Source organism: Bacteroides sp. D22 (genome assembly GCF_000163675.1).
Classification (GTDB): domain Bacteria; phylum Bacteroidota; class Bacteroidia; order Bacteroidales; family Bacteroidaceae; genus Bacteroides; species Bacteroides xylanisolvens.
The window spans coordinates 2364-60034 of record NZ_GG774798.1 but is presented as its reverse complement, the minus strand read 5'-3'; the positions used below and the strand labels follow the sequence as shown (position 1 = coordinate 60034).

Here is a 57671-nt window from a genome sequence, read left to right as displayed (position 1 = left end):
TTTCTGCTAATGCAAACTTCAGTTATGCCAAAAACAAAGTATTGGAATATGACGAGCCACTATTAGGTAAGGATTATGCTTATCGCACCCGCACCACCGGCTTCTCATTAGGACAAAACTGGGGATATATCATCGACCACAGCTATGATCCTGAAAAAGGGCGTGACGGCACAGGATTCTTCTATAGCGACGAGAGTATTGCCAAGAGCGGACTGACTTATGAAGGTGTAGGAACACCGGAACCCGGAGACTTTATTTATAAAGATCTCAACGGAGACGGTGTCATCAATGACCGTGACAAGGCTCCCATTGGCTATTCCTCCCTATTGCCTCGCATCAACTACGGTTTCTCTTTATCTGCCAACTGGAAAGGATTCGATGTTTCTATCATGTTGCAGGGAGTAGGCCAATACAGCAAGACTTATTCAGGAGCCGGTATTTATGAAAGCAGCGGCAACTTTTACAAGATGCACATGGAACGTTGGAGCGAAGAACGCTATAATAATCACGAAAAGATTACGTATCCTCGTCTGTCCAGCAGTGGCGGCCCGAGCTTGCAGCCCAACGACTTCTTTATCATGGATGCCTCATATATACGTCTGAAAAATGCAGAAGTAGGATATACATTACCGGAAAGCATCAGCAAGAAAATCGGTGCTTCCAATGTACGTTTCTATTTAAGTGGTAACAACTTGTATACATGGACTCACCTGAAGACTGACAGCTTCGATCCCGAACAAAACAGTCCGGCAGCCTATCCAACAATGCGTACGTACAATGTAGGTTTAAATATTACATTTTAACGGCTAAAACAAAACCGATATGAAAAAAAGATTGATTTATATATGCATGTTTGCTTCCTTGCTCACATTCAGTTCTTGTAATGAAGCGTTGGATGTAGCTCCCGACGGAAGATTATCACTGGACGAAGTATTCCAAGATCCCGATCTGACTAAAGCTTATTTCAGTACTTGCTTTGACTATCTGCCTAAAAAGAGTTTACGATATCATTTCTGGAGCAACTATCCCGTAGCACTTAGTGATGAAGCGTGGGATTGCACGGATGGTTCCGGTGCCGGCTTTGCACATGCCGCATCCGGCAACTGTACCACCACCGACTTCTATCTCGACGTTCGCAGAGATATGGGTGACACCTACTCAGAAGGAGGATACTGGCAGTTATACTGGGGGCAAATCCGTATTATCAACACATTCCTCCAACGGGCAGCCACCGCCGCCATACCAAGAGAAAGCGACCGTGACCGTTGGGTAGCAGAGGCTCATGTACTCCGTGCTTATTTCTATATGGAGTTACTGAAATGGTATGGTCCTGTGCCTATTGAGAAAGAGCCATACGGTTTAGACTATGATTATTCAACTCTATCACGTCCTACTTTCGAAGACTGTGCCCGATTCATTGTAGATGATTGCGAAATAGCTTTGCAATCCAGCAACCTCCCTTGGCGACTGACAACACTCAACGAGAAGATCAGAATGACCAAAGGTATCGCAATGGCTATCCGTTCCGAAGCATGTCTATTCGCAGCCAGCACTTACAACAATGGCGGCAAAGATCTTTGGGAATGGGCTTACACAATCAACAAAGACTGTCTGGAACAGCTGAAAGCCAATGGATATGAATTGTATACTAAATGTGCGGATACTGAAAAGTACTATAACAATGCTTATATGGAGTACTTTACGCTCAATAACTATATCGGAACAGATCCCAGTGATAAAGAAACAATCTGGCAAAGTACCGAAGGCTATTGGCCCGACCCATACACCAATCCTTTGTATGACGTTATCGGAGCTCCGGTATTGGGAAACGCTCAATTAACTATTGTTCCTTCCCAAGAATTAGTAGACGCCTATGATATGCTAGCAACAGGAAAGCCTGTACTGGATTTATCGAAACCTTATAACGATGAGAAGCATCTGTCACCTAATTATAACCCTAATAGCGGTTATGACCCAGCCAACCCTTATAAGGGACGTGATCCTCGTTTCCAGGCTACAATTTTTTATAATAACAGTCCTGTGCTGTTAGGAAAGGAACCGGCAGTAGTAGAAACGTACGTGGGAGGAAATAGCGAAATCCGTACAAGTGGAAATACGAATACACGTACCGGTTATTATTGGAGAAAAAGAATGGTAAACGGTAACTGTAAGGCAGCCGGAGTGGCTGGATATGATGGCCGTTTCCGTTTTTACCGATTAGGCAAAATTTATCTGAATGCCGCCGAAGCCGCTATTGAAAGCGGACACCTTACCGAAGGCCTGGAATGGATCAATGAAATCCGTCATCGCGCAGGTTTTGATCCTTCGGTTGATCTGTCGACAAACGACAAGAACGAAGCTCGTTTATTGGTACGCCACGAACGCCAGATAGAGCTGGCTTGTGAAGAAGACAGATATTTCGATATCCGCCGTTGGACACCCGCCAATGAGAATATGGAAAATGAGAAGTTTACCACAGGTATGAGAATCACCAAAAATGGAAACTCATTCTCTTATGAAAGAATCAATCTAGGAACAGACGGCAGCAAACCGAGCAAAATGAGTTATGAAAAGAAATGGCACGTATATCCTATCCCTGCCAATGAAGCAGCCGTATTGGAAGGCACGACAGGACAGACGTGGCAAAATGCAGGATGGTAATCATAAAACAGAATGTATATGAAAAACAGAATAATCACACTTTTGTGCATCGTATGCCTGTTCACAGGCAATGAAGTATGCCGGGCACAAGTGCAAGAAGTTATATCCGGTGTGGTGCGGAATGAGAGCAACGAACCTTTAGACGGCGCAATCATTTCTGTCCCGGACAATCCCGAATACACCACAAGCAGTGATAAAGACGGAAAATTCATCATGGAGATTCCGTCGGGAGCCAGTATGGTCATTTGTAAGATTCCGGGATATCGGAACCAGACAATGAAATTCACTCTGAATAAACCGGTAGAGTTTTGTCTGATATCAGACATCGCCGGTCAGGATACATCTCTCGAAGTAGCCATGCTGCAGAAAGAGAGAAAAGGAGGTTATACAGGAGCAATCTCTACCGTTCAGGGAGAAGAGTTAGTTAAAACACCTAATAGCGGATTTTCAGCTACGCTGACCGGACGCTTGGCAGGATTGACTTCTATCCAATCCACCAGCACACCAGCCGATGATGCAACAACGATGTATATACGTGGTCTGAATTCCATAAACGGTAATTCACCTTTGGTTGTACTCGATGGAATTCCGGCTCCATTATTCGATATGAATACACTCGATGCCAACACTGTAGAATCTGTCAGTATTCTGAAAGATGCCGCAGCTAAAGCATTATATGGTCCGCGAGCTTCTTCCGGAGTAATTCTTATTACTACAAAAAGAGGCGAAATAGGACGTACTAAAGTAAATGTGAACATGGACTTCTCCATACAACAGGCTACCCAGCGTCCTAAAATAGTAAGTACCGGTGAATACGCACAAATGCGTAACCAGGCCTTACTCAATGACGGTGGCACTCCACTCTATTCTTTATATGAAATAGCCGGGTTTACAGATGGAACTATGCCGGGACACGACTGGTATGACACTTTCATGAATGATGCAGCCAGTATGCAACGTTACAACGTAAATATCAGCGGAGGTAACAACCGGGTTAAATACCTTGTTAATGCCGGTTATCTTCACCAAAACAGCCTGATTGATGCAGAGAAGAATGATAATTATAATCCTGCACTCAAATTGCATCGCTTCAACATTTTAGCTAATGTGGACGTCACTCTGCATCGTTATCTAAACTGTTTCCTTAACACAAATGTCACTATCGACCGGATAAATCAAGGATACAACGGGACAGGAGATATCATGAATTCGATCTATCAGATGGCCCCCACCGTACCTGGACCTATCACCGAAGACGGAAAAGTGATTACTGCAGAATACAATGAATATCCTACTTACGGACTTATCAACCGCTCCGGATATAGCCATCAAACAGGTATCAATCTGAACGTCGCTTATGGAATGAATCTGGATCTGGGATTCCTGACTAAAGGATTGAGCGTAAAAGGAATAGTAGGTTATGAAGCAAACTATGACGGAACAATCTATGGTTCTACTGACTACGCACGTTATGCAGCCAATGGCAGCGGACTTTTCGGTACTCACACCACTCTTCCTCTAAGTTTAAGTAAGACCGCTAATATGCGCTACTTTATCAACTTCCAAGGGTTCATCAACTATAATCGTATTTTTGGAGGCAAACATGAAGTAGATGCATTTGTCAGCTATTTCAATGAGAATATGATGAAAAACGGTGATCTCCCATACGATCGTTTGTCATTAATGGGACATGTGAAATACGGCTATGATTCACGGTACTATATACAGGGAGACTTTACCTATGATGGCACAGAACAGTTCAAACCGGGTAACCGTTTTAAATTCTTCCCGACAGTATCTGCCGCTTGGGTGGTATCCAACGAAAGTTTCCTGAAAGACACAGATTGGTTGTCCTTCCTCAAAATACGCGCATCTGCCGGCTGGCTGGGCAATGACCAGATATCTGACACCCGTTTCCTGTATGCTACAGATGTACGTTATAAAGATGCAGGTTACTTACTAAGCAACTACTATGGCTTTCATACTGTAGAAGGTATGCAAGGTAATCCGTATATCCATTATGAAGAATCTTTCCAGCAAAATTACGGAATAGATGTTACCTTATTCAACTCACTAGGTATCACATTTGATTATTGGAACGTGAAACAGACCCAAATGGCTATCCAAAATAACAGTGTATCTTCTGCACAAGGTATCGCCAGTGAAAATCTGCCATTTGAAAATCTGGGTAAGATGAACAACAAAGGATTTGATCTTGAACTATCTTATATCAAGAATCTGAAATGTGGATTAAGAATGACTATCAGAGGGAATATGGGATACAATAAAAATGAAGTAACTGACATAAAAGAGTTGAACCGTACCGCCAGCGGATATTACTATCCATATCGTAAAACCGGCTATTCTGCAGGACAACAGTTCGGATATCTGATTGACTATTCCAACGGAAACGGCTACTATAATAGCCAGGAGGAAATAGATAAAAGCGGTCTGCGATTCTCTGGTGCTTCTCCGCGCCCAGGTGATTTCATTTACAAAGACTTAAATAACGACGGAAATATAGATGAGCGTGACCAGGCACCGATGGACAAAGCCCAGACACTACCTACACTTTCTTATGGTGGTTCTATTCAACTGGAATACAAAAACTTTGACTTGTATGTTCAGTTACAAGGTGTATCAGGTACAGCAGCCTATTACAGTGGATGTGGTATCTTCGATAATGCTTACCAAGGAGTGTACACAGACCTGCACCGTAATGCCTGGACAGCAGATCGCTATGCGGCAAATGAAAAAATCAGCTATCCGGCTTTGACCACAGGAAGCTCTTCAAGTCTCCAATCGAATGAATTCTTCTATTCCAAAAATAACTATATGAGATTGAAGAATGTAGTATTAGGTTATACACTTCCTAAACGTTGGAGCAGTAAGCTGAAACTGGAGAAAATGAGATTCTATATCAGCGGAGCCAATTTGTTGACCACCTCATCTCTCAAGTTCGATAATCTGGACCCGGAACAATATTCCTACTCTGTATACCCCATTTACAGAACATTTAACATAGGACTTAACCTGAATTTCTAAAGACTGAAGTTATGAAAATAAATAAAATCATATCAGGAGTATTCTCCTTACTCATATTATCCTCATTCATAGGATGTACTGAAATTGAAGATCATCCGGACGGCCGTACGGATTACAGCGATTTGTTTACCACGAACCGTAAAACGTATACTTATATGAATCAATGTTATGGATGGATTCTGAATTACGGAATGAACTATAACTATACCATGCTAGCTGGTTGTACGGATGAAGCCAAAGATTCCTGGGAACTACAGAACGGAGTTACCCGCAAATGGAATGAAGGACAATTATCTCCCTTCAGCAATCCGCTGGAGGGCATCGAAGGAAATCCGGAAAACTACAATTATTATTATCAAGGGATTCGTGCCTGCAACATCTTTCTTGCCAATATCCCTACTGCCAGTGTCTACTCGGAAGATATACGTAACAGTTTCAAGGCACAGGTACTTACATTACGCGCTTTCTATTATCTTCAATTGGTGAAACGTTATGGAGGTGTTCCCATCATAACAACTCCCGACTACGATTATGCCAAGGTTAAAAGAGGTACATTTGGCGAGTGTGCCCGCCAAATATTAGCTGATTGTCAGGCTGCTATTGATATTCCCACTGTTGAAGAATGGGGATGGCGTTCCTTAGATAAGGAGAACTACCGTCACGTTATGACAAAAGCCATCTGTGCAGCCATCCGTTCACAGATATCACTCTATGCAGCCAGTCCTCTGTACAATGACGGAACAATCACTTGGACAGAAGCCGCAGAAATTACTAAAAAGTCTCTGGATGACTGTCTGGCGAACAATTATGAACTTTATAAGAAACAGCCGAATGCTACAGCTGGTTATTCTCCTTATGATGTGTATTTCTATTCGCGCACTGACTTGCCGGTAGTTAATGACAAAGAAACCATTATGGAAGTTGGACAAATGTATATGTGGAATTATGCTGGCCTGCCAACTACCGACGGCCAGACAGATGCCGGTGCGTGTCCGTCGCAAGAGCTACTTGATGCCTATGAAGTTGTGAACGGTGACATGACAGAATCTTATCCTCTGCTCAATTTAGAGAGCCCTTATCTAGATGCCAATCATCTGCAGCCTAACTTGAATTCGGCTGTTGAAGGTCTCTACAATCGAGCCAAACCGTATGAGAACCGTGATCCGCGTCTTAAAGCTTCTATTTATTACGATGGTTCCAAACTAAACCTGGAAACCGGTGCACTACTCTCAACCAAGACAGGAGGAAACTGTGCACTTGATCCCAGTAACGCACGTTACACCTGTACCGGCTATTATACGCGTAAGTTCTCACATTATAAATCCGGACGTTCCGGCAATCTGGATGGTTACTTCAAAGAGTTCCGCCTGGCTGAATTATATTTGAATTATGCAGAGGCAGCTAATGAAGCATCCACTACCGGAACTGTACCCAATGATGCCGTAGACGCAGTCAATGCAGTACGTTCCAGAGTAGGTATGCCAGGCATTCCTTACGGATTATCCTGTGATCAATTTCGTCTGCGAATCAGGAACGAAAGACGCGTAGAACTTGCTTTTGAAGAACACCGTTTCTTTGATGTACGCCGTTGGAAGATGCTGGATCAAACAGATAAAGTAATTACCGGAATGAAGGCAAACTCAGATGGAAGTTACTCCCGTTTTGTAGTAGATAATAACCGAAAAGCATATAGTGAAAAATTCCTATTATATCCAATACCGGGTGACGAAGCGATCCGGTTACAGAATGCTTCAGGAACTAACTGTCAGAATCCGGGCTGGTAATCAAATCTAAAAAATACAGATTATGCAAAAGTGGTTATTAACTATTATTATTGCCATACTTCCTGTTATCACTGCATGTTCTAAAACCGATACGGAAGTATCTGTACCGGAAGAAGAAACAGGAAAGAAAACAGAGATTAAGTTCCTTCAACTCAACTTATGGGTGGAGTGTACCAAGGTGGAGCATGCTCCGGAATATCTGATAGAACAGATTGCTACCCTACAGCCAGACATTGCTACATTTTGCGAATTATATAAAGGTCCACAAGACGATCCCGTGATGCCTAAACTAATGCAAGGGCTTAAAGATAAGGGACTCATCTATTACGATGCACGAATAGACGGAAGAGCGGTCATATCAAAATATCCGATCAAAGAGACAGAACGCATCAACAAATGGATGTTCAAAGCGATTCTGGATGTCAATGGGAAACGAGTGGCCGTTTACCCGGCACATTCAGAGTATCGTTACTACACCTGTTACTATCCCCGGGGATACAATGACGGTAGCGTTAATTGGGATAAACTTCCGGCTCCTATCACTGATGTAAACAAGATACTTGCTGTCTGCGAAGAATCAGACCGTATAGAATCCGCCCAAGCTTTTATCAACAACGCTGCCAAAGAGCTAGAGCAAGGAGCACTCGTATTTTTTGCCGGAGATCTGAATGAGCCTTCTTATCTGGATTGGCAGGCCGATACAAAAGATCTATTCGATCATCGCGGATGTATCGTCAATTGGGGAACTTCCAAATTGTTGGTTCAACGGGGATATAAAGATGCCTACCGGGTAATTCATCCCGATCCGGTGAAATGTCCGGGATTCACTTTTCCAGCAGACAATAAATCAGTCATTCCAGAGAATCTCTCATGGGCACCGGAGGCAGATGAACGCGAACGAATTGATTTCGTTTACTATTATCCAAATAAAAATCTACAAATAAAAAGTGCCCAGATAGTAGGTCCAACAGGCTCTATTGTACGCGGACAAAGAATAGAAGAACAAACCAAAGATCCAATCATTCCGCCCGTAAACAATCAGTGGCCAAGCGATCATAAAGGAGTGCTGATTACGTTTTATATCAAAGAGTAATTACAATGATTAACAGGATGCAAAAGTGGATATACGTCATTATACTCCTGACCGGATACTCAATAAGAAGTTATACACAGAAGACCATAAATCTCAATATTCCTGTTGAGCAAAACTGGATGTTCGATAACGAACATCCAGTACGCTTCATGCTGGAATTGACATCTGCACAGTCAGGTTTTTCGGATAGGATACGCATGGACATTGCAACAGATTTCGGCAATGCTGTATCGTCTACCTTTATAACCTACTCTTTCGGAACAGATTCGATAGCTCCCGGTGGAGGCTTTCGCAGTCGTGCATCAGTCACTCTCACGAATCTCACTCCCGGATTTTACCAGGTTTGTTTCATTGCCGGCACCGACACTCTGAAACATTTCTTCTTTGGATACGAAGCCGAACAGATTTTATCCAAACCGGATGGTCCCCCTAACTTAAAAAGATTTTGGAATAAAACCATCACCGAACTTAAACGTGTACACCCTGCCTATAAAATGACACGTCTACCTGAATCTTCGAAGCCAGAGCGTGATGTTTACGAAGTAGAAATGCGCTCGCTTGAAGGAGAAATCTTACGGGGGTATTGGGCAGTCCCTACAGATGGTCAGAGTCATCCGGCCGTAGTGGTTTATCAAGGTTATGATGCCGTCACCTGGATTCCCAGTCCCGACGACTATCCCGGTTGGTGTATCTTGGTCATTCCACCCCGTGGACAAGGCCTCAACAAACCTTATAACCGCTTTGGTGAGTGGATTGCTTTCGGACTGGATTCACCCAAACATTACTATTACAGAGGTGCTTTTGCTGATACAGTCCGCAGTATTGATTTTATTTTTGCTCAGCCATGCTTTGACGGACAAAACCTTTTTGCTACAGGTATTTCGCAAGGTGGAGCGCTCACATTAGCAGCAGCGTCACTCGACCATCGTATTTCCGCAGCTGCGCCTATCGTACCCTTTCTGTCAGACTATCCCGATTATTTCCGTTTGGTTCACTGGCCTGCCAACTTGGTATTCGAAGGAGCTGCCCGGCAGAATATTGACAAAGATAAAATATTCTCATTACTAACTTACTTTGACTTGAAGAATCTGACCGGATGGATCAAATGCCCAGTATTAATGGGATTCGGACTTCAGGACAACATTACACCACCACATACAAATTTTGCAGCATACAATCACATCCGTACACCTAAACGCTGGATATGTTACCCTACATCAGGACACTTTGCAGCTTATGAGAACATGGACTCATGGATTGCTGAAAGTACTCGTTTTTTCAATCAGTATGTAGTGTGGTAATAATCTGAACTGATAAAAACGAAACAGGCACAAACACTATAACAAGAGGTTAGTTAGGTTAGAAACCGGAAGAGTAATTCTGTTAAATAGAATTCTCTTCCGGTGTTTTATAGTTACTTTCTTCTAATAAGATTCACTGAAATCGAATAAAAACAATATATTTGCATAGATGTAAACACCTTAAAAAATAAATTAGTGAGAAAAGTAATTCTTTTATTTCTGCTATTTTTAAGCGTAGCTGGAGTCCGCACACAAGGTCAAAACATCACTTTTAGCCACTTGACCACGGACGACGGACTCTCCCAATTTTCTGTCAATAGCCTTTATATTGATGAACGGGGGATTATATGGATTGGCACGCGTGAAGGACTGAACCGGTATAACGGTAACGATATCAAAAGTTTCAAACTTAATAAAAACGATCCGAACAGTTTGTTCAGCAATACAGTGCTGCGTATCACCGGAAACAAAAACGGGAAGGTATACCTGCTCTGTACGGACGGGGTAGCAGAGTTCGATCTGACCACACAAAGATTCAAAACGTTGCTGCAAGGCAATGTGGATGCTATTTATTTCAACGAGAAATTATATATCGGGAAAAGAGAAGAAGTGTTTGTATATAATGAAAGTACCGGAAACTTCGATCTCTACTATCATCTTGCCGGAAAAGATATCACCCTCTCCTGCCTCCACCTGGACGAAAAGAAAAATCTGTGGATGGGAACTACCAGTAACGGACTTTACTGTTTATCGGGAGACAAAAAGATTTCCCAACCTGTCACAAGAGGTAATATCGCGAGTATTTACGAAGATTCGTCTAAAGAATTATGGATCTGTACCTGGGAAGAAGGACTCTACCGGATAAAAACAGATAGTACCATTGAGAACTTCCGTCATGATCCTAAAAATCCAAACAGTATTTGCACCGATTTCGTAAGGAGTTGCTGTGAAGATAATGCAGGAAATCTGTGGATAGGAACCTTTCACGGGTTAAATCGCTATGAAAAGAGCACAGGTAAATTCCAACTTTACACTGCCAACGCGAACAAACCCGACGGACTTACCCACTCCTCCATCTGGTGCATCGTCAAAGATGAACAAGGAACAATTTGGCTGGGTACTTATTTCGGAGGTGTCAACTATTTCAATCCAGAATATGAAATCTATACCCGTTACAAAACCGGAGATACAGAGAAAGAAGGTCTAAGTAGTCCGATCGTCGGTAGAATGACTGAAGATAAGGACGGAAACCTGTGGATTTGTACCGAAGGCGGCGGCGTGAATGTGTATAACCGGAAGGATAACACCTATCGGTGGTATCGCCACGAAGAGGGCAAAAATAGCATTTCCCATAACAATGTCAAAGCAATCTACTACGACCGGACTAATGAAATCATGTGGATAGGTACACACTTGGGAGGATTGAACAAACTCGACCTGCGTACTAACCGTTTCACAGTCTACCGAATGAAAGCCGGAGACCCAACCTCACTACCTTCGGATATCGTCCGAGACATTGTACCTTATAAGGACAAGCTGGTTGTCGCCACACAAAACGGTGTTTGTCTTTTCAATCCGGCAACAGGCGCTTGCCAACAGCTCTTCAAAGAGACTAAAGAAGGAAGAGGTATTGGCATGGTAGCCAGTCTTTGCATTGATAAAGACGGTACATTGTGGATTGCGGCTACCGGGGAGGGTGTTTATTCTTACCGGTTCGACAGCGGTAAACTTACTAATTATCCACACAATCCCGCTAATCCGAACAGTCTTAGCAACAATAATATCAACAGTATCATGCAGGACAGTAACGGTAATCTGTGGTTCTGCACCTCCGGAAGCGGTCTCGACCGTTACCGTAAGGCAAGTGATGACTTTGAAAACTTCGATGTACAGACAGATGGTTTATCCAGCGACTGTATCTACGAAGTATGCGAATCGTCCATACAGAAAGGAGACTTATTGCTGATTACCAATCAGGGATTCTCACAGTTCAACTATCCAAGCAAGAAATTCTATAATTACGGTACGGAGAATGGATTCCCGTTGACTGCCGTCAATGAAAACGCACTATTTGTGACACATGACGGAGAAGTATTCCTTGGCGGTATTCAGGGAATGATTTCTTTCTGGGAGAAAAAATTACATTTCACTCCCAAATCATATAATATCATTCTTTCCCGCCTGTTTGTCAACGGAAAAGAAGTAGTTCCGGGAGATGAAAGCGGCATCCTGGAACAGTCGATCTGTCATACTCCGGAAATCAGTCTGAAAGCGAATCAATCGATGTTTAGCATCGAATATGCCACTTCCAACTTCATCCCTGCCAACAGAGATGAAATTCTCTATCGCCTGGAGGGTTTCTCAGACGAATGGAACCATACTTACCGGAAGCAAACGCTGATTACTTATACAAACCTGAATCCGGGTAAATATACCCTTGTCATCAAATCACAGAGGGAAGGAATAAAAGAGGCCAGACTGCTGATTATCGTACTCCCTTCATGGTATGAGACATGGTGGGCTTACCTGATTTATACCATTGTCACTATCAGCCTGTTATGGTATCTTATTCAGAACTATAATTCGCGCATCAAACTCCGTGAGTCTTTGAAGTACGAAAAGAAGCATATTGAAGACCTCGAAGCATTGAACCAGTCGAAACTCCGTTTCTTCACTAACATCTCGCACGAATTCCGCACACCGTTAACGCTGATCGTGGGACAAGTGGAAACTTTGTTGCAGGTGCAGACATTTACGCCTAATATATATAATAAGGTGTTGGGAATTTACAAGAACAGTCTCCAATTACGGGAACTGATTACGGAACTACTTGATTTCCGTAAACAGGAACAGGGTCACATGAAGATCAAAGTTAGCCAGCACAATCTGGTTAACTTCCTGTATGAGAATTATCTGCTCTTCCTCGAATATGCGAGCAGTAAACAAATCAACTTCAAGTTCAACAAACAGAAGGATGACATTGAAGTATGGTATGACCAAAAGCAGATGCAGAAAGTGATAAACAACCTGCTGTCTAATGCAGTGAAGCATACCAAGGCCGAAGATACAATTTCGATTAATGTATCGCAGGAGAAAGACCATGTCATCATTGAAATAAAAGATACAGGTACAGGTATCGCCGCTGCCGAAATTGATAAGATATTCGACCGTTTCTATCAGACCGAGCATCTCAACTCGCTGAATACCGGAGCCGGTACAGGCATCGGACTGGCACTGACGAAAGGTATTGTGGAACTTCATCACGGCACAATCCGGGTAGAAAGCGAACCGGGCAAAGGAAGCAGTTTCATTATCACCCTCAAACTAGGCAAGGAACACTTCACAGAAGAGCAAATAGCGAAAGATGATACGGAAACCATCCAGCAAACAGAGACTATTGTTCCTTCAGTAGAAATAATCCCTGATTCGGAATGGAAAGAAGAAGATAACAAGCGCATCGAAGACGCCAAAATGCTGATAGTGGAAGACAATGAATCTATCAAACAGATGTTAGTCGGTATTTTCGAAACATTCTATCAAGTCAGTACGGCTTCCGACGGAGTAGAAGCATTAGAGATGATACAGAAGGATATGCCGAGCATCATTTTAAGTGATGTCGTAATGCCACGCATGTCGGGTACGGAACTTTGCAAACAGATCAAGACGGACTTTAACACTTGCCATATTCCGGTGGTATTATTAACCGCACGTACTGCTATAGAGCACAATATCGAAGGTTTGAAGATTGGTGCGGATGATTATATCACGAAACCGTTTAATACCAATCTTCTGATTTCCCGCTGCAATAACCTAGTTAATTCCCGCCGGCTATTGCAAGAGAAGTTCAGCAAACAACCACAGGCTTTTGCCCAAATGTTGGCTACCAACCCGATGGATAAGGAGATGCTCGACCGCGCGATGGCCATTATCGAACGTCATCTGGACAATACGGATTTCAACGTTAATATCTTCGCCCGCGAAATGGGTATGGCACGTACGAACCTATTCACTAAACTGAAAGCAGTTACAGGCCAGACCCCGAATGATTTCATCCTAAGCATACGTCTCAAAAAAGGCGCTGTCATGTTAAGGAATAACCCGGAGCTGAATATCACGGAGATCTCTGACCGGATTGGGTTCTCCTCCTCCCGCTATTTCAGTAAATGTTTCAAGGAGATTTATCACGTCAGTCCGCTGGCTTATCGTAAAGGAGAAGAGAGCGAAGAAGAAGGGGACGGAGAAGAAACAGATTAGCAGGCAACTATACAAGCACTCTTGCAAAATAATCTTATATTATTAGGCACGGATCACACGGATTTCACGGATTAAAAAACGATGAGTATGAAAACAACAGCGTTAATCCGTGTGAGCCGTGCCTAAATTTATGATATAAACGGTTTCTTAGTCCGGACATCTTCGCCCGAATAAAGAAGGTAACTTCTTAAGTGTACTATTTTGTACTTCACTTGTACATTCCTACTCATTCTTTTTCTTCCATTCGCTTATCTTTGTGTTCATTACATTATTTCCTAAAACATTCAGCATTATGAAAAACGTTTCGCGTCTAATTCCCCTATTGTCCGGCATCGTCACGCTGTCAGGATGCAATCATGCACCCCAAAAGAACAATGGGCAGAATAGCCAAAAGCCTAACATTATTTATATATTTGCAGATGATCTCGGCATTGGTGATTTAAGTTGTTATGGAGCAACAAAAGTGAGCACCCCCAACATCGACCGGTTGGCAGGACAAGGAGTACAATTCACCAATGCTTATGCAACTTCTGCCACCAGCACCCCTTCCCGTTTCGGACTCCTGACAGGTATGTATCCCTGGAGACAGGAAAACACAGGAATCGCTCCCGGTAACTCCGAACTCATTATTGACACTACCTGCGTCACCATGGCAGATATGCTGAAAGATGCAGGATACGCAACCGGTGCAGTAGGGAAATGGCATCTGGGACTCGGTCCGAAAGGTGGAACCGACTTTAACAACCCAATTACCCCTAACGCGCAAAGCATCGGTTTCGACTACGAATTTATTATTCCGGCTACCGTAGACCGTGTACCTTGTGTATTTGTAGAAAACGGACATGTCGTAGGACTTGATCCCAATGACCCTATCACCGTGAGCTACGACCACAAAGTAGGCGACTGGCCCACAGGAGAAGAAAACCCGGAGCTCGTAACTTTAAAACCCAGCCAAGGACACAATAATACAATTATCAACGGTATTCCCCGTATTGGCTGGATGGCCGGAGGAAAATCCGCGCTCTGGAAAGATGAAGACATAGCCGATATCATCACCCATAAGGCTAAGAATTTCATTGCATCCCATCAGGAAGAACCCTTCTTCTTATATATGGGTACGCAAGACGTACATGTACCCCGCATTCCCCACCCACGTTTTGCAGGTAAAAGCGGGCTCGGCACTCGTGGTGATGTCATCCTGCAACTGGACTGGACCATAGGTGAAATCATGCACACACTGGATAGCCTCCACATCGCAGACAACACCATCCTGATCTTTACCAGCGATAACGGTCCAGTTATCGACGACGGCTATCAAGACCATGCTTACGAACTTCTCAACGGGCATACTCCAATGGGTATCTACCGTGGCGGAAAATACAGTGCTTACGAAGCGGGTACACGCGTTCCATTTATTGTCCGTTGGCCTGTCCGGGTGAAGCCGAACAAGCAACAAGCTCTTTTCTCTCAAATAGATGTGTATGCATCGCTCGCCTCCCTTTTGGACCAACCTTTACGTAAAGGAGCTGCCCCCGACAGTCAGGAACATCTGAACGTTCTCCTCGGCAAAAATAATACAAACCGTGAGTATGTCGTTCAACAAAATCTCAATAACACACTTGCCATCATAAAAGGTCAATGGAAATACATCGAACCGAGCGACGGCCCCGCTATCGAGTATTGGACAAAAATGGAGTTAGGCAACGACAAACAACCTCAACTTTATGATTTATCCTCCGATCCATCGGAGAAAACGAATGTATCAAAACAATATCCCGACATAGTGAAAGAATTATCTGAATTACTAGAATCCGTAAAAGAAAAATAGTTTATGAGAACAGAAAAATTGTATGATTTTGCACCAATCTTGAATAATTCTATCCATATTAGAATACTCAATCCGTCTATCTTTGCAAACGTAGATTCAATAAAATCACTTAATTTTTAATATATGAAAAAACATTTATCCACTCAAACTAGAAAAAGGATGCTCTCCTCCATCGGACTGATCCTGTTTTCTGTTTCTTTTGTACTTGCACAGGTACTTGTTAAAGGTACAGTGAAGGATAACTTAGGAGAAGGAGTGCCGGGAGCCAGTGTCCAGGTAAAAGGTACTTCGCAAGGAACAATCACTGACCTTGACGGTAAATTTGCTTTTAACGTGCCCAATAAGAATTCGATATTGGTTATTTCTTTCATTGGTTATGTCACTGTAGAAATGAAGGTGGACACTCAAAAGCCAATGGTTATCACATTAAAGGAAGACACAAAGACATTGGACGAAGTAGTAGTAGTCGGCTATCAGGAGATACGCAAGAAGGATCTGACGGGCTCTGTTGCCAAAGCCAGTATGGCAGAACTACTTAGCACTCCGACCGCCTCTTTTGGTGAGACATTGGGCGGACGTATTGCCGGTGTCAATGTAAGCTCGGGCGAAGGTATGCCGGGAGGACAGATGAACATTGTCATCCGTGGTAACAACTCATTGACTCAAGACAACTCTCCTCTTTATGTCATTGACGGTTTCCCGGTGGAAGACCCTTCCATAGCCGCAGCCATTAATCAGAACGATATCGAGTCACTCGACTTCCTGAAGGATGCCTCTGCTACCGCTATCTACGGTGCCCGTGGTGCCAATGGTGTCGTGATGATTACAACCAAGAAAGGAACAATCGGTCAGCCTAAAATTAAATATGACGGAAGTTTCGGTATTCAGCATATCACCAAAACGATTCCGATGATGGATGCATACGAGTTCGTCAAACTACAGGCAGAACGTAGTCCCAAAGATATGGAAACTACCTACTTCATGAATTATGACGGTAAGAAATGGGGACTGGAAGATTATAGGAATATCCCGCAATATAACTGGCAGGATGAAATCTTCCGCAGCGCATGGATGCAAAGCCACAATGTCAGCCTGACCGGTGGTTCGGAAGGAGTTCGCTACAATGCTTCTTTATCTTATTATGACCAGGACGGTATCTTATTGGAATCAAACTACAAACGTGTACAAGGCCGTATGGGTACTACCATCCAAAAGAAGAAACTGAAAATCTATCTGACAACCAACTATTCAAGCACTACAACCACCGGTGGTTCTCCTTCCCAGAACTCATACAGTGGTATGAATAACCTGTTCTATAGTGTATGGGGATATCGCCCCGTGACCGAACCGGACAGACCATTAAACTCGTTGATGGATAACATCATGGACGACGCGATAAACAATACCAACGATTATCGTTTCAATCCTATCATGTCCTTGAAAAACGAATATCGCAAGACGTATGCAAACTATATTCAGTTCAACGGATTTGCAGAATATGAATTTATCAAAGGATTGAAGTTGAAAGTTTCCGGCGGTTACACATTCGATACCCGCAAAGGGGAAACATTCAACAACTCGAAGACCCGTTATGGTAATCCGAAATCATCCGATAAGGTAAATGCAGAAATCTACCATTCTCAACGTGCAACATGGTTGAACGAAAATATTCTGACCTATCAGACCAATATCAAACGGAAGCATTTCTTCAATAGCATGGTAGGTGTAACCCTGCAGAATTCCGACTATGAATACTATTCATACAAAACGGTACAGATTCCGAACGAAGCACTCGGCATGGCGGGAATGAGTGAAGGAACTCCCAGTACGACTAAATCATTAAAGAGTTCCTGGTCTATGCTTTCTTTCCTGGGACGTTTGAACTATAACTATAAATCATTGTATTATGCAACGGTTTCTTTCCGTTCCGACGGTTCTTCCAAGTTCCGTGGTGATAACCGTTTCGGCTACTTCCCTTCCGGTTCATTGGCATGGGGATTCATGGAGGAAGATTTTATGAAACCATTGAAATCTGTTGTTTCTTCAGGTAAATTAAGAGCAAGCTGGGGATTGACCGGTAACAACCGTGTAGGCGAGTATGATACGTATGCTTTATATCAGATATTAAAAGATAAAGTTGGAGATTTTATTTCGATCGGTAGCCTACCGAGTGGTGTATATCCGTTCGAAAACAGCCTGACAAGTGTAGGTACAGTGCCCACTTCCTTAAGAAACAGGAAACTGAAATGGGAGACTACCGAACAGTGGAACCTGGGTCTGGACTTAGGTTTCCTGGACGAACGCATCGGATTAACCGTAGACTGGTATCGTAAAACGACTCGTGACCTGTTGCTGAATACTGCACTTCCCACCTCTTCCGGTTATTTCAGTGCCATGAAGAATGTAGGAAAGGTACGCAACCAAGGTATCGAGTTCACATTGAACACAACTAATATCAAGAATCGTCATTTCTCATGGACTACTAACTTTAATATTGCATTCAATAAGAACAAAGTATTAGAATTGGCTGAAAACCAATCTTCTCTGTTGAGTGCAGCCAAATTTGACCAGAACTATAACTCCCAATACAGCTACATTGCCAAAGTGGGTTATCCGATGGGAATGATGTACGGATTCATCTATGAAGGTACATACAAATACGAAGATTTCGACAAAGTGGGTGATACATATACACTGAAACGCAATGTTCCGTATTTCTCTTCCGAAAGTAATACACAACCGGGTATGCCGAAATACGCAGACCTGAATGGTGACGGTATCATCGACGATAACGACCGCACTATGATCGGTAACGGTATGCCGAAACATACGGGCGGATTTACCAACAATTTCGAATACAAAGGATTTGACTTGAGCATCTTCTTCCAATGGTCGTATGGAAACGATGTATTGAATGCCAACCGCCTGTTCTTCGAGAACAGCAATAAAACACGTGACTTGAACCAATACGCAAGTTACGCAGACCGCTGGACACCGGAAAATCCGGAAAGTAATATTCCGAGAGCTACCGACTCCGGTTCTAACAAAGTGTTCTCTACACGTATTATCGAAAATGGTTCGTTCCTTCGTCTGAAGACCGTATCTTTAGGATATACACTGCCGAAACAACTGACCAAAAAATGGAAGATAGACAATGCACGCGTATTCGTTGCCGGTCAGAATCTATGGACATGTACAGGGTATTCCGGTTACGACCCGGAAGTATCTATCCGTGAAGGCGCACTGACTCCGGGACTGGACTTCTCCGCTTATCCGAGAGCCTACTCTATCAGTTTTGGTATAAACTTAGGTTTCTAATCAATCATCCTTCAAACAATTACGTATATGAAAACAATAAAAATAATCATCATATCACTTCTTGTCGGACTTAACCTGACTTCCTGCGATTTCCTGGAAAAAGACCCGACATACACCACTCCTGAAAACTTCTTCAAAAATGAAGCGGACGCTACCTCTTGGCTGACAGGAACCTATGCCATTCTGGGACAAAGTTCCTTCTACGGAAATGAGTTCTTATACCTTGTAGGAGGTGACGATCTGGGACACTATGGTGGTGCCAACCGCGGACCTAACAAAAGTGGATTGATCTGTAACAATGCCAATACAAGTGATCCGGCCGTTGCAGCATTGTGGTACACATTATACTCCGGCATCAACAGAGCCAATATTTTCCTGGAAAATATTGATGCAGTGCCCGATATGAACGACGATACCCGCAAGCAGTACAAAGCCGAAGCCCGTTTCTTACGCGCATTCTATTATTTTACTTTGGTAGAATGTTGGGGAGATGTACCTTTCAAGACTACTTCTACAGAAGATGCCTATAACCTCTCCATTCCACGTACGGACAAACAGACGATTTATGATTTTATCATCAAAGAGATGTATGGTTCTGCCGAGGATCTCAAATCTGCTCAAGATTTGAACTATTTACCGGGACGTGTTTCCAAATCGGCTGCTTGGGGAATGTTGGCGCGTGTATATATGTTCAGAGCCGGCGAACCTAAACGTGACAAAGAAGTGGGTTTGGCCAACAATACGACTAGTGCCGAGATTACAGAATATTTCAAAAAAGCAAGTTACTATGCACAGTTAGTCAAGAATGAAGGACATTCACTGACTGCCAAATATTGGGATTTCTTTATCGACATTTGCTCTGATAAGTATAACACAGCTCTCAATAAGGATGGTGCCAAGGCTAATGAAAGTATTTGGGAAGTAGAATTTGCAGGTAACCGTTCAACGGATGTACGTGCAGAAGGTAGAATCGGTAATATCATTGGTATTCAGGGTAAAGATCTTTCTTCCAAAGCATCCATCACCGGTAAAGGTGACCCGGGTTATGCATACGCTTTTATCTGGAATACTCCTAAACTGCTCGAATTGTATGAAGCAAACGGTGACATTGACCGTTGCAACTGGAACATCGCTCCATTCACTTACACCCAGTCAGCAGGAGAAGGTACTCCGGTAGACGGTCGTGAATTTGTAAAGGGAAAAAGAGATGAAGTGGAACAACAATACTGGGACAAATCCTTCAGCTATGGTAAAACAGAGCCGGGTTCCACTTACGGTGATCGTGAATCGAAGAACGATGCCAATAAGAACCGCAACAGAGCTGCCGCCAAATATCGTAGAGAATATGAAGCAGACAAGAAGAGTAAAAACGATACTTCCATCAACTTCCCTCTTCTCCGTTACTCTGACATTCTGCTAATGATTGCAGAGGCGGAAAATGAAGTCAACCATGGTCCTAATGATCTGGCTTATGAATGTATCAACGCAGTAAGAGAGCGTGCAGGAATCAACAAGCTTGCTGCAAATCTGGATGAAACCAACTTCCGGAAGGCTATCAAAGACGAACGTGCAATGGAACTCTGTTTCGAGTACACACGTCGTTTCGACCTGATCCGTTGGGGAGACTATTACAAACTGATGCAGGAACAAGTGGACAAGGCACAGGCTGACGAATCCTGGAAATTCGGAATCAATGTATATACTTACTTCAATATTCCGAAGTCTTACAATTATTTCCCGATTCCTGCCAATGAGATAGGCTCGAACGGTGCTATCAAGACGAATAATCCGGGTTGGTAATTCTCTTAATAACTTTAAAAAGAAAAGGACATGAAAACAATATATAAAAGTTTGATGACTATCGCTTTTGCCGGACTATCCCTGGCTTCATGCGACAAGGAATTAAAAGAAGAAACAGCAATGGAAGTGGGTGTGGTGACAGACAGCAATGTCAGCTTTAACGGTAACACTGTAACTGTCAAAAAAGGCAGTCCGGTAACGTTCAGCTTTAATGGCGACCCTGATTTTATCAGCTTCTTCAGTGGAGAAATAGGCCATGAATACAAACATCGGAACAGAATTGAAATGCAACCGGAAGACGTAGAAAAATGTGAAATCAATTTCTCTATATTATATGACTATGGCAATGCGAAAACCATCGAAGGTTCTACTCACATATTAATATCCGATCGATTCGAAGGAATTAGTGGCAACAATGTGGAAAAAGACAAAGAAGCAGTTACTAATTGCGAATGGACAGAACTTGTCAGCCAAGATGAGCTTCCTAAAGCAACCAAAGATACTAAAGACTATTCTTGTCCTTTAATATCTTACTTGGGTAAAGAAATCAGCATTGCTTTCCGCCTCAACCCTCTTGATAATAGCAGCACAATGCCTGTAATACATATTAAAGGCTTACAGCTTAATCTGGAGTTCAACAATGGAAAATCAACCACAATTAATGCAAAGAACTTCGAATTCTCGGCTTTAAATGTAACCTACAATTTAGATGATCTTTCAAAAAACAACACTCATCTTACCAAATTGAAGGAAGCATTAGGAAATAAAAACCTCACACTTGAAGAGATGAAAAGCGCAGAATATGCAGATAAAATAGCATATGCTACTGTAGACGGTAATATTCCTTATTTCTGGAGAATTAGCCAGCCAAGCGATTTCGTAACCAGTGGCGGAGCAGCAGGGTATACAAAAGGAGATACTTGGCTTATCTCCAATTCCATCCTCCTTAACGGTTCCTGCGATCCTGACGCTGGTGTAGCTATCAAGAATATCTCGCAATCGTTGGAGATATACTCACATACCTATGAAGAGGCCGGTACATATACCGCTACTTTCGTAGCCAACAATGCAAACTACGTCCATCAAGGTGGTCAAGTAGTACGTGAACTGACTATAAACGTTGTAGAATAAAAATATATCCCCCAATTTTTCTAACCTTCAATCATAGAAAACGTTTATAAAAATCAGACTTTAATCAATTTAACATCAGAAAGAGAGGGACCGCGAGGTTCCTCTCTTTTACTTTTTCTGTATCTTTGCACAAAAATAAAAATAATGCCAAAGACTCTTCCTATTCATTTTGCCCCATTACAAGGTTACACCGAAGTGTTTTACCGTAATGCTCATGCTGCCTGCTTCGGAGGTATAGATACTTATTATACCCCATTTGTACGACTCGAAAAAGGCGGATTCCGCCATAGAGATGTCCGCGGAATCGAACCCGGGAATAATCAGGTAGCCCATCTGATTCCCCAACTGATAGCCCCTTCTTTTGAGAAAGCAGAAAAAATCTTATCCCTATTCATTGAAAAGGAATATAAGGAAGTCGACATCAATATAGGATGTCCTTTTCCCATGCTGGCTAAACGCCACAATGGTTCCGGCATTCTTCCTTATCCCGAAGAAGTTCAGGCGTTACTTAGCCTGATTACAGAATATCCGCAAATAAGTTTCTCCATCAAAATGAGGTTGGGCTGGGAAGATCCGGAAGAATGTCTGAAACTGGCTCCGATTATCAATGAGCTACCCTTGCGACAAGTGGTTATGCACCCCCGCTTGGGAAAACAGCAATACAAAGGAGAAGTTGACCTTAAAGCGTTTGAGGCTTTTCAGAATGCCTGCAAGCATCCGCTCATCTATAATGGAGATATCAATAGTGTAGAAGATATTCACCGCATTCAGGAACAGTTTCCCGGACTAGCCGGAATGATGATAGGACGGGGATTACTTGCCAACCCGGCATTAGCTTTGGAGTATAGACAAAACCGTGCACTCGAGTTCGATGAAATGAGAGAAAAATTGCAATCTATGCACAAATGCGTATACAATCAATATGCAGAACAGTTGGAAGGAGGAGACGAACAACTTCTGAACAAAATGAAAACTTTCTGGGAATATTTAATGCCGCAAGCAGACAGAAAATTACTGAAAGCAATTCATAAAAGCACAAGTCTCAACAAATATAATCAGGCAATCCTTGCCTTTTTTAATCAACGATGAACTGATAACCAGTAATTTTACGTAATTTTGCGCCCGTTTACAAACATGCACATTATGAAAAAATACATTCTAATCTTTCTTTGTCTGATAACCGTATCAGGCAGTTTCGCACAAATGCAGGATTTCAAGTTCAAATTCTATGGACAGATTCGTACTGACTTCTATTATAATAGTCGTGCTAACGAAGAAACCGTAGACGGATTGTTTTATATGTATCCAAAAGACAAAGTGCGTGATCCGGAGGGGAACGATTTGAACTCAACACCCAACAGTAACTTCTATACTTTATATTCGCGCCTTGGAGTAGACGTTGCCGGTCCAAAACTGGGAACAGCCAAGACATCTGCCAAAGTAGAAGTCGACTTCCGCGGCACAGGCACTTCTTATTCGGTCATTCGCCTTCGTCATGCTTATTTGAATCTGGATTGGGGAAAATCAGCTTTATTACTCGGACAGAACTGGCATCCCTTATTCGGAGATGTGTCTCCGCAGATTCTTAATCTCTCCGTAGGAGCACCGTTTCAGCCCTTCAGCCGTGCGCCACAAATTCGTTATCGCTATACAAACAAGAATTTCCAACTTACCGGAGCCGCAGTGTGGCAATCACAATATACTTCACAAGGACCGGAAGGGAAAACACATAAGTATCTGAAGCAAAGCTGTATTCCCGAATTTTATGTCGGAGCTGATTATAAGAATGGCGGTTTGCTGGCCGGCGTAGGCATTGAGTTGTTATCATTGAAACCACGTACGGAGTCTATAGTAAATACAGATAAATACAAGGTAGACGAACGCATCACAACTCTTTCATACGAAGCTCATGTGAAATACACCAACAAAGACTGGTTCATCGCTGCGAAGAGTGTATTAGGATCCAATCTGACACAAGCTTCCGGTTTGGGTGGATTCGGGATCAAGTCTGTCAACGAACAAACGGGAGAACAAGAATATACTCCGATACGTTTCTCCAGCTCTTGGTTCAACGTTGTCTACGGACAGAAATGGAAGCCGGGAATCTTCGTAGGCTATGCCAAGAATCTGGGAACAAGTGATGCACTATATGCTCCCAAAGGAAATGATGCAAAACTTTATGGAACAGGAACAGACCTTAACCAATTAGTTACGGCAGGAGCAGAACTGACCTACAATGTCCCCCACTGGAAATTCGGGTTGGAATATACATTAAGCTCTGCATGGTATGGTTCGCTCAATACGTCCAATGGGAAAATTCAAGATACCCATGCCGTATGTAACAACCGTATTGTTGCCGTTGCCATGTTTATGTTCTAACCTCTCTATACAATTATTTTAATTATATCTCTGTCACCTGTCACCGATTGCTGCTTAACGGTTTGATTATTAACAATTAACACCGTGACAGCAATAGGTGACAGCAGTGTGACAACAATAATGCTGTCACCAGAAACAGATAAACTACATTTCACAACGCGGAGGTATTCACTCTGGAAGCTCCAGGCAATCCTATTTATTTCATGAATGCATTACCTTTGTTTCTCGTGGGGAAACTTTTAGTTTCAAGGCTTGAAACCAAAGGTTTCGTACCGGGAAACTAAAGTTTCAGCATTGGGAAACTGTAGTTTCAGCACCGAGAAACAATAGTTTCAACGACATGGAAACTATGGTTTCTCCAAGAGAAACTAGTGTTCCCTTATCAGGAAAAGCAAATGATCTCCTATTGTCTGACTTTTATCTCCTTAACTCCACTTCAAAGCTAGCACCATCTTTACAACTGAACTGCAAAACTGTTTGCTTCTTATCAGAAGAAATCACCTTGCAAAACGGAGTTTCTTCTACATTCCATTGCCCTTTTATCGTTACAGTCACAGGTATTTCACTACTGGCATTTTCAATCCATGGTCGTGAATAGATACTACGTTCGATGCGTTTCCCATCTTTATCAAACGCTTCATCGCTTGGACCGCGATACAAAGCTAAATCCGGTTGTGCCACCGTCAACTTAATCTTATCAGCAGATCCTTTATGAATCATAACCAGACAGGAAGTATCCACACGTTGTAATAAACCACCCGGCAATGTCGTTTCAGGAGTTTCAAACAACACATAAGAAATGATCTGTTCGGAAACGGACTCTACAATATGTGCATTCCGGTCTTGCTGTAATACCTTATAAGTGGGCTTCTTTGCAAATTTCTTCATCAGAGTTTCATTCGTCTGAGGCAGAACAGCGTATTCATAACTTCCGTTTTTCGGTGCCTTTCCATGATCTACAACCAAAGAAACCCAATCACCCTTTGTTTCCTTTCCTGTATTTTGCATTCGCGAGTATTGAGGAAAGTTCTTCTCAAACCGGATGGGAGTTGGAACATAATAACCCGTTCCCAAATGGTCCACCCATACTTTCTTATCTCCTTGATAATTTTTCCAATAATCATGCCCTGCTTTATCAGTAACTGCCAATTGGAAGATAGTCGTTTCTGTCGGGAACTCCGTATTTGTATTTTCAATATCCGAACCAAGACAGACAATCATTCCATCGATGAAATGGTAAGATTTACGTGCCCGATGTGATCCGTTGTACTTATCATGCTCATGTAACTTCATTCCGAAATTACCATTCATCTTCTGTTGAGACAAACCACCGGCAAAAGCCTCGTCGGAGTAAAGCATCTCTTCCATTCCAGAGTAACTATCCACATTGAGCACCTTAGCCTGCAATTGCTCCAATGGCAAATGAATAGATGTCACTCCCGGAATACGGTTCCAGTCAAAACCTTCCTGCTGCCAGCCGCTAGTGGCGGGAGTTACTGTCTGTCCCGGTGCAGCAGTCAATATTTGCAAACTGCCGTGTGCCAGGTAGCGACCGTATAGATTTGCTCCCAGATAATGTTCTGCCGCCCATAGATAACGGGAATGTCCACGTGCCACAGCCGACCAATTGCTACGACGTTGAACAGAGACGCAACCATATCCCATCGCTATATTTCCCTGCGGGTCCGGTTCCAGACGGAAACCTTTCTCTATAAGAAGTTTTGCCACCTTACGTTCTTCAGCATTTGAAACCTTAGGCATATATTCGGGAGAGTCATTTGCAATACTTGGGTCTGAAATCAGACGGAGGTAAGAAGAAACCATTTCACTATCATATTCCTCCTTTCCATCGGGAGAACCAGCTAGAGCCATCATAGCAAAATGCATAGGAACCAGTTTACCTTTTCCATCCGGATGACGACCGGACATGGAAAGAGGGAAGTTCAGCTTATTGCAATAGAAACGCATGGTCAACAGTACATTTTTCACTGTTTCATGAGCTAACTCGGAAACAGCAAATTCCGTCCGGCTGAAAAGATAAATCATATTGGTTGCTCCATCGAGTCCGCCCACAGCATAAGCCGGATAGTTATTTCGATGATGGAAAGCACCTCCGTCTACTTTAAACGAACCGGATAATCCCAATGCAGGACGGCAACCAAAATCAATCCAACGGGAGAAAGACCGGAGATATTGTAGTTTTTCCGGTGTATCTTCCATCATTAAAATGCTGGCAATGCGTCCGGTGGTCTGTGTATTGAAAGAGTCCATATCAATTCCATTGACTTCCGGTTTAGGGTATACTTCGTTAGTAATCGCATACCAGCGTAATGTCCGTTCGGCTTCCTGAAGTTTCCCGGTTTCCCTAAGCACATCTTTCATCAGAAAATATGCCAGGTACAGACCGCGAACACTATAGCCATAATGATGGATGTTTCCCCAACAACTACCATAAGCTACTCCCTGATCGGTTATATGATCGTACATTGCTAAGAACTTCTTCTTCATTTCTTCCCGAATCACCGGATTTGCCGCATTATTATATGCAACGGCAATTCTTTTCATCAGGTCGAAATAAGCACGCATTTCCACTCCCATTTTAGTCAGCATATCTTTATCCCAGTTTGGTATGATCCGTTCATAAGCTTCTGAAGCACGTACCATGTAAATAGGTACTCCCGATACTTGGCCGTTCTTGTAAGTTATCTGATAGAAATCATATTTCTTGCGGATGGTTTCTACTTCTTTATCAGTCGTTTTTCCTTTCGTGTAGATCATATCACGAAAACGCTTTTCCAACAGTTGCATTTCTGCTCTTTGCTTATCGTCTACAGGAGTCAATTCAATATCCGGTTTCAAAAGCGAGTGTTGATAGACAACCAGCCAATGGTTGGTGGTCCCGGCATTGACAAAAGGAACTTGCAGATCGGCCGTCTGTTGACGTGCATCAACTTTAGTAGCCGTAATCAAATGATCGATGAAAAGGCTTCCTTTTGAATTTGGAGCAATAATCCGGAGTTCATTCATGCCTTCTTCCGGTGTGCCTTGCATATCACGTTCATAGCAAACCCATGCGGCACGCCAACCACTGAAATTAATACCAAAAGGGAAAGATGTGCATCGTTTGCCGTCTTTCAGAAACTGAAACTCAATGGTCGCATCTTGGGGAACTTCATTATAAACCCACACAATAAAAGCCGAAAGATATAAATCCTTGCCGGTCGGATCTTTCTTCTCAAACTTCAGGTCTTTCTTGAGTTCCAATATACCACCCGGTTCAAATGTCCATTCCAACGAATGTTTTCCATCTTTATAATGCAGATCAGATACCGACAGGCGGGAATGGGTAGCGGTGATACAATCCGGTATTTGCGGTTCTTCAAAAGAAAACATCCGTTCATCTGTTACAACTTGTGCATGAAGGAATGCTGAACACAAAAGAGAAAACAGAGTTGTCACTCCAAATTTAGTAAAAGGTTGTTTCATCATGGAAATATAGTCTTATTAGGTTTTCAGTATATAAGTCAAAGTATAGTCGCTTTAAAATCTGTAAAGAGTACGTGATTCTGCAAAAGACGTAAACCGAAGTATCCGTCACCTTCACTACCCGCAAGGGTATAGCGGAACAACTCTTCATCATTCACAGAATAAGTTGTGATTCCCTTTTCCACTCGAATCCGAATCTCATACCATTGATTGGGGACGAGTAAATGAGAGGCATCGGTATATTCTTTCAATAAAGGTTTCACCTTGTCATCTGCCACTCCATAATATTCTCCTTTGTATCGACGGAAACGGGTCGTTGAGTTATCATTTCCTCCGTATCCAACGTAGAAAAGGTTTAATGTGTTATAGTTTTTAAAGATGCCGTCACGCCACTGACTACGGGCAAAAAGATCATCAGGGTATTTAGGATCATTGGCAGCCCAGAAGCAGTTCAGATCACTCAAGCGGTCATACTTTCCACCTTGCATCACCATACAAATACGATAACTTATTTCATAATCGCCCGTCAATCGTTGCCGATACCACATAGTCAGTCCGTCCGGAACTATCAATTCTAATGTATCTGCACTTTCTATTATTTGCAAAGCATGGGATGCATCTTCTATTTTCCATTGCTGCACAAAAGAAGCTTTGTGCTGTGCCAAAAGCACCACACTATTTAAGAGAAAAAAAGTAATCAAACTGTAGCCTATAAAAAATCGCTTCGTCATTACGGTATTAGTTTAAAGATTATTCTTCCGAATACAAAGAAACCCCTCTTTTCGAAAAAAGAGGGGTTCAAATTGTACAAAATAACTCAAATAACGTATTGACTGATAATTTGCATTACCAATATCTTATAGTTTTTTCATCAACAAAGTTCTCATACCATTTCTGGTTTGAAACACCCTTACTATCTACCCATTTAGTAAAATCAGGATATGCTTCTCTAAATGGTACACGTTCATAAGCATGACGTGTGCCAACCGGAAGTTTAACTCCCCAAGTGGAACCTTTGGTATTTGAATAATAAACATTTGCATCCAGTGTAGTGTCACCCGCAACCAATGCTTCATATTCTGCTTTGTAAGCAGAAGTCGGTGCATAACCCCTCATGTGTATTTCTTTACCACCGTTCACCTTAATAAAGAAATTCTGTCTATTAGTATCTAAAATCAACTCTCTAAATGCTGCAAGCTGAGCATCTCTTTCGGCTCCAGTTAATCCTTCTTTACCAATCAGTCTAACTTCAGCACGCAACATAGGTAGTCCTTCTCTTACTTTTCCTTGTGTTACCTGAAACATATCCTGATTATTATCCATCAAAGAAGTTAAACCATCCAGTGTAATAACAGTTCCTTCCGCTTGTGCTTTATCCACTGTCAATATTGCGAAACGCGGTTCTTTGCGAGTATCATTACTCCAATTCCAATTTTTATTTTCAACTTTCACTATATTTTTTGTAGAAAGTTCCTCTTTAGCTAAGTCTGTCATTGTTCCCTGACCACCTTTTAGTACAAGGCTTGCAGTAATCCGATCAACATACTCGCTTTTCAAACCATCCAGTACAACACCTAACACAGTCGGGTATATACCACCTACAGCACGAACATCCAAAGTCAACAACAATTCTTCTTTACCTCCTACAGTCTCCATCATCTGTTGACTATGACATTCAGTCACCTTCAAGTCATACTCGAATACAACATCGTTGAAATCTTCATCATACCATGAATCCAGTTGAATAGGCCAACCATCTTCGAACATCACCACACCTGTGTTATGATAGAAAAGATAGCCTTGGTCCGTTTCATTTGTCGGCTGCACTGCATCTTCAGGAAGCGCAAGAGTTACCGATGCCAGACGGTTTGTTTCAAAATTGAAACCAGTACTCTGATCTACACCACGACTAACAGGAGACAAAGCAAATTCTTTTGTAGCTTCTGTTCCCGAAACTGTATTGTATTTCATATACACTTTCTCGCAAGCAGCAGGAACATTCAACGTAAGAGTACGGGAATCTTTCACTAATACATCTCCCACAAGCAGACTCGCTTCAGAACCACTTTTATCGGAATATACATTCACAAGTGCAGAAGCATTTACCGGGTCAACAGTTCCCGAACCATCCTTACCTTTTTCCAACTCATTATCAGAGCAGGAAGTAGTAACCAACATTGTCCCCATAAGGACATACATCAAACTTTTAATTTTCATCTTAATTTAATTTTTAAATTTATTGTTTGTTTTTGTTTCGCATGAGAACCTGGCTTATCACACTTATTTTCAGGCTCCATTTGTTAACTTATCAAAAATATATTTAACTCCTAATAGCTTTTTGCTTGCCTTTATTTGTAATTTCAATCCTTTCCATCGAGAATAATCACAAGAGCTAAAATAGGGCTCAAAAGGCCTGTTCATGAACACTGGATAATATATACAAGTTATTTCGTATATTTGCATTAGACAGAACATTCAATACAACAAATATAGAGCTTTTATTCCGAATATACAAGTTCTATATATAAATATATCAAGGGAAATGGATCAAGTACTGTATGGTATAGATTACATAGAATATTATTTCTATTGGATATATTACAAGTTTATTGGCTATCCTTTAATCATAAGAATATGCTCAATTGCTGTAATGTTTTGTATTATTGCGTACTTATTTCTCCTATTCCATATTATATATGGTATATTTAAAAGGCGAAAAGAGAAGCGGAAATACAATAAAGCATTTGATAAGTATTATGAAGAAATGAAATCTATCTCACTAGATTCCAACACATTGAGTGAAGAAGAGATAGCTGACAGATTAGAATATGATACGAAAAAGCGCCCGAAACCTAACGAGTTACGCATTATCACTCAACTATTAACAGAAATCAAGAGTGTGCATGAAGATGAGATCAATGAACTAAACTATCAAACGATTCAAACCGTATTCCAAATCACACGTTTCCTTGAACGCGAACTTCAATTCGGTTCCAAAAGATCAAAGATACAAGCTCTGAAACTTATTCAGTCCATCAATGGCTATGCCTCTGAAGCGGTATTGGTCCGTTTCCTCTATCATCGTGAACTAGAACTAAGAAACTCGGCACGCTATACTTATATGTGGTTAAGCCAGGGTGACCCGTTCCGCTTCTTCGACGAAGACATCGGCATGAAGTTAAGGCAATGGGACATGATGGAGTTACACGCTATCTTGGAGCACCGTAAGAAAGTGGGATATAACACACCCACCTTTATTAAATGGGTGAATACTTCAGCTGAAGAAAACGTTAAGATATTCTTTATCAACGAAATCCGGCTATATAATGAAACCGAAAGTGCCCCAATTCTCGCGAAGCAACTCAATGCCCGTTCTGTGGAAATACGAGGTGAAGCGATCAAGACTTTAGGTAAACTAAAATACAAAGAGGTTGAACCTAAGCTGATTGAAATGTATAATGTACAACCGGAAGAAGTCAAACGACAAATCATTTCGGCTATTGCGGATCTAAAGACCGATAAGGCTTTAGGATTTCTTTACAATGCTTATGATGAAGCAGATAACTGGGGAACCAAGAGAGTCATACTCAAAGCCCTCTATGAGTATAGTGCAATGGGAAGGAAAACATTCGATCAATTGGAAAGAAAAGCAGATTCCCACACAGCTATATTGTTTGCCCACACCAAGCATCCGTTAATCAACCAGTTAAACTAGAGAACATGAGAGATATAATATTTACATTCTTCAATTATTTCGTATTCTTTTATACGAGCATGCTGGCGATATTCTTCGTCACATTCGCCTTCCTCTCTTTCATTTCTCTAAAACGGAGAAAGGATTACTATGTGGAAAGCTATATGCGGAAAACAATCAAGGAATCCCCCTATACACCGGGCATTTCGGTAATTGCTCCTGCCTTCAATGAAGAAAAGACAATCATTGATAATGTGAACTCCATGCTTGCATTGGAATATCCGCTTTTCGAGGTGGTTATTGTAAATGATGGAAGTACGGACAGTACATTGGAAAAGATGACCGAATATTATGAACTGGTAGAAGTGCCCTATGCTTATATCGAGCGAATCAAAACCAGACCGTTCCGAAGACTCCTCAAATCCTCCAACCCGAAATACAGCCGACTCATCGTTGTAGACAAAGAAAATGGAGGAACCAAAGCGGATGCATCCAATGCGGGTATCAACGTTGCTTCTCATCCTTATTTTATCTGCACGGATGTGGATTGCATTTTGGAAAAGTATGCTCTTTATCGTTGTATCTCGCCCATTATATCTTCAGAAAAACAAGTAATTGCAGTCAGCGGAACGATGTTGATGGCTAACGGATGCGTCGTGAAAGACGGACAAATCATAGACGTTAGAACTCCCCGTACACCGATTCCACTTTTCCAGAATCTGGAATATATGCGCTCTTATCTGATTGGTAAGATGGGATGGTCCGCTATCAATGGTATGCCGAATGTTTCCGGTGGATTCGGTCTTTTCGATCGTTCGGTAGCGATTGCAGCCGGAGGATACGATGCTCCCTCTTTTGCCGAAGACATGGACCTCATTACCCGCATGGTAGGATATATGTGCGACTTCTCCCGTCCTTATAAGATCGTACAGATTCCTGATACTTGTTGTTGGACGGAAGGACCTCCCAACCTGGCAATGCTTTACCGTCAACGTACCCGTTGGGCACGGGGATTGTTCCAGACACTTAATATCCATCGTAAGATGATTTTCAAAAAGACGTATAAACAGATGGGACTGTTAACTCTGCCTTATATGTTCGTTTTTGAGTTTCTAGCGCCGATCATCGAGCTCGTCGGTTTGATAGTATTTATCTATCTGGCCTTTACAGGAGCAGTCAACTGGAACACGGCATGGATGATTTACCTGACGATCTATACGTTCTGCCAGTTCCTTTCCATCGTTGTTATTACCTACGACTACTATGTCGGGATGCTATATAAAAGAGGATATGAATACCTGTGGATTATCATTGCATCCATATTAGAGCCTATCTTCTATCATCCCATCATCACTTTCTGTTCATTGAGAGGATACCTCAGTTATCTGACCAATAGAGACTTCAAGTGGAAAAACATGGAACGTAAGGGATTCAAGCAGAAAGAAGAAAGTGCAGACGGTACTGATATAACGGCAATGAAGCCCGAACCTGCTACGATTTAAACAAGAAAGAAAGATTAAAGACAAGATAGAATGAACAGAGAATTTCTCCATAAGATCACCATATTAGGTTGTCTGTTTTTACTGATAACCTCTTCCTCCGGGACCGACAACGGATTCCAGACACCGGAGCAATATGCCCAGATTGTACAGGAGCATTTTGCGAACGAGGAATGGGAAGCAGGGAAAGAGCTGTTGGAGGAGGGCCTTCAGAAATACCCGAATGTTTCTGACCTTGAATGGCTCATGGGCAAATACTGGTTTCACGAAAAGAATTATGACCAGTCGCGTTATCATCTTGTTAAAGCAATAGACGACAATTATAACAACGTCAATGCCAAACACCTGCTGGTAGACGTGGAAGATATCACCGAAAATTACTCCAGTGCTATTTGTTACGTTAATGAGTTGCTGGAAGTGAATCCGTATTGGAGAGGTTTATGGCGAAGAAAGATTGAACTGTACCGCAAGCAGAACAACGATGTGGAAGCAGATCGTCTGTTGAAACGAATCAATCAGATTTACCCGAACGATACCATTCTAAGGAAGGATTATATCTACAGCATGGAGGTAGGCTACCAGCAAATGAAAAAAGGCGGTAACCGAAAAGAGGCTATCGAAAAGCTGACGGAGCTCATCAAAGTATCTCCTCAAAACGAAGAATATTATCTGGACATCATTAACCTGCATTTACAGGAAGGAAACCGGGAAGCTGCTCTAGGCTGGTCATCCAACGGTTTGGCTGCCATACCGGGAAGCGGTGCGCTTATCGTCAAAAGGGCGAGTATCCTTAGTGAATTGGCACGTTATCCGGAAGCTCTGGTGTTTATACGCGAGCAAATGCGAAGAAACAACAGTCCTGCCATACGGCGTATGTACAACGACTTATTGATGGAAGCTGCCCGAGCAGAGAAGCAGCGGGATCCTTATGTATTATATGGCATGGCCTACGAAGGAGGTAATAAGAACAAGGAAGCATTAGACTACCTGCTGAACACTTCCGTCACCCGGGGATATACCGATGACGCACTCTTCTATATCAGAGAAGCTAAAAAACAATATGGCAACAATGATAAAGGAATTCTTTATAAAGAATATATGCTTTATCGCCAGATGAATGAGGATGATCTTGCCTATTCAACGCTGAAAAAGATGTATGAGATGTATCCTGATGATTATGATATTACGCTTGCCATGAGCGCACAACACATGAAGAAAGCTGAAAAACTGATGGAACTTGGTCTGTACGCAGAAGCATTGCCGCACGTATTGTTCGTTTCTCAAAAACATGTAGACGACAATGAAGTGAACGGTGCCGCATGGGAAAAAGCCTTGAGTTGCTATATCAATATGAAACGTTACAATGAAGCACTTGCAACATTGGACACCATCACTCTTCACTTCCCTGATTACGAAAACGGCACGTTGAAAAGGGCATTTATTCTCGATAAAATGGATAAAACCGAAGAGGCTTTGCAACTGTATCTATCTGTCATCGAGCAGAGTGATGAGGATATGCGCATTTTCTATGTTATCGGATACGAGGAACTAGCAGTGCCGTACATCAAGAAATGTATGGAAGCCGGAGCTACGAAGAAAGCATACGAGGAATCTGTTAAGCTAATTAGCCTGAATCCATCGAGCGATCTCGGATTACGGTATGCCATCAATTCGTCCGGTTTACTCGGAAAATACGATGAATTCGAGAAATATACAGCACAAGGAATCAATTATTATCCTGAAGAACCATTCTATCAGGCTAAAAGAGCTACCGTGCTTGAACGTGACAAGAGATACGAAGCTTCTTTGGAATTCCTGAAGCCGATACTCAACAAATACCCGAGCAACAAAGAGATTATAGGCGCATTCTCACAGAGCAGTGAATACCGTGCCCTGCAACTGACAAAGGCGAAAGAACCGGAAAAGGCTCTCGCTGTTCTTGATACAGCTTTGCTTTACGACAGTCAGAACAAATCATTGAAGTACACCAAGGGAGTGGTATATGAAGCCAACCGTCAAGCGGATTCAGCCTATTATTACCAAAAGTACTACGAGCCATCCATCATGGAATATCGCTCTTTCCAACGACACTTATCGGGCCTTAGAAGCATGATGCTCAAGAATGAGATTGCTTTGACCTACCTCCGTGCACGCTACGGAGAAGAAGATATCATTACCTCTGTTGCAACAGCCGAATATACCCGAAAAGGCCAGAAGAACAGCTACACAGGACGCCTCAACTATGCAGGGCGAAGTGGCTCGGCAAGCGACAGCATGGAGGCTGAAGAACAGACACCAGGAGGGGTTGGCATTCAGGTACAAGGTGAGTGGACGCATCACTTCTCACCGAAGTGGAGCCTCACGGCCAATGCAGCCTTTGCGACCAAATACTTCCCGGACATAACGGCTGATGTCGCTTTACGGCATTATCTCAAGAATGATTGGGAAATAGGCGCACATGTGGGTTATAGACGGGTAGCCGCCTACACAAAGCGTTATGAATGGAACGATGAATTCTTTGCAGGCGGCACCGGAGACAATGGCTATCTGTTTACGGGTTGGAATGAGTCAAAGACTAACCTACTCACTGTAGGCGGAGAATTAGCCAAGACCATTGAAGTGGTTCGTCTCAACACGAAGATCGATATGCACTTCTTCAACTCTAACTTCTATTACAATGCGCAGATTGGCGCCAAATACTTCCCGGCGAGCGATACAAAGACAAATATCAACGCCATAGCAAGCATCGGATCGGCACCGGAAACGGCCGTACTGGACTATGCGCTGCCCGGCTCTTTCTCTCACACCAATACCATGGTGGGATTGGGAGGTCAGTATATGGTCAGTCCCAACATTACCATAGGCTTGATGGGCACTTGGAACACCTATTATAACCAAACCAATACGGTGCGAGGGATAAGTCCGTCCAACCAGATAGAATCCATATCGACACGCTATAAAAACTTATATAACATCTATGCACAAGTTTATATTTCATTCTGATACGCTTGGCCCTGTATTGGCAGGAATGATATGTATTTGCTGCCTTTTATCCGGCTGCCGTATGCAGGCACGCACGGAGATGTTCCCATCTAAAGAAGGGTATCTCGTCACCATTGGTGAGGATCCGACCGACAGAGACACCCGGTGGGCGAAATACCTGTACGAGCATCTCAAGAAGCGTGCAAACGACGATGAAATAGTAGCTTTTGGCGTTTCCGAAATGGACATGTGGCGCATCATCATACAGATAGACCCAACATTGCAGAGAGGATTCAAAGTAGCCTGCAAAGGTTCGGATATCAGACTGACCGCAAGTGACGACAAACAAATGTTATGGCTGCAATACCAGCTGATAAAGAAGATCAGCAAAGAAGACCCGCGCATAGACGGTTCGGATCTTCCTCCCGCCCTTATCAATCTCAACGATACTTGCGGAGCTTTTGCATTTGACTATCAAAGTATTTATTCTCCATACGGCCTGAACTCCGATCATACAGGCGTTATCGGCCTGAACAACTTTGACGACAGCTGGGGAATATGGGGACACAACCTGCGAAAAGTATTGGGAAAAGATGCAGAGAAAGTATATGCCACCATTCACGGGAAGACAGATAACTCACAACTGTGTTTCTCTTCCGAGGATATGTATCGCCAGATAGAAAATTACATCGTAGACAACTTCGGTGAAAAGGGGAATTTCCGTTTTGTAATCGCACCGGATGATACTCCGTATGCCTGTACGTGTGCCACCTGCACCGCATTGGGAAATACAGAGAAGAACGCAACTCCCGCCGTTACGGAACTGATCCTCCGCCTGTCGCAGCGTTTTCCCAAACACACGTTCTTTACAACTTCCTACCTGACCACGCAACAAGTCACAGACAAGCAGCTCCCGTCCAACGTCGGGGTAATTGTCAGCACTATCGACTACCCGCTCCGCCGGACAGACGGCAAGGACGAGCAAGACAAGAAATTTGCGGAACAACTCGACAACTGGAAGAAAGTAACGAACAACATCTATATATGGGACTATATCAACAACTTCGACGACTACCTCACTCCTTTCCCCATATTAAAGATAGCCCAGCAAAGACTCCAACTTTTCAAACAACACGGAGCCAGCGGCATATTCTTCAACGGAAGCGGTTACAGCTATTCTTCCTTCGATGAAATGAGGACTTTTGTATTATCAGCCCTTCTTATCAACCCGGAACTTCCGGTTGATGAGTTAATTAAAAGCTATTTCAATCAGGAATACCCGGTATCCAAAAAATGGCTGTACGATTACTACACAGAGCTAGAAAACAACGCCCAATCCGGAAAGCGGCTCGGACTTTACGCCGGTATCAGAGAATCGGAAAAAGGATTCCTCTATCCGGAGAAGTTTATCAAATTCTATGATGAAATGGGAGATTTTGTATCCGAAGCAAAAGGGAAAGAGCGCAAAAAGCTGCACGAGCTCCAGACCGCCTTGTCTTTCACGCGCATGGAATTAGCACGTGACCACAGTTTCGACGCTTACGGATATGCCAAGCGGAATGGAAAGGATATTCAACCGCTTCCCCAAGCTCGTAAATGGGTCACCCAGCTCAAAGAGCATCAAGCATTTGCCGGAATGGGATATTATAATGAGTCAGCTTATGAGATTGACTATTATATAAAGGAATGGGAACAATATATACTTGCTTCCGACATAAAGAAAAGTTTGTTTCTGGGAATGCATCCTTCCGCAACCCCTAAACTAAATAAAAATGATTCAAAGAAACTGACCGATGGCACTCACGGTTTACCCGGAGACTATCATTGCGGTTGGGTTATCATTCCGGGAGAAGAATGTACCATCAACCTGCCGGTTAAAGGACTCAATGCATCAGGAACATTCTATATCAGTTTTTTGAATCTTCCCCGCCATCGCATCTATGCTCCACAGCAAGTTCAACTGTTGAAAGACGGAGTAGCCTATAAAACAATAGACCTGAAACCGGAAGACTCCCCAGAAAAAGGAGAAATGATGAAAGCCACCGTTCCGGCAGACTTGAACGGAACAGAACAATTAAGCATAAAAATCAGTTGTTTAAAGAAGCCGGGAACGCAAATGGGTATCGATGAAATTGCATTCATCCCTTAAATGCTGAAAAAGTGATATAACAAAAATAAATGGCAACAATGAATAAATCTATATTCTATATTTTACTACTGACGGCACTTCCGCTCTACTTTACAGGGTGCAGAAAGGAAGTACGTCCCACCAGCATGACGATAAAAGATTCCGTCAGGCACTATTACCCTATCAAGCAAGGTCAGCAACTCGATATCATGTTTACCATCACCAACACGGGAGACGCTCCGTTAATCATTTCAGAAATGCAACCTTCCTGTGGCTGTATCATTCTGGATAAAAGTTCGCATATCATCATTCCCGAAGACGGTATCAGGCAATTCAAAGCAACCTACAACAGCATCAAGAATGTAGGCGAAGTGGTTCACCGCATCCGGATTTTCGGCAATATGCTCCCCGACGGGAGAGCCGAACTTAAATTTGATGTTAACGTAGTCCCCGATGCAGACTATACACGTGATTATGAAGAACTCTATCAAGAGTTCAACACCAAAAATGGTATTGTCAGAGAGATGGTGGATGGAAAAGAATCTGAACTGGGATATTATGTCGGAGAACCGTAATCGATATCATGTATCAAGTATCAAATATTAAGTATTAACATCAAATGACTGGCTAATACTCAACACTTGATACTTAATACTTATTTCTCCTTTCTAAGGATGTATTTCTTTGAATGCGGCATTTTCTTCTTTCACATTCTGAATAGTCTGCTTTAACTCTCCAATCGGCAAGTCATATCCATACCAACCTGTATAGCAATCTACCACATACCATTTCCCGTCCGACTGCAACTCGAACTCGACACGCAAATCAACCTCGGATTCTTCATAGCCTGCCTCAAAGATTTTATGCTTCGGTTCATTCAACGTAAACTTGGAAACATAAATACCTCCCTCTTCCTGGGTGATACGTTCTTCCTTCATGGTTTCGCTATCCAGCAACGGCCACTTTTCCCGAGTGAAAGGGAATGTTTTCTCGGTTTCTCCGTCATCTGCCAACAAAGTGATCGGAGTCTTTAATGGGAACTTGATACGAGTATACTGGAAGGCTGCACTGGAAGTAAATTTATCCAGAAAGGATTTGAAATCTTCACCGTCTTGTGTAGTCAGTTCACTATCGGCTTTTGCCTTGGAACTATTACCGCAGGAGATAAACGAAACACCTGCGAGCAGCATCATAGCCAGCAAGCAGCATACAAACTTTTTAGCTCTCATAACACTATATAAATTAATAGTTTAATTGACGGCGCAAAGATAGTAACAAGTTTGGTTTTGCAATACTTTTATACATTAAAATTGGTTCAAATCAAGGCACAAAAGAAACTTCGTTATTACGTTCTAAATAAAAGATTTTAAAGAAATATCCGATTCCATTCGTCTACGGTCAAATAATGTACGTTTTCATCCTACTAATGTACCATTTACTCATACCTAAATACTTATTTCTCCTCACCTTTGTAACAACATACAAACAAAGAATACACTTTAACATTATAATACTATGAAAACAATTTACACCGTATTTTTACTTCTCTTGTTACTCAGTTGTACTTCATCCAGTGAAAAACTAGCATGGGAAATAGCAAACAATTCTCAAACAAATAAAAAGGAACTTACTCGCTTTTTAGAACATTATAAAACAAATAAGGACAAAGATAAATATAAAGCTGCTTGCTTTCTGATAGAAAATATGCCTAACAAATATTCCATCAATGGCAAAGAACAGAAAATATATGATATTGATATAGTAAAAGCTGACTCTCTCATAAAATCACTAGAGCATTCATTCTTTTTAAAAGAAAAGAGTCCTTATTTGAAAAATTATACATTCGAACAGTTCTGCGAATACATCTTACCATACAGAGTCGCTGATGAATCATTACAATATTATTGGAAATGGGACTGTAGTAGAAAATTTGAGAAACAATGTACCAACGATATTATTCAAACAGCACAGAATATAAATGCTCAAATTAAAATAGAGCTATCTCCCGAATTTTACAAAGATACATTAAAATCATATTCATCAATAATAAAGACAGGATATGGTAAATGTGATGATAGAACAGCATTAGTTACTATGGCCTTACGGTCAGTAGGAATTCCTGCCGCATTTGAATTTGTACCTTATTGGGGAAGCAATAACAATGGACATTCTTTTGTTTCAATTATATTACCAGACAATAAAATATATCCATTACAAAACACAGACAAACAAGCAAACGGAGATTATTACCTATCACGTAAAACTCCTAAAATATATCGTAAGATGTATTCAATACAAGATTTAGCCAAACACATCGACAATATTCCCGAATTATTTCGTCACAATGACCTACTGGATGTTACAAAATTGCACAACATCGGCTCTTGTGATGTTACAGTCTCGACTAATATAAATAAAGAAAAAGAAAATTTTTTATCTGTATTTTCCCCAAAAAGATGGGTACCTGTTGCTTTTTCCTCTTCTCAAACATTCCATCACATTGGGACTGGAAATATATACAATGTTGATCGTAATAAGGAAGCTATTGATTTAGGTGATGGCATAGTTTATCTCCCAACTCACTGGGTAAATGAAGAGGCCATTCCAATAGGCAGCCCAATAATAGTATCGGAGGATTCAGTAAGGGAAATAAAACCAGACACTAAACATCTTGAAAGAGTAGTATGTAAACGCAAATTCCCTTTGAATATGCGAATTGTTGATTTCTCAAAATTGATGATTATGGGAGTTTTTGAAGGGGCAAATAAAGCAGACTTTTCTGATGCAACGGAACTTTATAAAATAACAAAAACTCCGGAAAGCAAAATGCAAAAGATAGAAATATCTGCAGAGAAAGCCTATCGTTACATACGTTATAGAAAACCAAAAGGGACCTTTAGTATCGCAGAATTTTGTTTATATCAATCTGATGAAAAGCTTCTACCATTCCACCCTATAGCTTGTGATGCTATATACGAAGACAGTACTATGCTTAATATTTTCGATGGACAACCACTTACCTATTATCAAGTGAGTGGTGGCATAGACTTATGGGTTGGTGTGGATTTATATAAACCTGTGAAGATTTCAAAAATTGGATTTGCTCCACGTAATGACGATAATGCAATAGTTTCAACAGACACTTATGAACTGTTTTATTGGCAGGATCAATGGATAAGTTTAGGCCGGAAACGACCAATAGGTGATAGTGTCGTTTATGATAACGTACCTCAAAAAGCTCTGTTATGGTTGCGCAATTTGACTAAAGGCCGTGAAGAACGTCCATTCACTTATGAAAATGGGAAACAGATATGGTGGTAAAATTATTTCTAACTATTAAATAATAAAATTATGAAAAAAATTACTTTGTTTTTGTCCTTACTTTTAATAGGAAGTGTGGGCTTTTCACAAATTATTCCGGGCGTAAACATCGGTAAACGCAAGGAATATATGATGAGAACGTATAAAATCAATAGTCAAAAGGCAGATGAATACGAACAAATTCTATTCTCCTTACAGAAAGAGAATGACCAGCTAAAGAATCGGAAAATTAGCTCTACTCAATTTAAAGCGGAACAAAAAAAGCTTTATAAAAAATATGGTACAATAATCAGCCAAGCATTTTCTGGAGGAAAACATAAAAAATGGAGCTCTTGTACCCAAGAAATGGAACGTTACCAAATACTAAGTGAAAACAAATTTATTCCATATGAAAAAATGCGTGCTTTGTATAAGGCCGAATCGGAATGGGTCAAAGAACGAGATAAAATGCATAAAGATACTGGAGAAGCATGGGAAAAATATGAAAATAGTGATACTATGGTATCCGAGCTAAATATTAAAATAAAACAAATATTAGGAACTGAAAATGGGACTTGGTATATCGAATATAAGAGACTGTTCTTCAGAGCACTTGACAATATGGACAAATATGGAGTTACATACAAAGATGCCTTTACCATAGCAAAAATAGAAGATACGTATAAACAAAAACGTGCAAACATACTCAATAGCAATAAAAAAAATGCCGAAAGGGAAGTGGAACTGATGGCTATTGATGATGAGATGGCAAAAAAAATAGCAAAGACTGTTCCGTCTGTTTCTGTAAAGTGGAAAAAAGTAAATAATGCAGCATTAGATCATACTTTGAAATCAAGATATGGGCTAAATCAGGAGCAAATAAACAAATTCAAGACAGCTTATAATAAGTATGCAATTGAAGAATATAAGATTCTCAATCAGAAAAAACTGTCTGATAGCGATAAATACGACCAACTCTCCCAATTAGGTGAAACCTTCTGTAAGACAGTAAATCCTTTATTCAAGGTTGATAATTATAAAAAATGGTATGGTTGGTGGAAATACGATTTTGAAAGAAAAATGAAAAGAAAAGGATTAAAATGATTATTTTATGAAAAAATCAACTTATATTTATACTGTTTTATGTGTAATTGCAATTGTCATTAGTATAGTAAATTGCAAAGATGAAGATTTGCTAGAATCAGGTTTACAGACTGACATGAAAGATTTTAGTTTGCAAGAAGCTAAAAACTTTTTTCAAACTCAAGCTCATGCTAATTTAACATTAAGTCGTTCATTGGATAACAAAAGGAATAAAACAGTTTCCCCCGGTGATTTCGTACCTAACTGGGATGCAGCAGTCAGTTCTACCAACAACGGACTCGCTTGCTATGATATTCCTATAACTCCGACTTATCACTTTAAAGCAATTTATGTAGATGAAAGAAATGGCAAGCCTTCTGCAGGAAAAGTCAATGTATATCAGAAACTAGTGATAGTAAAAGATGTAAAGAGCAATAGAATGGATCAATACATCTTAACTTTGATACCCTCCAAATTATATGATAGTAGAAATGGTGCACAAACTTGTAACAACTTTATAAATTGTGCAGACAAGGGTGGTTTTACAGGAGTAGCATTATATTCCTGTGTATATTCACAAGTTACAGCTCGTATAAGTACTTTTAAGAACGGAGTAAAAACGAGAGGGGTATTTCTATTAAATGCTTCAGGGAAAACTAATTTATCAGATAAGTATGAGCAGGCTCGCGCATTAGCATCTACTGTATATATTCAAAAGAAAAAGATGGTCTTAACGCGTGGAGAAGATGACTATAACTACGATTATGATTATGGTAATGAAGATGATTACACTTATATTGGTGAGACACTTGAAGAAGTCATAATTACTCCAGAATCAAATAATAATGAAACAAGTGGCGGAAACGATGAATGGGAAATCATAGCACCTCCCGATAGTGGAACAATAGACCCCGAACCGACAGAACCGGAATCGACGAGTACGGAAGATGATACTGTGACAGAAAATAATAATGGTGACCAGAATTCTGATGAAAAATCTATTCCTTTATCTACAGCTGAAAAAAAAGCAGTAAATAGCCTTTTAATCCAACTAGAAAAGCTTAAGAATATTGATCGAACGAAATACACAATTGAAAAACAAAACTATTGTCGTTCAACTGCACGTACAAGCAAGGATGGAGTTCTTCAACTATGTCAATTATTTTTTAGCTCAGGTAATTTAACAGAAATAGATAGAATAGCCACAATATGGCATGAGATGTACCATATTGACCATAAGCATTATGGAAAACTTGAAATGACTATTCTCGAAAAAACAATTGTCCTAAATCCTCCACCATATATTGAAAAGATATTGAATGAAAGATTAGATATAATGTATGGCAAATATATAATGACTCCCGAAACAAGAGAAGCTGATTTTAAGCAAGAATTAATCATTGATCGCTATGGAACAATAGAATATTATAAAAATGAATTAGAGACGCATAAAGCAGAACGCGAAAACTTTCCAGAGGTATCACATTATTATGAGAATGAAAGAACTTGGTTAGAATGGACTTATGAACAACTTCTAATAATTGCTACAGAACAATCATCAAATAAATAAAATTATGAATACAATTAAATCTTTTTTTATAAGTATATTATTGTGTATGTCAATTCCTAGCAAGGGACAAACACAGGATTTAGAAATTACTTTTGCTTATAATAGACAAGACAATGCTTTGATTCTAAAACTTTTCAATAATACGGATAAAGAAATAATAGTATTGAATCAAAGCCTATTGAATGAATCATCTGGAAGCTGCATTATTTTAACTGAAAAACATGATAATGGACAGAGTGATCTAATCATCTCGTTATATGACTATGAAGATGGACAGTGGATCCGTTCTAAAACAATAAACCCTAACGAAAGACTAGAACTTTTTTATTCATTTGAAGCTATCCCTGCAAATAATGTTACAAGAGCTAGATTATTCCTCTCCACATATTTTAGAGATAGGAAGACAGGAAAATTAGTTAGCAAAAGATATAAAAATGATTTACCCATAAAACAAATTAAATGATAACAAGTAAACATTTATTTATAGGTATTGTACTTTTGGGCATTTCTATTTTTTGTACCGCCCAAGAAGTAAAAATTGAATTTTCTTATGATAAACCGAATAATTCTTTAACCCTTATACTTACTAATAATACAGACAAAGAAATTTTAGTTATGAATCAAGGGCGGTTAAGTGAATTTAGTGGAAGCTATATTGTTTTAACAGAATCTTCTAATGGGAAAAGCGCGGATTTGACGATTTGTCTATTTACTCTTGAAAGCGGGAAATGGATATTACACAAGAGTTTATCTCCAAAAGGAAGAATAGAACTCTCCTATCCTTTGGATTCTATCCCAGCCAATAATGTAGTAAGGGCACATTTGTTTCTTTCAACATATTCTAATGATGAAAAAACAGGAAAACTAACTTCTAAAAGATATGAGAAGAATTTATATATAGATTAAGAAGTTTTATTATTATACGGTACAGTTCTGTAAAAATTAGTGCCGATCGATTATGAAAATTATTATTTTCCAGCATTCTTTGTGTAAAACAAAACCAAGAGTGCTGGAAAATTTAGATTACACATTGCTCATCTTTAGGATAAATCATATATAAATATATTTCCACTTAAATTAAATGTACCTTATAAACAGTATGAAAAGCTATTCTATTGAAAACATCAGAATACAAGATATATTACTTATATCAATTTGCATATTACTGTTCTTAAATAGAGCTGTACCTATTGACTACTCATCAATTTGGCGAGTGACTGTATTATGCCTTATATATACGTGTATACGCATTATGCCAAAACGACAGTGCTATTGCCTATTATACATAGTCTGTATTTGGGGAATTACCGAAGTAATCATTTCAACACTTCAAAAAGTGAATTATTTAGAGAGCAATCATCATGATTTCGGAATCACAGGAACGTTTGGAAATCCAGGACCATTAGGCGGATTATTAGCAGTATGCTGGATAGTATCTATTTTTTTCATTTATGAAAACATACAAAACAAGCATCGTATATTAATATTATCATTTTGCATGATAGCCTGTTTTATTTTATATGGTTTACTATTATCTGGTTCACGCGCCGGGTGGACAGCTGCATTGGTAGGAAGCATGATATTCCTATGGCAATGGTTAAAAAGAAAACATACAATCAAAGTCAAACCAACTCTTTTGAAATCAGGTTTTCTGCTTATCATCACCGTTTTTATCATATCAATCTACTTTATAAGAAGAGATTCGGCAGATGGCCGATTGCTAATATGGTATAACACAATAAAGATGATAGAAGATTATCCTCTATTCGGTATTGGGACCGGAGGATGGCAAGCTAATTACATGCTTTACCAAGCTGAATATTTCTTACAAGCTACAAATTCTCCATACACATTATTAGCTGACAACATTTTTTATACATACAACGAATTTTTATATATAACAGCAGAACAGGGAATAGTTGGATTAGTTGTTGTTTCATGGTTGTTTTATGCATTATTTAGTTATAAAGAAAAGAATAATACTGACCATTGTCTGAAATCCGCCTTAACCACTTTCCTAGTCTTCTCTTTTTTTTCTTATCCTGGCCAGGTTTTTCCATTAGAAATATTATTCATCAGCATAATAGGAATGATGAAAAGCAAAACCATAAAAGTGTTTACAATATCTATTTTAGCAAAATACATCGTTAGAAGTATAGCCTCCATCTCTATTATATGTATATCAATCTGGTCCTATCATATTTACCATAAAACTTTTACCACAATTATCAGGATAGTGGATAAAAATAAAATATCCGAAGAAGCCCATTCTCAACTATCCACATTATACCCATTATTTTGTTATAATCCACAGTTAATGTACATCTACTCAAAAAGTAGTTTGGAAGATTATCCTTTAAATACAAAACCACAAATATTACAAACAGCTGCCCGAATTGCTCCTAATAGTGAACTATATATCAAGATGGGAGATTTTTGGAAACAAAAAAGAGATTACGCTCAAGCTGAAGCATGCTATCAAACGGCTGCTGCCATGATTCCACATCATATCACTCCTTCGTACAAATTATTCCAGCTTTATATAGACAAAGGAAATATAAATGCAGCCATCGACATGGGAAATTATCTTTTAAAACAACCGATAAAGAAAAAAGGAACAAAAGCTTTACGAATGGAAGCTGAAATTTTAGAGTTTCTTCATAAAGAAAAGAATATAAAGAAAACACAATAAGTATCTACCACAGTACAAGTCAGCTATCACACATCTGCCATCTGTAACCCATTAGATTACTGAAGAAAGTCTATAAGCAGACTTTGGCTTCCTTAATAGAGACCGCAATATCTAATATTGGGAACTAAATTTTTTTCCTTGAAATTGTCTTTTTGCACAAATCTTTTCTTTTAATATCCCGCATACATTTTATAGAGTTTATCAAAATAATCTCTTGAAATATTACTATTCTTTCCGGCCATATTTTTGTAGTAATATAACATTCCTTGGTAATAAGCCTTATAGTCAAACAGTCCTTGATTATTAAATGGATAGTTCTGTATCGTTCCATCCCCCTGAATGAATCTATATGACGTACGCATCGGATTAGCTTGGAGGGCTATAAAATATTTACCGAAAATATCATAATAAGAATACTTACTGGATTGATTTTGTTTTCGCGGTTGCTTATTTACCCCAAATGAATAAATCGTTCGTACTGCGCTTTCTCCTTGCATCGCAGCGATCCATTTTGTTCGAGCGATAGCTTCTGTTACAATACTATCAGTTTCCGCGTCCGGACTGTTTGAAATTTCTATATGACTAGTCGTACCATCCTTTTCTATAACAAACGAGCCATTCAGAACCATTTTTTTATCAACTATAACATCACACATAATATTTTTCAAGAAATTACCCTCTTCATTGTATTTTGCCTTTATTTCTGGATTAAAAACGATCATATCCGGATCAGTTGGTTTGCTTCTTGTATTACAAAAAACATCATCACGATACACTATTAATGGCAAAAGCATTCCATCATTATCGGTTTTTATAATAATCTTATCACATATAGTAACATCAATTGGAGTTGTTCTATCAGCAATGGCCGGTTCCCATTTAGGAGATTTTTTTAATAAATCCTCTATCGCACATTTTACAATATCATTCTTACACTGTAATATAGATATATTATTTACCTTTCCTTTTTTAGTTATTGTATACTGAAAAAGTAATGTATCTGAATAACATTTCAGTGTTGATGGTATTTGAATATTGTTGTGTATCCATTGAACAAACTTGTCCCTGCTATTAAAAGGACTCGTAGGAATATTCGATAAACGCGGTGGAATATGCATAGTTACTTGTTGTATTTGTTCCCGTTTATCTTCAGGAATATATTGATGAAAATCAATTAGCATATATTTATATATATCTTTAGGTTGACTTCCATTATATCGACATCGAGGAGCTTTACTTATGACATCCATAATTTCTTTCTCAAAAGCAGGATTTAATGTATTCAGTATGCTTGTTATGAAAACTTTTCCATCCCAAGATGCACTAATACAAACTTGTTCAATGCCAGCTATTCCATATTTGTACGCTTCTTGAGGAAATTGAATATTACTTAAAATCCATGATGGCATCTCGTCAAGAGTCATTAAAGATTCTTTGGTACTTCCTGCATTTATCTGAGCAGAAGTATATACATTAAAAAATACAGCAATGAAAAGGCTAATAATTTTATTCATAATATTGTTCTTTCTATAAGATGTTTTGTTTATTGCACAATGTAAAGATAGTGATAAAATAAAAAAACGTATACATAGAAAAATACACTAACGTGGTAAAATTATACATATTTCATCGACCAAAGCCTTTTTTTCGAAGCTACTTTTTCCTCAAATATTCATAACCGAAGCGACAGTACAGACACTTTCGCTTATCACAGTACTCTTTTTGCAACTGTATCAATGCCTGACTATCCGCCGCACTGACAACCGGAAGCCCGGCATCGCTCCACGAGCGGATAATATGATTACTCTCCGCCTTCAATTCTTCCAGAAAACGTCCGGCACGTTCACACATTCGTTCATCTGCCTTATGCAGACCGTATGTATAAAGAAAAGGAACCACTGTATTAATGATAATCAAATCCTTGGAACGCTCTCCCATCGTCTTCTCCTTTTGTGAAGACGGTCGCCCGAATAAATAATGATTTTCCCAATAGGGAGACGTACGGGCATCCAGTAAGTTTCTCACATCCACCAGAGTTTCCGCTTCCAACAAACGTGAAAACAACTTATCCCCTTTCTGATAGAGATAAGCTAATTGCGCCAAGCGAATATGCGGAAAGTTTTCCGGACGAAGCCGTAGAAAACGCCATAACGTAGCGTCCATCCCCTGCCTGATTTCAAACTTCCGCTGCAAATAACGGAACTCCTTACAAAGACGGAGACTATACTCGTCTTCCTGTTCCTTTTTCAGAAACGTTTCTTCCAACAATCCCGCCAAACCATAGAAAAAAGCCTCTATCTGAAACAAATCATTCCGGTGCTTATCCATCGCACGAAACGGCAACAGTCCCGCCCACGTTTCAAAAGCATCTCCGTTCAAGCCAAAACCGAAATTACGGGCAAGGGTGATAAAGAATGCATCTTCCCAATTACTGTTACAATGTTTGAGACGCTGTGTGATTAATTGCGCTTTCTGCTCCAAACGTTCCGTTTGCAAAGCGGTCAGCCAAGAATGAATGGTAAGTTTGGGAAGAGAGGCAAGGATGGGATGGCAAGCCGGATACTGATCGGCTACACAAAGTTCGTGGTAATGTAATTGCACATTGTCCGGACAGGTAAGTAATAGTTGCGGTATCTGTTCACCGTTGGTACGGGTTATTTCCGTATCTGCTTCACTCACTACATGGAGAATCACAGAGTCGTATGCTTTGTCAGAATGATGTCCGTGGCGAAACCAGTCGGAAGAATGTGTATGTATTTCTATATTCCCTACCCATAAGGCACCATCAATCTTTAGTTTCGCGTTAAAAAAGTCGGGACCGGCGTTGGGATTTTGCAGACCGGAGTCAATCACTTCTACCGGTAAGCCGTTGGTGGTTTGCAGTACTTTCAGGGGAAATAATTTATGCTTCCACACGTAGTGGAGAAGATGTTCCATGTTAACAAGACGTTAATGTGCGCTGCAAATGTAATAAAAATCTTATCTTTGCGACTATTATTTTGAATATAAGTCAGAAAACAATGAAAATAGCACTGATCGGTTACGGAAAGATGGGCAAAGAGATAGAAAAGGTTGCCCGTAGTCGCGGACATGAAATCGTCTGCATCATTGACATCAATAATCAGGATGACTTCGAATCGGAAGCATTCAAATCGGCCGATGTGGCCATTGAGTTTACCAATCCGATGGTAGCTTACAGCAATTATATGAAAGCATTCAAAGCCGATGTGAAACTGGTATCGGGCAGTACCGGATGGATGGCCGAGCATGGCGAAGAAATCAAAAAGCTCTGCACTGAAGGAGGCAAAACACTGTTCTGGTCGTCCAACTTCAGTCTGGGAGTCAGCATTTTCTCTGCTGTCAACAAGTATCTGGCTAAAATCATGAATCAGTTCCCTGCTTATGATGTCACCATGAGCGAGACACATCATATCCACAAACTGGATGCTCCCAGCGGAACAGCCATTACATTGGCGGAAGGTATTCTGGAAAAGCTGGACCGTAAGGACAAATGGGTGAAAGGCACTTTCCTTGCACCGGACGGAACCATTAGCGGAACCAACGATTGCGCCCCTAATGAACTTCCTATCGCCTCTATCCGCGAAGGAGAAGTGTTCGGCCTTCATACCATTCGCTATGAATCTGATGTAGACAGCATAACTATCACGCATGATGCCAAAAGTCGTGGTGGATTTGTATTGGGAGCCGTACTGGCAGCCGAATATACTGCCACACACGAAGGTTTTTTGGGCATGAGTGATTTATTCCCATTCTTGAACGACTAAGATTTCAGAAGCTAGTTCTAAACAAATATAACATTATGAGACAAGCCACACGCGCACAATGGATCAAATGTGCCATTGCTATTCTACTTTACCTCGTCTTCCTCCTCTGGGTACGGAGTTGGTGGGGATTGATTGTTGTTCCTTTCATTTTCGATATTTATATCACAAAGAAAATACCTTGGTCTTTTTGGAAGAAGTCGAAGAATCCGGCTGTCCGCAGTGTGATGAGTTGGGTGGATGCCATCGTATTTGCGTTGGTTGCCGTCTACTTCGTCAATATCTACATCTTCCAGAATTACCAGATTCCTTCCTCTTCGCTGGAAAAATCATTGCTGGTAGGCGATTTCCTGTATGTAAGCAAGATGAGCTACGGTCCCCGCGTACCGAACACTCCCCTTTCTATGCCGTTGGCACAACATACGCTGCCTGTCTTCAATACTAAATCGTATATCGAGTGGCCACAATGGAAATACAAACGGGTACCGGGCTTCGGCAAAGTGAAGCTGAATGACATTGTGGTTTTCAACTTCCCGGCAGGAGATACGGTGGCAGTGAACTACCAACAGACAACGGACTTCTATACGCTGGCTTATGGTGAAGGACAACGCATCTACTCCAAACAGATTGAAATGGATAGCCTGACACGTTCACAGCAACGTGCAATCTATGACCTCTACTATGACGCCGGACGTAAACAGATTCTAAACAATCCGCGTACTTACGGTGAAGTACTGTGGCGTCCGGTAGACCGTCGCGAGAATTATGTGAAACGTTGTGTCGGCTTGCCCGGTGATACATTGCAAATTGTAGACGGACAGGTGATGATTGACGGTAAGGCGATTGAGAACCCCGAAAACCTGCAATTCAACTACTTCGTACAGACTACCGGCCCGTACATTCCGGAAGATATGCTCCGCGAATTAGGCATCAGCAAGGATGACACCATGCTGATAGAAGACTCTGGCTGGGAAGGCGGATTATTGGATATGGGACTGGACAACCGGAATGCGCAAGGCAAACTGAATCCGGTATATCATCTTCCATTGACTAAAAAGATGTATGACACTCTCCTTGGCAATAAAAAGCTAATCAGCAAAATAGTAATGGAACCGGAAGAATACGCCGGACAGATGTATCCGCTGAACCTTTATACCAAATGGAACCGCAACAATTACGGTCCGATCTGGATTCCTGCCAAAGGAGCTACCATTACCCTCACAGAAGACAACCTGCCTATCTATGAGCGTTGCATCGTAGCCTACGAAGGCAACAAGCTGGAAGTGAAACCGGACGGTATCTACATCAACGGTGAAAAGACCAATGAATATACCTTCAAAATGGATTATTACTGGATGATGGGTGACAACCGTCACAACTCTGCCGACTCCCGTTATTGGGGTTTTGTACCCGAAGATCACGTAGTGGGCAAGCCGATTGTCGTATGGCTGTCGCTTGACAAAGACCGTGGATGGTTTGACGGTAAGATTCGCTGGAACCGCCTCTTCAAGTGGGTAGACTGATAAGTGTACGGATAGAATAGAGTGATAAGGTGATAAATATTGATGAACATTCGTAAATTCAAATGGATACTAGCATTTGCCGGAGCAGTAGTCGTAGTGCTTCTGCTCCGGGGATTTGCTTTTACGTCCTGCCTTATCCCTTCCACCGGTATGGAAAACTCCATTTTCCAGGGTGAACGTATCTTAGTGAACAAATGGAGTTACGGATTGCGAGTTCCTTTCATGTCGCTCTTTTCTTATCATCGTTGGTGTGAAAGTCCTGTACGGCAACAAGATATTGTAGTGTTCAATAATCCGGCTGGAATCCGGGAACCTATCATCGACCGCCGGGAAATCTATATCAGCCGTTGCCTCGGAGTTCCGGGAGATACATTATTGGTCGATTCTCTTTTCTCCGTTATTTCTCCAGAGGCACAATTCAATCCGGATAAGAAAAGGCTTTATTCGTACCCCGCGTCAAAAGAAAATCTGATTACCTCACTCATGCATACTCTTTCCATCACCAACGACGGATTGATGGGAAGTAATGACAGTACTCATGTGCGTAGTTTCAGCCGTTACGAATATTATTTGTTGGAACAGGCAATGAATGGGAAAGAGAGTTTTGTCCAACCTTTGTCAAACAGGGAAGATGCCGAACCGAATCCGCTGATTGTTCCCGGAAAAGGGAAATTTATCCGGGTCTATCCCTGGAACATAACCTTACTGCGGAATACCCTCGTGATGCACGAAGGCAAACAGGCAGAAATAAAGAACGACACTCTCTACGTAGACGGCAAACCTACACAACACTGTTATTTCACTAAAGATTACTATTGGATGGGATCTAACAATACCGTCAACTTTTCCGACTCACGGCTCTTCGGGTTTGTCCCGCAAGACCATATCATCGGGAAAGCCTCCATCATTTGGTTCTCCAAAGAAAAAGAGACAGGCTTGTTTGACGGATACCGATGGAACCGTTTCTTCAGAACGGTGAAATAATCTTCCGGAACATAAAAGAAATAACTCCTTAATAATATCCTTAATTAATATCCTTATTATAGAGCCCCCTAAACGTATTAAAATGAAAGAAATGAAAATAGCTTATTTATCTTCAGCTTATCTCGCTCCCGTCGAATATTATACCAAACTTCTGGCTTATGACAAAGTGTTTGTAGAGCAACACGACCACTATATCAAACAAACCTATCGTAACCGGTGCACCATTGCCGGCCCATCCGGCGAATTAGCTCTTTCTATCCCAACCGTAAAACCCGACACATTGAAGTGTCCGATGAAAGATATCCGCATCTCCGACCACGGCAACTGGAGACATCTGCACTGGAACGCCATCGAATCAGCCTACAACAGTACTCCTTTCTTTGAATATTACAAGGACGACTTCCGTCCCTTCTACGAAAAGAAATACGAGTTTTTAATCGATTTCAACGAAGAACTATGCCGGATGGTCTGTGAATTGATAGATATTCACCCCACTATGGAGCGTACTAGCGAATATAAGATGGAGTTTGCTCCCGGAGAATTCGATTTTCGGGAAGTCATTCATCCCAAAAAGGATTTCCGAGAAGTGGATACAGAGTTTATTCCGCAACCTTACTATCAGGTTTTCGAGCCCAAACTGGGTTTTCTTCCTAATTTGAGTATCATAGACCTGTTGTTCAATATGGGACCGGAAAGTCTGTTGGTACTAGGCAAGTAATGACTCCACTCTTCTATACGTATGTAGCCAACAAAGGTGCACCATGTCGTCACATTATTTATACTCGTACAGTTTGACGTGTAAAATACTGAATTCTCCGACAGGAATACGTACATGCCTTCCCTGATGGTCCTGATCGCCATTCAGGCGCCGGATATATTTCAGTGAACCATCTTCGTTCACATTAACTTCATCTACAGAACCGATACCGGCTCTCATACCACCTTGCCAGCTATTTTCCGTTTTTGATGCCTTTCCGCCCACACTGGCAAAACCATCCTCGCCCAATGCCGGTGAACTTTTCATTTTATTTTCCCCCTGTTTCTTAAATTCAAGTACCAAGCCACTGCCGGCAACGATATACTCATCTGGAGCCAGACGTAGCAAAACACCTCCCCCTTCAGGCCATACAGTGCCATCCCGGGCACGTGGGTCCCATGGCAGAGTGAAGTAATGACGGCAGGTAATCTCCAAATCATCGTATGAAAGTATTCGTTCTTTATTCTCTTCATCAAACAAAAGACCGTTCATCACTCCTTTACCCTGATATTTTGTCAATAAAGGCATCAGTTCTTTCAATTTAATATAGCTCTGTACCAAAGGTGCATCTGCTCTATCCGAACCGCTTTCAATAGAGAAAGGACAAAAGCCAATCGCATCATGCTCACCAAACACATAGAAAGCACGTACTCCATCATTGTCTTCCAACCGAATTTCAGGTATAAAGAGAGGATTATTGTGCAGTTTATACTTTGCCACCCAATCAACGAAACCTTTATCATATAAATCCGGAGCCAGAAAATCAATGTTGGGTGCTGCATAATGCCATACATCTATCAAATGAGCCAATGGTCCTGCCGACGGATATTCTCCCGGTTTCCGCCCCCTACTGTTCATTGCTGCATTGACATACAACGGAATATTATAGATAGAACGTGCTAACTTTGCCATTCGTTCTACATACTGCGCATACGACCAGGCCATAAAAATTTCATCCGTATACACGTCTGCACCAAACACTTCCTGCCACGTACCTTTCTTCTTGAATCCCTGGCTCTCCCATTTTGCCAACATTTCGGGATGCAGAGATCTCTTGTTCTTTTGCAAATAGTCGATGAAAAGAGACGGAACTGGTGCATAAAACAGTTTATCCGCTTCTTTGGAATAATCGCGGGCATCTTCCAACATTCCGATTTCGTTTTCTATCTGAATCATGATAACCGTTCCCTCTTCCTTATCCACAGAAGCAATGTGTTTCATCCATTGGGAAAAAGCACGGCTATCCGCCTGAAACACATTCTCCGAAAAGGAACTGGCTATTTCGAGGGGCTTCCCTGCTTTCGTATAGGCACGCGGGTATTTCTTATAATCTTCCTTAAACCAGATCGGAGCATAGCAACTCATTGAGTTTTTCCACGCACCGAACCAAAGGAAAACCACCTTCAAATCATTCGCGCGAGCCTGTTGAATCACTTTATCCGTCAGAGTAAAATCAAATTTACCTTCCTGTGGTTCTGTTAAATCCCAATATGCAGGAACCAGTACCGTATTCAGCCCCATACGTTGCAATTTCGGGAATATACGTTCAATATCTTCAATAGAGGAAGCTGAAGAATTTCCCAATTCACCGCCAATCACCAAGAATGGCTTTCCATCTACCATAAGTTGTGTGGTACTTCCCTGTTTCTGCAAATACGGAAGTTTCTGATGTGCCTGAAGAGGCAAAATAAAAAGGAATAGAATCCCAAAAAGTGTGTTTCTCATAACAATCAGCTTTATCATATTATCTGAAAGCAAAGTTACAACAATATAAAAAAGGAGCACAACGTCTTGTGTTCCTTTTCTATCGGGCAGGTTACAGATGCTTTATGTTACGTTACATTTGCCTTTATCTATACATTATCTCCGATTCTTATACCCTCTATTTGCGTTTCCTAAGTAATTTTTAGAGAAAACTGTTTATATCGCTACTTCTTCACAGTTCTTCTCTTCATTAGATTCTGCCGCATCCAGCCGATTCAACAAATAGCGTACATTTTGAAGATGTATATCATTATTCCGATCCATTTTCTTAAACTGCCAACTGTTTTTAGTGGTATTCAGTATGCAATTCATTAACGTTCCCACGGCATCGGCACTTTGGAAACGATTGGTATTGGAGATTAGCGTATTCATCATGTGCGCCCCGAATCCTCTAATCACCTCTTTCACACTTATCGACTTATAATTACGGATGGCTTCAAAGGCTGCCACATTACTACAAAGCGTACTAGCTAAATCCTCCAGTCTCTTTCGATCTGTTCGTTCCACTAGATAGCTTTCAGGATTCATAAAACGATTGAGAGTCAGATAAAAAGACATCATTTCATCATCGGATGAAAAGATAACGTGCATGAGTTGCGTCGCGTCCCCCGGACGAGCCTGCTGGTTGCTTAAAACTTCTTCCATAAGAATTTTAATTAAATGGTGAATAAATTAAGTTCAATGGGGCGATACAGAAGGGTAGTTTTAAGAAATAAAAGAAGCGGTTCCGCCTGTCCCATTGCTCTTCACCATCCACAACAGGCAGTAGGTGCATTAACATCCTACATGGGGGTACGAAACCGCCATATAGAATGATAGGACAAGCATAAAAAAGCCTGCCACATTGATACAGCAGGTTCCCCTGCTGTGGATTTTGATAAAGAGCATTGCAAAGATAGAATATAAAATCAGAAAAGAGAAAAGAAAATCAATATAAATTGAAGTTTACAGCGATCAGCAAAAGACAAAATCTTCTAAAGCTACTTGTAACTATAAAATTCATTTAGGAGGTTCACCGGTTTCACCTTTAGTTGAATGAGTATAAATCAGATGTTTATGGTGAAAGAGGTACATAAAATAATAAAGAATCATCCTTCACCTCCTTCACAAAATAAAAGTAAGCGTCTTTTAGTTTTGCACTCGAAAGAGAGACTTCTTATAAGCTTTAAGATTGTTAACGAAGAACTAGTAAGCCCCCAAGTTTAGATAGCTTTTTATCGATATAGCTCCTTAGCAGATATTAACAAGATTGTTTCTCTTTCTTTCAAATAACCAGACTAAAAGACGCTTATATCGTATAGATTAAGGGTCTATACACCCTATTTGTTGGGCATATAGATCCAATGTATTGGTCATATAGATCTAACACGTTGGATATATATATCGTGCGTCTTGGGTATATATAGCCAACAACTCAAGTATTAATAGCCTAAATACAAAGTATTAATAGTCGATAGCTCAAATGTTAATACTTGATGGAGCGTTTGCTATGAGCTTATTAATTTTAGCTGATAGCATATTCGTTTTTGCTTATAGCATATTTACTTTAGCTTATGGCATATAAAAAGAACAGTGAAGAGTGTGAGTAAGCGTCTCCGCGATTCTATATAGTGTATTAAAATAAAAAGGCTAATGATCCCTTTTTAGTCATTAGCCTTTTCCCATCTGTCAGGAAGCAGTTCCCTGTATTTTTCAATTGGTGTGTTCGGTTGCCATTCGGCTGTTCTGTTTATCACATCCGTGAGATACTCAAATAGATTCACTTTATGCATCCTACAAGTGAGTGCTATCGTATAGAGTATGGCGCCTCGTTCGGCCCCCTTATGGCTGCCG

General features: G+C 41.0%; 37 protein-coding genes (1 of these 37 only partly in view). 28 read left to right on the top strand and 9 right to left on the bottom strand.

Features of this window, described 5'->3' with window-relative positions:
* The 13 genes from HMPREF0106_RS19975 to HMPREF0106_RS20035 all read left to right on the top strand — a co-directional run.
* On the top strand, positions 1–803 hold the end of the coding sequence (locus tag HMPREF0106_RS19975; protein ID WP_009039093.1) for a SusC/RagA family TonB-linked outer membrane protein. Its footprint begins 2437 nt before the window's first position; 803 of the gene's 3240 nt are visible here — the last part of the coding sequence; its start codon lies off the left edge, out of view; the stop codon is at positions 801–803.
* Between the two features lie 19 nt (positions 804–822).
* Positions 823–2661, top strand: a complete 1839-nt coding sequence (locus HMPREF0106_RS19980; protein WP_004310363.1) for a RagB/SusD family nutrient uptake outer membrane protein — start codon at positions 823–825, stop codon at positions 2659–2661.
* 12 nt (positions 2662–2673) lie between these two features.
* A complete protein-coding gene (locus HMPREF0106_RS19985) occupies positions 2674–5706 on the top strand; it encodes a SusC/RagA family TonB-linked outer membrane protein (RefSeq protein ID WP_009039092.1) in 3033 nt (1010 codons plus the stop codon).
* Between the two features lie 11 nt (positions 5707–5717).
* The gene (locus HMPREF0106_RS19990) at positions 5718–7490 is read left to right on the top strand and encodes a RagB/SusD family nutrient uptake outer membrane protein (RefSeq protein WP_009039091.1); all 1773 of its coding nucleotides are present in this window, start codon (positions 5718–5720) and stop codon (positions 7488–7490) included.
* 22 nt (positions 7491–7512) lie between these two features.
* Positions 7513–8583 carry an endonuclease/exonuclease/phosphatase family protein gene (locus HMPREF0106_RS19995; protein WP_004310360.1) on the top strand — a complete coding sequence of 357 codons (1071 nt, stop codon included), beginning with the start codon at positions 7513–7515 and terminating at the stop codon, positions 8581–8583.
* A gap of 5 nt (positions 8584–8588) precedes the next feature.
* Positions 8589–9884: an acetylxylan esterase gene (locus tag HMPREF0106_RS20000; protein ID WP_004310359.1), complete on the top strand. Its 1296-nt coding sequence runs from the start codon at positions 8589–8591 to the stop codon at positions 9882–9884.
* Between the two features lie 195 nt (positions 9885–10079).
* A complete protein-coding gene (locus HMPREF0106_RS20005; protein ID WP_004310358.1) occupies positions 10080–14138 on the top strand; it encodes a two-component regulator propeller domain-containing protein in 4059 nt (1352 codons plus the stop codon).
* 292 nt (positions 14139–14430) lie between these two features.
* On the top strand, positions 14431–15966 hold the full coding sequence (locus tag HMPREF0106_RS20010) for a sulfatase-like hydrolase/transferase (RefSeq protein ID WP_008641732.1): 1536 nt from the start codon (positions 14431–14433) through the stop codon (positions 15964–15966).
* Positions 15967–16125: 159 nt separating this feature from the next.
* Positions 16126–19284, top strand: coding sequence for a SusC/RagA family TonB-linked outer membrane protein (locus HMPREF0106_RS20015; protein ID WP_009039089.1), 3159 nt, complete (start codon positions 16126–16128; stop codon positions 19282–19284).
* A 27-nt stretch (positions 19285–19311) separates the two neighbouring features.
* Entirely contained in the window at positions 19312–21084 is a 1773-nt protein-coding gene (locus tag HMPREF0106_RS20020; RefSeq protein WP_009039088.1) for a RagB/SusD family nutrient uptake outer membrane protein, read from the top strand.
* A 30-nt stretch (positions 21085–21114) separates the two neighbouring features.
* A complete protein-coding gene (locus HMPREF0106_RS20025) occupies positions 21115–22215 on the top strand; it encodes a DUF5017 domain-containing protein (protein ID WP_009039087.1) in 1101 nt (366 codons plus the stop codon).
* A 144-nt stretch (positions 22216–22359) separates the two neighbouring features.
* Entirely contained in the window at positions 22360–23304 is a 945-nt protein-coding gene (locus tag HMPREF0106_RS20030) for a tRNA-dihydrouridine synthase family protein (RefSeq protein WP_009039086.1), read from the top strand.
* 54 nt (positions 23305–23358) lie between these two features.
* Complete coding sequence (locus HMPREF0106_RS20035) at positions 23359–24594, top strand: DcaP family trimeric outer membrane transporter (RefSeq protein WP_032844415.1); 1236 nt, start codon at positions 23359–23361, stop codon at positions 24592–24594.
* Positions 24595–25011: 417 nt separating this feature from the next.
* Here the strand turns inward: HMPREF0106_RS20035 and HMPREF0106_RS20040 are convergent, their stop codons facing one another.
* The 3 genes from HMPREF0106_RS20040 to HMPREF0106_RS20050 all read right to left on the bottom strand — a co-directional run bounded on the left by HMPREF0106_RS20040 (position 25012) and on the right by HMPREF0106_RS20050 (position 30297).
* Positions 25012–28083, bottom strand: a complete 3072-nt coding sequence (locus HMPREF0106_RS20040) for a chondroitinase family polysaccharide lyase (RefSeq protein WP_009039085.1) — start codon at positions 28081–28083, stop codon at positions 25012–25014.
* Between the two features lie 35 nt (positions 28084–28118).
* Positions 28119–28811 carry a DUF6250 domain-containing protein gene (locus HMPREF0106_RS20045; RefSeq protein ID WP_004322512.1) on the bottom strand — a complete coding sequence of 231 codons (693 nt, stop codon included), beginning with the start codon at positions 28809–28811 and terminating at the stop codon, positions 28119–28121.
* A 115-nt stretch (positions 28812–28926) separates the two neighbouring features.
* Entirely contained in the window at positions 28927–30297 is a 1371-nt protein-coding gene (locus HMPREF0106_RS20050; protein WP_009039084.1) for an LruC domain-containing protein, read from the bottom strand.
* A gap of 325 nt (positions 30298–30622) precedes the next feature.
* On the opposite strand from HMPREF0106_RS20050, the gene HMPREF0106_RS20055 reads away from it, so the two are divergent.
* The 5 genes from HMPREF0106_RS20055 to HMPREF0106_RS20075 are packed head-to-tail and all read left to right on the top strand — an operon-like array spanning position 30623 to position 38958.
* Positions 30623–31795, top strand: a complete 1173-nt coding sequence (locus HMPREF0106_RS20055) for a HEAT repeat domain-containing protein (protein WP_004298140.1) — start codon at positions 30623–30625, stop codon at positions 31793–31795.
* A 5-nt stretch (positions 31796–31800) separates the two neighbouring features.
* Positions 31801–33276, top strand: a complete 1476-nt coding sequence (locus tag HMPREF0106_RS20060) for a glycosyltransferase family 2 protein (protein WP_004298138.1) — start codon at positions 31801–31803, stop codon at positions 33274–33276.
* A 30-nt stretch (positions 33277–33306) separates the two neighbouring features.
* Positions 33307–36276 carry a hypothetical protein gene (locus HMPREF0106_RS20065; protein ID WP_009039082.1) on the top strand — a complete coding sequence of 990 codons (2970 nt, stop codon included), beginning with the start codon at positions 33307–33309 and terminating at the stop codon, positions 36274–36276.
* A complete protein-coding gene (locus HMPREF0106_RS20070) occupies positions 36251–38404 on the top strand; it encodes a DUF4838 domain-containing protein (RefSeq protein ID WP_009039081.1) in 2154 nt (717 codons plus the stop codon). Before HMPREF0106_RS20065 ends, HMPREF0106_RS20070 begins: the two co-directional genes overlap by 26 nt.
* A gap of 38 nt (positions 38405–38442) precedes the next feature.
* Positions 38443–38958, top strand: a complete 516-nt coding sequence (locus HMPREF0106_RS20075; RefSeq protein ID WP_008641720.1) for a DUF1573 domain-containing protein — start codon at positions 38443–38445, stop codon at positions 38956–38958.
* A gap of 93 nt (positions 38959–39051) precedes the next feature.
* On the opposite strand, the gene HMPREF0106_RS20080 is transcribed toward HMPREF0106_RS20075, so the two are convergent.
* Complete coding sequence (locus HMPREF0106_RS20080; RefSeq protein ID WP_004313843.1) at positions 39052–39612, bottom strand: hypothetical protein; 561 nt, start codon at positions 39610–39612, stop codon at positions 39052–39054.
* 286 nt (positions 39613–39898) lie between these two features.
* Between HMPREF0106_RS20080 and HMPREF0106_RS20085 the strand changes: the two genes are divergently transcribed.
* The 6 genes from HMPREF0106_RS20085 (at position 39899) to HMPREF0106_RS20110 (ending at position 47028) form a co-directional block, all read left to right on the top strand.
* Entirely contained in the window at positions 39899–41704 is a 1806-nt protein-coding gene (locus HMPREF0106_RS20085) for a transglutaminase domain-containing protein (RefSeq protein ID WP_004313842.1), read from the top strand.
* A gap of 30 nt (positions 41705–41734) precedes the next feature.
* A complete protein-coding gene (locus HMPREF0106_RS20090; protein WP_004313841.1) occupies positions 41735–42787 on the top strand; it encodes a hypothetical protein in 1053 nt (350 codons plus the stop codon).
* A gap of 7 nt (positions 42788–42794) precedes the next feature.
* Complete coding sequence (locus tag HMPREF0106_RS20095; RefSeq protein WP_009039080.1) at positions 42795–44336, top strand: hypothetical protein; 1542 nt, start codon at positions 42795–42797, stop codon at positions 44334–44336.
* A gap of 4 nt (positions 44337–44340) precedes the next feature.
* A complete protein-coding gene (locus tag HMPREF0106_RS20100; RefSeq protein WP_008776122.1) occupies positions 44341–44799 on the top strand; it encodes a hypothetical protein in 459 nt (152 codons plus the stop codon).
* The gene (locus HMPREF0106_RS20105; protein ID WP_008641713.1) at positions 44796–45242 is read left to right on the top strand and encodes a hypothetical protein; all 447 of its coding nucleotides are present in this window, start codon (positions 44796–44798) and stop codon (positions 45240–45242) included. Before HMPREF0106_RS20100 ends, HMPREF0106_RS20105 begins: the two co-directional genes overlap by 4 nt.
* Positions 45243–45672: 430 nt before the next feature.
* Complete coding sequence (locus HMPREF0106_RS20110; RefSeq protein WP_232286752.1) at positions 45673–47028, top strand: O-antigen ligase family protein; 1356 nt, start codon at positions 45673–45675, stop codon at positions 47026–47028.
* 170 nt (positions 47029–47198) lie between these two features.
* Here the strand turns inward: HMPREF0106_RS20110 and HMPREF0106_RS20115 are convergent, their stop codons facing one another.
* Both HMPREF0106_RS20115 and HMPREF0106_RS20120 read right to left on the bottom strand, forming a co-directional pair.
* Positions 47199–48542, bottom strand: a complete 1344-nt coding sequence (locus HMPREF0106_RS20115; protein WP_004310334.1) for an energy transducer TonB — start codon at positions 48540–48542, stop codon at positions 47199–47201.
* A 139-nt stretch (positions 48543–48681) separates the two neighbouring features.
* Positions 48682–49965, bottom strand: coding sequence for a DUF2851 family protein (locus HMPREF0106_RS20120; protein ID WP_004310333.1), 1284 nt, complete (start codon positions 49963–49965; stop codon positions 48682–48684).
* Between the two features lie 83 nt (positions 49966–50048).
* Here HMPREF0106_RS20120 and dapB point away from each other — a divergent pair, with 83 nt between their 5' ends.
* From dapB to HMPREF0106_RS20140, 4 genes are all read left to right on the top strand, one after another.
* On the top strand, positions 50049–50813 hold the full coding sequence (gene dapB / locus HMPREF0106_RS20125) for a 4-hydroxy-tetrahydrodipicolinate reductase (RefSeq protein ID WP_004313836.1): 765 nt from the start codon (positions 50049–50051) through the stop codon (positions 50811–50813).
* 35 nt (positions 50814–50848) lie between these two features.
* Positions 50849–52333, top strand: coding sequence for a signal peptidase I (gene lepB / locus HMPREF0106_RS20130; protein WP_004307501.1), 1485 nt, complete (start codon positions 50849–50851; stop codon positions 52331–52333).
* 42 nt (positions 52334–52375) lie between these two features.
* Positions 52376–53317, top strand: coding sequence for a signal peptidase I (gene lepB, locus HMPREF0106_RS20135; protein ID WP_004313835.1), 942 nt, complete (start codon positions 52376–52378; stop codon positions 53315–53317).
* An 82-nt stretch (positions 53318–53399) separates the two neighbouring features.
* A complete protein-coding gene (locus HMPREF0106_RS20140) occupies positions 53400–54035 on the top strand; it encodes a WbqC family protein (RefSeq protein WP_004310330.1) in 636 nt (211 codons plus the stop codon).
* Positions 54036–54089: 54 nt separating this feature from the next.
* On the opposite strand, the gene HMPREF0106_RS20145 is transcribed toward HMPREF0106_RS20140, so the two are convergent.
* The 3 genes from HMPREF0106_RS20145 to HMPREF0106_RS26930 all read right to left on the bottom strand — a co-directional run.
* Positions 54090–55799 carry a DUF5597 domain-containing protein gene (locus HMPREF0106_RS20145; RefSeq protein ID WP_004324264.1) on the bottom strand — a complete coding sequence of 570 codons (1710 nt, stop codon included), beginning with the start codon at positions 55797–55799 and terminating at the stop codon, positions 54090–54092.
* Positions 55800–55994: 195 nt separating this feature from the next.
* The gene (locus HMPREF0106_RS20150; protein WP_004313832.1) at positions 55995–56483 is read right to left on the bottom strand and encodes a hypothetical protein; all 489 of its coding nucleotides are present in this window, start codon (positions 56481–56483) and stop codon (positions 55995–55997) included.
* A gap of 998 nt (positions 56484–57481) precedes the next feature.
* Positions 57482–57671: transposase domain-containing protein (locus HMPREF0106_RS26930; protein ID WP_009039078.1), on the bottom strand; the 190-nt coding region annotated here is incomplete at its 5' end.

What these genes read in the sequence shown, in the direction of transcription:
- HMPREF0106_RS19980 (WP_004310363.1), top strand. Translation starts at nt 823, where the DNA reads ATGAAAAAAAGATTGATTTATATATGCATGTTTGCTTCCTTGCTCACA.
- HMPREF0106_RS19985 (WP_009039092.1), top strand. Translation starts at nt 2,674, where the DNA reads ATGTATATGAAAAACAGAATAATCACACTTTTGTGCATCGTATGCCTG.
- HMPREF0106_RS19990 (WP_009039091.1), top strand. Translation starts at nt 5,718, where the DNA reads ATGAAAATAAATAAAATCATATCAGGAGTATTCTCCTTACTCATATTA.
- HMPREF0106_RS19995 (WP_004310360.1), top strand. Translation starts at nt 7,513, where the DNA reads ATGCAAAAGTGGTTATTAACTATTATTATTGCCATACTTCCTGTTATC.
- HMPREF0106_RS20000 (WP_004310359.1), top strand. Translation starts at nt 8,589, where the DNA reads ATGATTAACAGGATGCAAAAGTGGATATACGTCATTATACTCCTGACC.
- HMPREF0106_RS20010 (WP_008641732.1), top strand. Translation starts at nt 14,431, where the DNA reads ATGAAAAACGTTTCGCGTCTAATTCCCCTATTGTCCGGCATCGTCACG.
- HMPREF0106_RS20015 (WP_009039089.1), top strand. Translation starts at nt 16,126, where the DNA reads ATGCTCTCCTCCATCGGACTGATCCTGTTTTCTGTTTCTTTTGTACTT.
- HMPREF0106_RS20020 (WP_009039088.1), top strand. Translation starts at nt 19,312, where the DNA reads ATGAAAACAATAAAAATAATCATCATATCACTTCTTGTCGGACTTAAC.
- HMPREF0106_RS20025 (WP_009039087.1), top strand. Translation starts at nt 21,115, where the DNA reads ATGAAAACAATATATAAAAGTTTGATGACTATCGCTTTTGCCGGACTA.
- HMPREF0106_RS20030 (WP_009039086.1), top strand. Translation starts at nt 22,360, where the DNA reads ATGCCAAAGACTCTTCCTATTCATTTTGCCCCATTACAAGGTTACACC.
- HMPREF0106_RS20035 (WP_032844415.1), top strand. Translation starts at nt 23,359, where the DNA reads ATGAAAAAATACATTCTAATCTTTCTTTGTCTGATAACCGTATCAGGC.
- HMPREF0106_RS20040 (WP_009039085.1), bottom strand. Translation starts at nt 28,083, where the DNA reads ATGATGAAACAACCTTTTACTAAATTTGGAGTGACAACTCTGTTTTCT.
- HMPREF0106_RS20045 (WP_004322512.1), bottom strand. Translation starts at nt 28,811, where the DNA reads ATGACGAAGCGATTTTTTATAGGCTACAGTTTGATTACTTTTTTTCTC.
- HMPREF0106_RS20050 (WP_009039084.1), bottom strand. Translation starts at nt 30,297, where the DNA reads ATGAAAATTAAAAGTTTGATGTATGTCCTTATGGGGACAATGTTGGTT.
- HMPREF0106_RS20055 (WP_004298140.1), top strand. Translation starts at nt 30,623, where the DNA reads ATGGATCAAGTACTGTATGGTATAGATTACATAGAATATTATTTCTAT.
- HMPREF0106_RS20060 (WP_004298138.1), top strand. Translation starts at nt 31,801, where the DNA reads ATGAGAGATATAATATTTACATTCTTCAATTATTTCGTATTCTTTTAT.
- HMPREF0106_RS20065 (WP_009039082.1), top strand. Translation starts at nt 33,307, where the DNA reads ATGAACAGAGAATTTCTCCATAAGATCACCATATTAGGTTGTCTGTTT.
- HMPREF0106_RS20070 (WP_009039081.1), top strand. Translation starts at nt 36,251, where the DNA reads ATGCACAAGTTTATATTTCATTCTGATACGCTTGGCCCTGTATTGGCA.
- HMPREF0106_RS20075 (WP_008641720.1), top strand. Translation starts at nt 38,443, where the DNA reads ATGAATAAATCTATATTCTATATTTTACTACTGACGGCACTTCCGCTC.
- HMPREF0106_RS20080 (WP_004313843.1), bottom strand. Translation starts at nt 39,612, where the DNA reads ATGAGAGCTAAAAAGTTTGTATGCTGCTTGCTGGCTATGATGCTGCTC.
- HMPREF0106_RS20085 (WP_004313842.1), top strand. Translation starts at nt 39,899, where the DNA reads ATGAAAACAATTTACACCGTATTTTTACTTCTCTTGTTACTCAGTTGT.
- HMPREF0106_RS20090 (WP_004313841.1), top strand. Translation starts at nt 41,735, where the DNA reads ATGAAAAAAATTACTTTGTTTTTGTCCTTACTTTTAATAGGAAGTGTG.
- HMPREF0106_RS20095 (WP_009039080.1), top strand. Translation starts at nt 42,795, where the DNA reads ATGAAAAAATCAACTTATATTTATACTGTTTTATGTGTAATTGCAATT.
- HMPREF0106_RS20100 (WP_008776122.1), top strand. Translation starts at nt 44,341, where the DNA reads ATGAATACAATTAAATCTTTTTTTATAAGTATATTATTGTGTATGTCA.
- HMPREF0106_RS20105 (WP_008641713.1), top strand. Translation starts at nt 44,796, where the DNA reads ATGATAACAAGTAAACATTTATTTATAGGTATTGTACTTTTGGGCATT.
- HMPREF0106_RS20115 (WP_004310334.1), bottom strand. Translation starts at nt 48,542, where the DNA reads ATGAATAAAATTATTAGCCTTTTCATTGCTGTATTTTTTAATGTATAT.
- HMPREF0106_RS20120 (WP_004310333.1), bottom strand. Translation starts at nt 49,965, where the DNA reads ATGGAACATCTTCTCCACTACGTGTGGAAGCATAAATTATTTCCCCTG.
- dapB (WP_004313836.1), top strand. Translation starts at nt 50,049, where the DNA reads ATGAAAATAGCACTGATCGGTTACGGAAAGATGGGCAAAGAGATAGAA.
- lepB (WP_004307501.1), top strand. Translation starts at nt 50,849, where the DNA reads ATGAGACAAGCCACACGCGCACAATGGATCAAATGTGCCATTGCTATT.
- lepB (WP_004313835.1), top strand. Translation starts at nt 52,376, where the DNA reads ATGAACATTCGTAAATTCAAATGGATACTAGCATTTGCCGGAGCAGTA.
- HMPREF0106_RS20140 (WP_004310330.1), top strand. Translation starts at nt 53,400, where the DNA reads ATGAAAGAAATGAAAATAGCTTATTTATCTTCAGCTTATCTCGCTCCC.
- HMPREF0106_RS20145 (WP_004324264.1), bottom strand. Translation starts at nt 55,799, where the DNA reads ATGAGAAACACACTTTTTGGGATTCTATTCCTTTTTATTTTGCCTCTT.
- HMPREF0106_RS20150 (WP_004313832.1), bottom strand. Translation starts at nt 56,483, where the DNA reads ATGGAAGAAGTTTTAAGCAACCAGCAGGCTCGTCCGGGGGACGCGACG.